The following is a 57,671-nucleotide window of genomic DNA, read 5'->3' as shown; positions in this document are numbered from 1 at the left end:
GGCCGCCGGCAAGGCCGATTACAAAGTCGGGGTCAATTATCTTGGCAGCAAGGCCGCCGCCCAGGCACTGGTTCGCGAAATTTGCGATAGCGGCGGCGAAGCTCTTGCCTTGCAGGCCGACGTCAGCCGTCTTGACGACGTCGAACGTCTTTTCTGCGAGCTTGACGCAGCGTATGGTCCTCTTGATGTGCTGGTCAACAATGCCGGGAAGCTTGCGAACTTTCGCGTCGACACGACCGATGAGTCTAATCTTTCAGGGCTTTTCGGTGTCAATATGTTTGGCGCTTTCTATTGCTCGCGCGAGGCGATCCGGCGCATGTCGCATGCACACGGCGGCAAGGGCGGTTGCATCATCAATATGTCGTCGGTTGCCTCCCGGCTTGGCGGGCTGAGCGGCGGCGCGGCGTATGCCGCGTCCAAAGGCGCAATGGATGCTTTCACCCTATCCCTGGCTAAAGAGGTCGGCCTGGAGGGGGTTCGCGTGAATGGCCTGCGGCCCGGGCTTATCGAAACGGAGATCCATGAGATGCACGGCGGCCTTGCGCATGTAAGGGAACTGGCAAAGTCGCTGGTCCCGCTTGGGCGCTCCGGGACGGCCGCCGAGGTGGCGGCGGTGGCGTTGTGGCTGGCAAGCGATGCCGCGTCGTATGTGCATGGCGCCGTCGTCGATGTGTCTGGAGGGCGTTGATGTCAGCGCGGCCGGTCTGGCTTCGTGCGAGGCAGCCATCGCCAGAAAACACCGGCGGCGATAAAGCCGAGCAATCCGGTTGCGACCACGGCGCTGGCCAGTGAGGCCAGTGCGGTGACGGCGGAGAGCAGGGCGGGTGCGCCGCTGGCGCCGACATCGGCGATCAGCCGCCAAATGCCCAGAAACTGGGTGCGTCCGATGCGGGGAGAGGCATCGGCGCCCAGTGTCATGATAATTCCCGATCCGATGCCGTTGCCAAGGCCTATCATCATGGATACGGCCACAAAACTGACCAGGCCGTCTGTTATTGGTATCAGAATCAGCGAGATTCCCATGATGATGACGGATGGCATCGCGACTGAAAGCCGACCGTGTTGATCCATGGCCTTGCCCGCAGGATAGAAAGCCAGCATATCAATCGCGGACACCGTACCGTAAATGATTGCGGTGGCCGTGGGGCTCAAGCCCAGGTGATCCGCCCACAATGGTATGACGATCTGGCGGGCGGACCGCAGCCCGCTGACCAGCAAGATGCCGAAGCCCAGTGTCAGGAATATTTGCCAATGATGCCGCGCAATATTCGTCAGTGTCGGCGCCGTGTTGGCGCCGGCATTTTTCGATGCCAGATGATCTTCAAGATCGGGTACAGTAAAGGCGAGCAATCCCGAACTGAGCATCGCCACTATCGCGATCCAGTACGCGCCCGGCAAGCCCATGTAATGCATCAGCGCCGCGCCCAGGAACGGCCCGATGAATATGCCGATACGCCGTGTGCCGCCCAGTGTCGACATGGCTCGCGCGCGCATGTGGATAGGCACGGCTTCAATAAGATATGTCTGCCTGGCCAGCATGAGTACCGATGAAGCCATGCCTATCATCAGCACGCCCAGTGCCAGCAGCCATATCTGGTTCGGGATAAGGCAAAAGATCATCGCCAGCACGCTGAATGCCGCCGCGGCGACCATGGAACGCCTTTCGCCGTATCGGGCAATGATCAGCGCGGCAGGGATATTGCTAAAGAGCGATCCAATGCCGATCAGGCCTACGATAAGGCCCGCGAGCGCCACCGACGCGCCAAGATCTCTGGCGCTGAGCGCGATGATGGGTAATATCGAACCTTCGCCTATGCTGAAAAGCAAGGACGGGCCAAATGCCGAGACAGCAATTTTTCTGAAACTGAAAGGGGCGTCGCTCATAGATGGATTGGACGCACGAAATATCCTCTCGGCGTAGTGACCGCATTGGCTTTGAATGCAGAGGCTGTTTGAAGGGTCTCAATTATGGCACTGGCGTGGGGTTGCCGCAAATGTACGAGAACGCCTGTACGAGAACAAGAATGTTGTCATTGATTAACTGCTCCACAGGCCGGGCAAGCAAATGGCGGTTACGACGCGCGGCTGGCACGTTAAGGTAGAACAACTCTTAGTCAAACTCGTGCTCAATCGTCGTCAACGCGGTAGCCGACCGAAATAATGGCATCACAGGTTTGTGAAGGCCAAAGTCATTCCGATTCATAAGACCGCAGCCTGATAACTATCTAATATAGCAAAAAAGAGATAAACTCATGATATGGCAGGTAAAGCTATTGCAGGCCGCAGAAAACGAACTACTGGCATTGCCGGCCGATATACGTGCCCGATTTCTGCATATTGCCGAGCTGCTGACTGAGTTCGGCCCGCAGCAAGTGGGTATGCCACATGTTCGCCCGCTGGAGGGCAAGTTATGGGAAATACGCATGACAGGCCGTGACGGTATAGCCCGTGCAATCTATGTAGCCCGAGCCGGTCGGATGCTAACGGTGCTTCATGTGTTTAGCAAGAAAACACAGAAAACCCCACGCAAGGCTATGGATATAGCCCATGAACGCCTACGGAGGCTTAACGATGAATGATTTATCTAAATTGAAAAGCCGCTTGCTGGCTAACCCGGAAGCCCGCGCTGAATACGATAAACAAGCGCCCGAGTTTGCCATTGCCCGCGAATTGATAGCAGCGCGTACACGCGCTGGACTGACGCAAGGCGAGATTGCCGAAAGGATGCACACAACGCAATCGACGGTTGCCCGGCTGGAAAGTGGCCGAACAATGCCGTCTTTACGCACGCTTTCACGCTATGCCGAGGCTACAGGCAGCCGTGCCGTTATCAAACTTGAGAAAACTGTTGTCTGATCGTATCGGGCATCGCAGTACCAAGGCCCTCTGCGACAGGGAGGCGTTGATCATCCGAGTCTACACAGCATCTGCATGAGCCAGAAAGCGAAACGGCCAATCCGCAAAGATCGGCCGTAACCCGCATGAATTTTGGTGCCCCCCCCGTGAGTCGAACACGGCACCAACGGATTATGAGTCCGCTGCTCTAACCAAGCATGAGCTAGAGGGGCAAACGGCAAGCCTCGCGCCTAGGGCGAAAACCCACCGTTAAGCCCGCAATTATGGCATAAAGTCTCAAATATTTCCCGCCCGCGGTACGGCGCGCGGGGAGCGTGCCCGCCTGTGCCTGACTCATACCCTGTTTTAGAGGGTCGCTCCGCGTTGTGTCCGAGCTGTGTGCCATCGCCCGCGCAGCCTTGCGGGATCTTGCAAAGCAGGCTACTTTGTCAGTCGGGTTTGGGGCACATAAAATGCCTGCGGTGTGCGGTTGATGTTGGGCACAAGCAAAAAAGGAAAGAGGATTCAATGATAGGCATCAGAACACTTGCTCTGGGATTGTTTTTGCTTGCGTCGGGTGCGTGGGGCGCGCAGATAGCACAGCTTTCGCCGCAGGGGCAGGTGGCCCGGATTGAAAGCGTCAAGGCCACATTCGATGTTCCCGTCATTGAATTCGGCAACGCGCAGGCGGCGCCGCCGCTGGATGTCGTGTGCGACGACGTGGCGGTCAAGGGTAGCGGGCGCTGGGTTGATGGCAGGCACTGGACTTACGTTTTCACGACCGCTCCGGGGCCTGGGGTGCATTGCTCGGCACAGGTTCGGCCGGCCTTCCGTACGCTTGCCGGCCAGGCCCTGTCGGGCAAGACTCTGTTTGCCTTTCAGACCGGTGGCCCGATCGTCGCCGATTCGCGGCCTTACGATTCCACCATCGATGAAGACCAGGCTTTTGTGCTGCATTTCAATGGGGCTGTGGCGCCTGAGTCGTTGCTGGCCAGTACTTCGTGCCTGGTTGAAGGCTTGGGCGAAGCCGTGCCGGTGCGCCTGATTACCGGCGATGCACGCAAGGCTATTTTGAAAGCCAGCTATTTTCCCGAGAAAGCGGCGGGCGATGCGGCCATTCAGGTGCTGCAGTGCAAGCGCCGCCTGCCCGCCAATGCCAAAATGCAATTGAAGGTCGGCCCCGGCGTCAAGACACTGTCGGGGGTTGCTTCGTTAAAAGCCGAAACACTGGACTATACGGTGCGTGAGCCATTCAAGGCCACCTTCAGTTGCCAGCGGGAAAATGCCAAGGCGGCGTGTACGCCTGTACTGCCTATCAGACTCGACTTCAATGCCCCCATATCTTACGACGATGCGCAGAAAATCCGCCTGAAGACGCCATCGGGCGAACGGGCGCCGTCCATGGAGAAAGGGGCGGAGCGAACGGCACTCGTCAACCAGGTTCAGTTCGATGGGCCGCTTCCCGAACTGGCCGACCTTAGCATCATAGTGCCCGTGGGTCTGAAAGACGACGCCGGACGTGCGCTGGCCAATGCCGATCAGTTTCCGCTTTCTACCCGGACCGCGGCGTTTCCGCCTTTGGTGAAATTCGCGGCGGCGCCGTTCGGCGTGATCGAGCGTTTCGCCAATCAGCCGGACGGAGGTTCGGAGGCCGACTACCCAGCCAGCGTTCCTCTGACCGTGCGCAATGTCGAAGCGGCTTTGCCTGGCAAGGAACTCAGCGTTTCTACGGGCAAGGTGCGCGACTACACGCCGCAGGATGACGTCGATGTGCTGCACTGGTTTGCACGGATCCGGCGGTTTCATGAAAACACTTGGACGCCCAGGCAGATCAAAGCGATCATGGCGGACAAGAAACCCGGGTCCGACAAAGGCCAAAGCATCAATACCCGCGAAATTTCGGTGCTCGATACGCAAGCGGCGGCTCGACAATTGAAGTTGCCCGGGGCGACCAAGGACGACCCCAGGCCGTTCGAGGTTATTGGCATTCCGGTCGAGCCGGGTTTTCATGTCATCGAGATTGAATCGGCGCGCTTGGGCAATGCCTTGATCGAACCGAAAAAGCCGATGTTCGTACGCACTTCGGTGCTGGTTACCAATCTCGGGGTGCATCTCAAGCGCGGCCGCGACGACGTGCTGGCCTGGGTCACTACGCTCGACGAAGGCAAGGTGGTGCCGGATGCGGCAATCGCGGTACTTAGTTGTTCCGGCCAATTGCTGGCCACGGGCAAGACCAATGCCCAGGGCATATGGCATTATCCCAAGGCGCTTGCAAGCCCCGAATCCTGCGCAGACACGGGTTTGAGCGGAATCTTTGTATCGGCCCGGATTCCCGCCAGCCATCCGCTGGCCCGCCACAAGGCCGATTTTGCCTTTGTGTTTTCGGGCTGGGACCAAGGCATCGAGTCGTGGCGTTTCAATGTGCCCACCGACACCAGCCCCTGGCTGTCGGTGGTGGCGCATACGGTGTTTGACCGTACCTTGCTGCGTGCCGGCGAAACAGTGTCGATGAAGCATTTCATACGCAATCAAACCCGCCATGGCCTGGCCGTGCCTAATCCCGATAAATTGCCAAACACCCTGGTGATCGAACACCAGGGCTCCGATCAACGCTATGAGCAGTCGCTGGTCTGGTCGAGTACATCGTCAGGGGGACTGAGCGCCGCAAGCCAGTTCGCGATTCCGGCAACGGCCAAGCTGGGCAACTATAGCGTGACGCTGGTGCGCCGGCATGCCCATGCTGCCGAAGCGGGCGACGACAGGCCGGACGATATGCCGAGCAGCGGGCAGGATAGCAGTCTGTATGGCGGCGATTTTCGGGTAGAGGCTTTCAAGTTGCCGGTGCTCACAGGCAGTTTGAAGATCAGCAGCCAGGCGGGGAGCGGGGCGCTTGTGGCCCCCAAGGCACTGAATGCCGATGTACAGATTGCCTACGTCTCGGGCGGTGCCGCGGGGCAACTGCCTGTAAGCCTGTCTGGTGTGGCGCGCGACAAGTCTGTGCGCTTCGATGGGTATGAAGACTATTCGTTCGAAGAGCCCAAGGCGGGGGATGCGAATCGGGATGAAGGCACCGACGAGATGGAAGCCGAATCGCCGTCCGCTTCCGACGACGCCCAGTCGCTGTTTATGAATAAAAAATCGATAGTGCTGGATGCCCAGGGCGGCGGGCGTCTGGCGATCGATTCCCTGCCCGAATTCAAGCGAGCGCAAGACCTGCTGTTTGAAGCCAGTTTTGCCGATCCGAATGGCGAGATCCAGACCCTGAGCCAAACCGTGCCGGTATGGCCGGCCAGTGTGCTGGCGGGCATACATTCGGAAAGCTGGGTGCAGATGGGGCAGCCCACGGCGGTACGTGGCGTGGCGCTTTCGCCCGCCGGCCAGCCTCAGGCCAATGTCGCCATGACCGTCAGTGCGGTGCGTTCCACTACGTATTCGATTCGCAAGCGCATGGTGGGCGGTTTCTACAGCTACGACAGTCATGTCGAGACCCGGGATCTGGGTACGGTGTGCCAGGGTAAAACCGACGATAAGGGTTTGCTGGAGTGTTCGGTCGACCTGAAAGAGGCCGGCTCGATCCAACTGGTGGCCAGTGTCGCGGATGCGCAAGGCCATGTATCGCGTGCGGCTTCGACAATCTGGGTGGTAGGGTCTGCCGATTTGTGGTTTGGAGGGCAGAACGACGATCGCATTGATGTCATCCCCGAAAAGAAGGCCTACAAGCCGGGGGAAACAGCCCGTTTTCAGGTGCGCATGCCTTTTCGCGAAGCGACGGCACTGGTCGCGGTTGAACGCGAGGGTGTATTGGCCACGCAGGTAGTGACGCTATCCGGAGTCGATCCCAGCGTCAGCGTGCCCATCAAACCTGAGTGGGGGCCTAATGTCTATGTCTCGGTGCTGGTGTTGCGCGGGCGTTTGCGCGAAGTGCCCTGGTATTCGTTCTTTACCTGGGGCTGGCAGCAGCCCCGCGTCTGGTACAGCGCATATACAGGCAAGGGCCGGGAATCTTATGCCGCCCCGACCGCGTTGGTCGATTTGTCCAAACCGGCCTTCCGTTATGGCCTGGCTGAAATCCAGGTGTCCGATACCCAGGATCAATTGATCGTCAAGGTGAGTGCCGACAAAAGCACTTACCAGGTCCGGGGCAAGGCAAAGGTAACGGTGCAGGTCAGCCTGCCCGATGGCAAGCCCGCGGCCAATGGCCAGGTGGCGTTTGCGGCGGTAGACCAGGCTTTGCTGGAGCTTTTGCCCAATAGCAGCTGGGATCTGTTGGGGGCCATGCGTCAGCGTCGCAGCTACGGTGTGGAAACATCGACAGCCCAGATGCAGATCGTCGGGCGACGTCATTATGGCCGCAAGGCCTTGCCCGCGGGCGGCGGCGGGGGCAAAAGCCCGACCCGCGAATTGCTGGATACGCTGTTGCTCTGGCAGCCCCTTGTGCAACTCGATCAGGATGGCAAGGCCCAACTGACCGTGCCCCTGAACGACTCCATCAGCCGCTTCAAGCTGGTGGCCATCGCCGATTACGGCGCCGGGCGTTTCGGCACAGGCAGCACCAGTGTCGCCACGACCCAGGATCTGCAATTGATTTCCGGCTTGCCGGCTTTGGTCCGAAGCGGCGACCGTTATCAGGCCACGGTGACCGTGCGCAATACCACTTCGCGAGCGATGACTGTCGATGTGAGCGCCAGCTACGGCGGTGCGGAGGTGACGGGGCAATCGCTTGCCGCGCAAAAAGTGCAGATTCCCGCCGGTGCCGCACAGCTTGTCAGCTGGACTTTGCTGGCGCCCGACAGCAAACAGCTCGATGGCTCAGGCACGCTGAAATGGCAGATGCAGGCCAGTGAACAGAACGTCGCATCCCCGGCTTCGGATCGCCTGGCCGTGACGCAAGCCTTGATACCCAGCGTGCCGGTGACCGCCATGCAAGCGACTTTGCTGCCTATTGATGCGCGACAACCCATCGATTTGCGTGTTGCCGTGCCGCAAGGAGCGCTGAGCGGTCCCGACGGCCGTGCGCGCGGCGGCCTGGAGGTGACTCTTCAATCGTCGCTGGCGGGAGGTTTGCCGGGTGTCAAGCAGTGGTTCGCGCGCTACCCGTACACCTGCCTTGAGCAACTTGGGTCCACGGCTTTGGGCCTGCGCAGCGCCAAGCGCTGGCAGACGCTCATGCATCAATTGCCCAATTACCTGGATGGCGATGGTTTGCTGACGTATTTTCCAGGCATGCGCCACGGCAGCGAAGTGCTGACAGCCTATCTGCTGGTCGCCAGCAACGAGGCGCAGGCGCTGGGCCTGCCGTTTGCCTTGCCCGATGCGGCCAGGGAATCCGTGGAGCGGGGCTTGCTGGCGTTTGTCCAGGGGAAAATAGTGCGCAATTCCTGGGCCCCGCAGCGTGACCTGGACGTGCGCAAGCTGCTGGTCCTGGAGGCGCTATCGCGCGAAGGGCTGGTCAATGCGCGGCTGCTCGACAGCATTGCCATTGCTCCCGATCATTGGCCGACCTCGGCGGTGATCGATTGGCTGGCGGTGTTGCAGCGAGTGCCGGCAATACCCAATCAGGCGGCGCAAATGAAGCAGGCACGGCAGGTCATCATGGCGCGCCTGCTGATCCGTGGGACCGAGCTGGCGTTTCCCGACGATGCCCAGAACAACTGGTGGTGGCTGATGGTCAGTCCCGAGGTGAATATGGCCAAGCTTATGTTGACGACCATCGGCCAGCCGGGATGGGAAGACGATATTCCGCGCATGGCGCAAGGCTTGCTGCATGCGCAGACCAAAGGGGCATGGCGCACAACCACAGCCAACCTCCTGGGCAGCCTGGCGCTCGAGAAATTTGCGCAGCATTACGAGAAAACGCCGATTTCAGGCCAGGTCCAGGTCCGTTTGCAGTCGGATCCCAATGGCCGAACTGTCAATTGGGACTCCCTGCCCGAGAAGGCCGGAGTCCGCATGCAAGGCCTGTTCCGCCCCTGGTCCGCGTCGTCGGATACTTTGCTGATCGAGCAGAAGGGCCCGGGTCAGGCGTGGGCAACCGTGAGATCGATGGCCGCCGTGCCTGTTGTCAAGCCGGTAATGGCGGGTTATCAGATCTCGCGTACGGTGACCTCGGTTTCCCAGGCTGTACCGGGGGTATGGTCGCGCGGCGACGTGTATCGCGTCAAGATCGATATCCAGTCTAAAACCCCCAGCACCTGGGCGGTTTTGACCGATCCGATACCCGGTGGCGCAACCATCCTGGGCAGCGGCCTGGGCCGTGATTCGGCCATAGCCGCCAGTACCGCAGATAGCGAGAAAAACATATGGCCCAGTTTCGTCGAACGCGGCTTTGATTCTTATCGCGCTTACTACGAGTACCTGCCGCAAGGTGCCAGCAGCGTTGAATATACGGTTCGCTTGAATACCGTGGGTCAGTTTCACTTGCCGCCAACCCGCATCGAGGCCATGTACCAGCCCGATGTGTACGGCATGGTGCCCAATAGCGCGGGCCTGGCGGTGCAGGCCGTCAAGGTGCCGTAGCCATGTCTGGCGCAATAACCGTCGAGAATGGCTACGGCCGCGAGCGCTCCGCAGTAACGCGGCTGGTGTTGCTGGTGCTGCTCATGCTGGCTTGCGGCAGCGCCATCGCCGCCTTGCCCTCGTACCAGGAGGTCAAGGACGCATACCGCGCTTCGGACGTGCGGGTGCTCGATCGCGATGGAGGGCTCCTGCAGCGTGTTCGCCGCGACTACGAGGGCCGCCGGGGGGACTGGATTGCGCTGGGCGACATTTCGCCCGCCCTGCAAAGTGCCGTCATTTTTTCCGAAGATCGGCGTTTTTATTCTCATTCCGGTGTTGACTGGGAGGCCGTGGCGGCCGCCGCCTGGGGCAATTTATGGCATGACCAGCGTCGAGGCGCTTCGACCATCAGCATGCAATTGGTGGCTTTGCTCGATGCCGAGTATCGCCGCGGCTCGTCGGGACGCACCTGGACGCAGAAGATCGACCAGGCTATAGAGGCGCGCGAGCTCGATCGGGGCTGGACCAAGCCCCAGATTCTCGAGGCGTACTTGAATCTGGTGGCCTTTCGCGGGGAACTGGTGGGAGTCGATGCTCTGGCCAGGGTGCTGTTTCAAAAACATCCCAGTGGACTCGATGCCCGCGAGGCCGCGGTGGCGGCCGCCTTGCTGCGAGGACCCAATGCATCCAGGTCAGTGCTGACGCAGCGCGCTTGCGGTTTGCTGTCCGACTTGAATGTGCCGCAGGAGTGTCGCGGGCTGAACGATTTCATTTATCGCAGCTTGCTGCACAAGTCAGCTCGCAGGGCCGATACCGACAGCTTGGCCCCGCACTATGCGCGCCTGGTTCTGGGGCAGCATCCGCTTGCGGCAGGCCAGTCCGTCCGCACATCGATCGACGGTGCTTTGCAGCGCTATGTGATGGATAGCGTGGACCGTCATGTGCGCGCCCTGCAGGCCAGCAATGTGCGCGATGCGGCGGTGGTGGTGCTGGATAATTCCAGCGGGCAGGTGCTGGCCTATGTCGGGTCGTCGGGGGGCTTGTCCCTGACCGCTCAGGTGGACAATGCGCGCGCCTTGCGCCAGGCTGGTTCGACGCTCAAGCCGTTCCTGTATGCGCAGGCGCTGGAGCAAGAACGCTTGACCACTGTGTCTTTGCTCAACGATGCTCCACTCAGCCTGCCGACCGGCAATGGCCTGTACATACCGCAAAATTACGACAAACATTTTTCGGGCTGGGTCAGCGTGCGTACGGCCTTGGCGTCATCCCTGAATATTCCCGCCGTGCGGACACTGGTCATGGTCACGCCCGATGCATTCCAGCAGCGCCTGGTAAAGCTTGGCTTGCCGCTGGATCGCAGCGGCGATTTCTACGGTTATAGCCTGGCCCTGGGCAGCGCCGACGTCACATTGCTGAGCCTGACCAACGCTTATCGCGCATTGGCCAATCTGGGGCGCTATTCGTCGCCGCGGTTCTTATTGTCTTCGGAACCAACGCCGCAGCAGCCTGTTTTTACCGCCGCGGCGGCCTGGATAGTCGGCGATATTTTGTCGGATCGCCATGCCCGTACACGTACTTTCGGCTTGGACAGCCCCTTGACGACGCCGTTCTGGAGCGCGGTGAAAACCGGTACCAGCAAAGACATGCGGGATAACTGGACCGTGGGCTGGTCGCAGCACTATACGGTGGGCGTATGGGTGGGCAATAGCCACGGCGACAGCATGCGCGAGGTGTCCGGCGTTTCGGGGGCGGGCCCGATCTGGCACGATGTCATCAGCTATTTGCAGCGCGGACGGGAAAGCAGGCAGCCGCCCAAACCCGTAGGTGTCGTGTCGCGATCGGTCGTGTTCGACGGCAATATCGAGCCTGCGCGCAAGGATGTGTTTTTAGGCGATACAGAGGTTGGACGCGTGCATTTGAGCGCCGACCTGGTACATGCCGATCAGGATGTCTTGCGGATAATCCGGCCTGTGAACGGCACGATTCTGGCTCTGGACCCCGACATACCGCCCGCCAACCAGAGGGCTGTGTTGAGTGCCGCCAATCTGGCAGGATCGGAGGCAACAAATGTGCAGTGGCGTATTGATCGGGAAGTGGTAGGGCACGGAGGCGAACTGGCCTGGATGCCGTGGCCGGGCAAGCATCGGATCGACTTGTTGGACGCACTTGGGAATGTGCTGGATACAGTCCATATCGAAGTGCGCGGTGCGTCGGTCAGAAAGACTGCCCAACGTTAATTGCTTGCATACGTATACGTCGCGAGCGGTGCTGATCAGGACTCAGGAACGGCTGCCGCTTTCCTGCTTGGTAATCATGTGTTCGCCGTGCACAACGACGGAGCCAAATACAACGGCAAATACCAGAGTTATTACAGCAACGACCAATCCGGCGGAAAATTTAGGTTTGTTGTCAGCCACGAGGCTCTCCAAAACAATTGGGTTAACAACTAATTATGGCAGGATTCTGCTTACGTACTCATGAAATGCGGGCGCTGCCGTGATCGGGTCATGCTTGCCGAGGCAGGATTTGTGCCCGTTCTTTGAAGGCGCACTGTCGCTTTGGCGGCATTGTGTCACGTCTTTTTATATTTACACCTAAATTTTGACAAATATTGCCCGGGGTAAGTCTGCCGTCCTGTTAAACTTTTCAAATACTGTGTAACTTGTGAGGGGCATTCCATGAAAATTATTCGTCTGCTTGGCCGTATCGTTGTGCCAGCCAGCCTGGTTTTGCTGGCCGCGTGCCAGACCATGCCCGGCAAGAAAAATACGGTTGCCACGGAAACACAGCCGCAAGCAGCCACGCAGCCATCGGCAACGACCTCGCCTGAAGCTGCTCCGCAAGGTGCCAACCAGCAAGCGGCGGTGGCGGTGTTTCTGGCCGACACCACTGTTCAGCCGGGTTGGACCGCGGTGAAAATTTCGGCAGGCACTTTGTACGTGAATCCGCAGCCTGTGCTGACGCGGGTCGATCTCACGGGAGTTCGCGCGGGCACCAATAAAGAAGGCGTGGGCCTGCTTGCCCTTGACCTTAACAGCGGCGGCCAGCAAAAAGTGACTGACGTTACAACGAAGAATCCTCGCAAGCGGCTGGCCCTGGTGGTGGGCCATACGATGATGGCGGCGCCTGGGTATTCAATGCCGGTAACGGCGTCGCAACTGGTATTCGCTGTGGGTACCGAGCAAAATGCCACAGCCGCTGCCCAGGCGATAGCGGGGCCAGGTGCAAAGTCCCAAGTGGCGCCGGACCCGGTTCCTGCGGCGCCAGCTTCTTCTAAATAGGTACCGGCTCGCCCAGCGAACCCTGAAGGGGTGCGGCAATAGCTGCGCGGAGGCAAAAAACGGTACTGCGATCGGTGCCGTTTTTTGCCTGGGATATCGTAGGCGTATCATGGATATACAGGCCGGCTTGAGTCCAGGCGGCATTGCAGAAGTGGGGGTGTGCCTGCTGTGACAGACAATATGAGTTCAAACCGACTCGGACGGGCTTATGCCTATCAGGCTTTGAGCGGTGTACTAACCTTGGGATTCAAGTTCCTGGCATGGATTAACGGCCTGGGCGTGCTGGTCGTTATCTTGTGCTCGCTGGGCCTGGTTCAAGCCGATGTGTCATCTTCCACGCTGCGTTTGCCTTTGGCCGCCTTTACGGCGGGTCTGGCGTTTTGCGGCCTGGCATTGCTGTGGTTTTACCTGGTTCAGACAAGCCTGCTCGGCCAGATGATAAGCGGCCAGTCCAGGCGCTCGCATTGGATTCCCCTGTTTTGTGCCATGGTCGCCTATAGCCTGAGCCTGGCTGCATTTGTCATCGGTTGCTGGTTCACGCTGGGCTTGTCCGGCCTGGCGTCGCAAGGGGGTGACTACTCCCAGCAGTCTGAAGAGCAGGGCATTGCTCCGCTCGACCAGTCGGGCCGCGCATCCGATGATGTCGAGTCCGGATCCGGGCCTAGGAAGGTGGTGTTCTTGAATCGGCGAGCCTGAGCCTGCCTGCTTGCAACTGAATGGTATCTGTGTTTTTTTTACCATTTTCAATAAATAGTGGTCGTCAACTTCGTTTCCCAGGAATAAAATATACGCTCTGCGTATATATTCATTGAGGGGGTGATTCAGATGTCCATTTCGCAACAGGTTTTTTTACGCGATGCCATGCGTCGCCTGAATCTCACCCGCGACATCTTTGCCGGGCGTATTGGAGTCAAGCGCCGGGCGCTTGACACGTGGCTGCTGCCGGAAGGATCCCAAGAGTTTCGCGCCATGCCCGAGGTGGTTACCCGCTTTGTGACTGAAATAGTCGAAAACGACACCTTGTTGCAAAAGTATGCGCAAAGCGCACAGTCGGGCCCTTTGCGCGAGAGAATCGCTTACGAGGGGAAGCATCAGCTTTTATCTGTCGATCAGTTTTCACGTGAATCGGTGGAAGAACTGTTTCGCATCGCCGATCTGATGCAGCCGATTGCACGACGCCAGAAGGTGTCGCGCGTGCTTGAAGGGGCTGTGCTGGGAAACCTGTTTTTCGAAGCCAGCACGCGGACCCGCGTCAGTTTCGGGGCCGCGTTTTGCCGTTTGGGTGGTTCGGTTTGCGACACCACCGGCTTCACCTTTTCGTCCATGGCCAAGGGCGAATCGATCTACGATACCAGCCGCGTCATGAGCGGGTATGTCGATGCCATGGTCATTCGCCATCCCGAAAAAGGCTCCGTGGCCGAATTTGCCCAGGCCACCAATATCCCCGTGGTCAATGGCGGCGATGGCCCGGGCGAGCATCCCAGCCAGGCCTTGCTCGATCTGTACACCATACTGACTGAATTTTCCCGTTTGGGAAAACTGCTGGATGGCGCTCATATAGCCATGGTCGGCGATCTTAAATATGGCAGGACGGTCCATTCGCTCATCAAGCTGCTGGCTTTGTACCGCGGCCTGAAATTTACGCTGATATCGCCGCGCGGGCTGGAGATGCCCGATTACATTCTCGAGCAGACCGGCAGTCGCGGCCATGTCATCGAGCAGACGCATTCGCTTGAACAAGGCTTGGTCGGCGTGGATGTGATTTATGCCACGCGAGTTCAAAAAGAGCGTTTTGCCAAGGAAGAACTGGAAGGCTATACGCCGGACTTCCAGGTCAACAAGGCGATCGTCGATAAATGCTGCGGCCCGGATGTCATCGTCATGCATCCCTTGCCCCGCGATAGCCGCGAGGGCGCGCACGATTTAAGTGTGGACCTGAATCACGATTCGCGTCTGGCGATTTTCCGGCAGACCGATAACGGCATTCCGGTGCGCATGGCAATTTTTGCCGTGCTGCTGGGAGTGGAAGGCCTGGTGCAACATTCTCAGCGCGACGTTACGTGGAACCCGCCTTCGCATATCGGCCCCGACGATAGCGTATTCCACGGCATGGATTGATTCACGGTTGGATTGAACAAGTGACGGCACCCCTTGTGGGTGCCGTTTCAGCGCGCAAGAAAATTCGTTTGTTTGCGCCAAGACCTTAAAATGTTTTTTTCTCGCCGCCCAGCGCATCGACCAGGGCGCTCATGAGCCGCGTCAGCTCGCCGGTCATCAAGGCCATGTCCGAGTCGAATTGTTCATCTTCATTATGAGAGGCGCTGTCCTGGCCTTCGCGTAAAACATCCAGGGGCGTTACGCGTTTGATGTCCATGCCTTCGGTCAGCACAAAGGAAATCCGGTCGGACCAGGTCAGGGCCAAGCGTGTGCATTGCTTGCCCGCCTGCACATGCTTCTGCACATCGTCGATATCTATGCTTTGCCGAACGTAGCGGACCGCGGCCCGGCTTTCGCTGGTCGAGCGCAACTCCGTGTCCTGATCGATGCTGAATCCGGCGGGAGCTTCATCGCCGACCAGCCAGTCGGTCATGGCCGAGGCCGGCGACAACTCGACATGCAATAGATTGACGGGGAAAGGGTCGATGGCCTTGGCCAGCATGCCCAGGACTTCGTCGCTTTTGGCGGCTGCCGCCGCGTCTATGACCAGCCAATGATTCTTGGTATCGATCCAGACGCGGGTGTCGCGATAGATGCTGAAGGCTTTCGGAGTCAGCTCGTCGATGACCTGCTCCTTGATCTCCTTCATTTGCTTGCGGCCCGGCTTGTAGCCTTGCTGCTCTTCGATATCCTGGGCCTTGGCGCGGGCGACCTGATTGATGACCGTTGTCGGCAGCAGCTTTTTGTCGGCGCGCAGGCTGACGATGAGCTGCCCGTTCAGCGCATACACCAAGCCGCCGTTTTCACGCGGCGGCACCCAGCCCAGGCTTTGCATTTCCTGCGAATTGCTGGGTTGAAATGCCTGCTTTTCGAGAGCAGTTTCGAGTTCGTCGGCGGTGCAGGACCAAGTGGGGGCGAGGCGGAATACTTTAAGGTTTTTGAACCACATAGTTTGAATCTGGATAGCGTGTGTGCGTTGTTGCGGCGCGGTCAAGCGGTCGACCTGCGTCGTAAAAGAGGGAGCGCCGATTGTAAGCCCATTTTCATGATCGGCTTGTTGCAGAGTGTTGTAGCCCCGGGGCACGGTTTGGCCATGCAAAAAAAACGGCCCGGAATGCCTAAGCACCGGGCCGATACGGGAGCACACAATGTTGCGCCATAAAAAGGCTCGCGGGGGACGCAACATCAGTGATAGAAAAAAGCTCGCGCAACTATGAAACAGGGGGATCAGTAGTTTTATAGCCGGATTCGTGAACTCTTTCTATGCAACGAATTCTAATCCTGTACGCTGACGTTAGCCTGAAACAAGCCGCGCCTCGGCAATGACCGGTACGCCATGCGTCCGGCTCAGGCATTGATATCGTTGTCGCGCGTCTCTTTAACGAAGAACGTTCCGATGATCAATGTTGTAAAGCAAATGGCGATCGGATACCACAGGCCTTCGTAGATATTGCCCGTGGCTGCCACGATGGCAAAGGCTACCGGCGGCAGGAAGCCGCCGAACCATCCGTTGCCGATATGGTAGGGCAGGCTCATGGAGGTGTAGCGTATGCGGGTGGGAAACATCTCGACCAGCATGGCGGCAATCGGGCCGTAAACCATGGTCACCAGTATGACCAGTATGGTCAGCAGCGCGACAATCATTACATAGTTGATTTGCGAAGGGTCGGCCTTGGCGGGGTAGCCGTGGCTGCGTATGGCCTGCGTCATCGATTTTTTCAGTTCGGCGGTTCGCGCGGCAAAGTCGGCTTTGCTCAGGCCCTTGCCTTCAAACGATTCGAATTCGTCCTGGCCGATGCGGGCCTTGGCCACCGAGCCTGCCGGGGCTGCGGCATTGACGTAGTTGACTGAGTTGCCCGCCATGAACGATTTGAGAATATCGCAGGAACTGGTAAAGGACGCGATGCCGACCGGATTGAACTGGAATGAGCAGGTGGCTGGATCGGCCACAATGGTGACCGGTGCGCTGGTCAGCGCTTTTTCAAGAGCGGGATTGGCGAAATGCGTAATGCCTTTGAATACCGGAAAATAGGCCAGTGCCGCAATCAGGCAGCCCGCCATGATGATGGGTTTGCGCCCTATGCGGTCCGACATTGCGCCGAAGATCACAAAAAATGGAGTGCCCAGCAGCAGGGCCATGGCGATCATGATGTTGGCTGTATTGGCTTCCACGCCCAGAGTATTTGTCAGGAAGAACAGGGTATAGAACTGCCCCGTGTACCAGACCACGGCCTGGCCTGTGGCCAGGCCGAACAGCGCCAGCAATACGATTTTAAGGTTCTTCCATTGGCCGAACGATTCTTTGATCGGCGCTTTGGAGCCCGCGCCGGCGGCCTGCATTTTTTTGAAGGCGGGCGACTCGTTCAAGCGCATGCGGATCCAGACCGAGATACCAAGCAATCCGGACGAAATCAGGAAGGGGACGCGCCAGCCCCAGTCGAGGAAAGATTCTTCGCCCAGGACGCTGCGTATGCCCAGAACCATGAGCAAAGACAGGAACAGGCCCATGGTGGCGGTGGTTTGAATCCAACTGGTATAGAAGCCGCGGCGATGTTGCGGCGCGTGCTCCGCGACATAGATGGCCGCGCCCCCGTATTCGCCGCCCAACGCCAGGCCCTGGAGCATGCGCAGCGAAATCAGCATGATGGGGGCGGCAATGCCGATTGAACTGTACGATGGGAGCACTCCGACCAGGAATGTGGACAGTCCCATGATGAGGATGGTTATTAGAAATGTGTATTTGCGGCCCACCAGATCGCCAAGCCGCCCAAATACCAGCGCGCCGAAGGGGCGTACGGCAAAGCCTGCCGCAAAGGCCAGCAGCGCGAAAATAAAGCCGGCGGTCGGATTGACGCCCGAAAAAAAGTGGCTGGCAATAATCGCGGCGAGCGAGCCGTACAGATAAAAGTCGTACCACTCGAAGACCGTCCCAAGCGAGGAAGCGAAAATGACACGCCGTTCTTCGGATGTCATGGGGCGGCGCGCGGCTGGCGAGGCGGCGCCGATAATGCCGCCGGCGGTTTTTATGGCAATCGTGGTCCGGTTCATGTGTTTGCCTCGTCGTCGGGAAGCACGTGGCTGAAACGGATGCGCAGGCGGGTTCCGGATAGATTGCCGGCTCGTGGCGTCGGTTTCATGAATTCGATTTGCGCCTGATGATGCTCGGCGATTTCCTTGACGATCGACAAGCCCAGGCCGCTGCCGTCCACTTCGCTGCCCAGCACCCGGAAGAAGCGGTCGAATACGCGCTGCTGGTTTTCCAGCGAGATGCCCGGGCCGGAGTCCTCGACCTCAAGAAAGGCCCAGTCGGGATCGCTGCCGACCCGCACCGTGACGCGCCCTTGCGCCGGGGTATATAAGAGGGCATTGTCGACAAGATTATTGAGCAGTTCGGCGAGCATCAGCGCATTGCCTCGTACGGACACGGTTTGCGTGGCTGCTTCAAAACCCAGATCGATGTGTTTATGTATCGCTGTTTCAACCCATTCCAGTGTTTGCTGCCGGGCCAGGGCATTGAGTTCGACGATGCTGGTGTGGGGCTCGAGCGATCTTTCGGCGCGAGCCAGCGCGAGCATCTGGTTGACCAGGCGTGTGGCGCGCTCCGAGCCTTTGACGAGCTGTTCCAGGCTGGCGTTCATTTTCTCGGGACTTTGCTCGCGCAAAGCCAGTTCGGCCTGGGTCCGTATGCCGGCAAGCGGGGTTTTAAGCTGATGCGCCGCATTGGCGACAAAGCGCCGCTGGGTTTCAGTGCTGGCGGCCAGCTGTGTGAGCAGGCCATTCATGGCCGCAATGAGCGGTGTGATTTCCGCCGGCGCCAGGTCTTCGCTGATGGGCGACAAATCGTTCGGGGGGCGTGCCCGGATGCGCTCCTGCAAAATGCTCAGTGGCTCAAGGCCCTGCGTCATGCCCAGGCCGGCCAGCAGCGCCGCCAGGGGCAGCACGATCAACTGAGGGGTAAGCATGCCGGTCAGGATTTCCTGCTGCAAGATGGCGCGCGGTTCGTTGGTTTCGCTGACGACCGTCAAAAACGGCTGTCCGGATTGGTCTTTGCCGCCCCATATATATGCCACACGTACGCTCTGACCCAGCAGTGTTTCGTTGCGGAACTTGATTTTGTCGACTTCGTAGGACCAGTTCTGGGGGAGCGGGATGTCGGCATTGCCGCCCAGGGATTTGCCGTTGGCGTCCTGGACCTGCCAATGAGTGGCATGCGAGCTGTCGCCGAACAGGATGGTCTGGGCAGAGGGCGACAGGCGTATTCCGTTGGCCAGCTGCTGTTGTTCCACTTCGTGCATGAGCAGGCGCAGGTGGCCGGTCAGTGTCTTGTCGTAGGGGGCGTTGGCAATATTCTGGGCAATAAAGTACGTAATGACAATACCGATTGTCCACAACAAAAACAGGGGCCCGAACATCCATATCAGGATTTTGCTCAGCAGAGTTCTGTTGGGTTTTTTTTTCTGCGGTGGAGGTGGCTTGAACAAGGCTTGTACGCTGGGCGCTGGAGATCGTTGATGTGGCGGAGCCGCCGGGCGCGCGTGCCGCGCCGCCTCAGGCGGCGAGCGAATTGTTGCGCGATTCGGGTTCGAGGCAATACCCCAGGCCGCGCACCGTAATGATGCGCGCACCGCTGGGTTCAAGCTTTTTGCGCAGTCGGTGGATATACACTTCGATGGCATTGGTGGTGACTTCTTCACCCCATTCGCACAGCAGGTCGACGAATTGGTTTTTGCTGATCATGCGGCCGCAGCGCGAGAGAAAAATTTCGAGCAGGCTGGTTTCGCGCGCAGACAGTTCGATTTGCTGGTCATGTATCCTGGCAATGCGCCCATTCAGGTCGAAGCTGAGATTCTTGTGCTTGAGCACGGTGGTGCTGTTGCCGGAGCTGCGGCGGGTAAGGGCCCGTACGCGGGCTTCGAGCTCGGTCAGGGCGAAAGGTTTGGCCATGTAGTCGTCGGCGCCCAGGTCGAGCCCCCTGACGCGTTGTTCGATGGCATCTGCCGCAGTCAGTATGAGAACCGGTATGGGGGTGTGCCGTTGCCTCAGCAGGCGCAGAACTTCGAGGCCGTGCAGTTGCGGCAGATCCAGGTCGAGGATAAGCAGGTCGAAAGCCTGGAGCTGCAGGGCGGAATCGGCGCTGGAACCGTCATTGACGACATCGACGGCGTAGCCGTCGTAGCGTAGCGAACGGGAAAGTCCATCCGCAAGAATACTATCGTCTTCAGCGATTAAAATATGCATGTCCCTGGCCTGTTGATTTTGATTCCCCCGTGGAATGTTTCATTTTGACACGTGGCCGGAACGCCGACCAGTAAGGGATAACGATGAATTCGGCGAATATTTTTATTTACTGTTTGTTTATACAGTATAATTTGGTGCAATAATCATTCGGATCATAGTGGGCGCTACCGCGTCCAACTTCAATTTTTTTAGCCAAGGATCGTACATGGACGACAAAAATAGCAAAGCCGCTACCGCCGAGCGCGCCAAAGCACTTGCTGCCGCCTTATCGCAAATCGACAAGCAGTTCGGCAAAGGTTCCGTCATGCGCTATGGCGACAACAAGGTCGAACACGATATCCAGGTGGTTTCCACGGGTTCGCTGGGCCTTGACATCGCCCTGGGCGTAGGTGGCTTGCCGCGCGGTCGTGTCATCGAGGTCTACGGCCCCGAATCGTCCGGTAAAACCACACTGACCCTGCAAGTCATTGCCGAGATGCAAAAAGTGGGCGGTACCTGCGCTTTTATCGATGCCGAGCACGCGCTCGACGTTCAGTATGCCTCCAAGCTGGGTGTCAACCTGGCCGATCTGCTCATTTCACAACCCGATACAGGCGAGCAGGCTCTTGAAATCACCGATGCGCTCGTGCGTTCGGGTTCGGTCGATCTCATCGTCATCGACTCGGTGGCGGCGCTTGTGCCCAAAGCCGAAATCGAGGGCGACATGGGCGATTCGCTTCCCGGCCTGCAGGCTCGCCTTATGAGCCAGGCTTTGCGCAAGCTTACGGCCAGTATCAACCGAACGAATTGCATGGTTATTTTCATCAATCAAATCCGCATGAAAATCGGCGTCATGTTCGGTAATCCCGAAACCACCACAGGCGGCAATGCGCTCAAGTTTTATTCTTCGGTTCGGCTCGATATCCGCCGTATCGGCGCCATTAAGAAGGGCGACGAAGTCGTGGGTAATGAAACCCGCGTCAAAGTGGTCAAGAACAAGGTGGCCCCGCCATTCAAGCAGGCCGAGTTCGATATCATGTACGGCAGCGGCATTTCACGCGAAGGCGAAATCGTCGACCTGGGTGTCCAGGCCGATATCGTCGACAAGGCCGGCGCCTGGTTCAGCTACGGTGGCACGCGCATCGGCCAGGGCAAGGACAATGTGCGCGAATATCTTAAAGAGCATCCCGACATGGCTCTTGAAATCGAAAACAGGGTACGTGAACAACTGGGCGTGATAGCCAAGGCTGCCGTAGTGGTAAGGGAGCCCGCCAACGCTGTCGAGGCGGAAGCCGAAGCCGACGAATAAGGCATGGCGCGCTTGTCCCGGCTGGCTCGATAATCGATCCAGTCGTGGCCTGCCAGCACTGCTCTTGGTGTATTTGATTGCCATTTAACATGCCAGACAAGTTCGATAACGATGATTCTTTCGAACAGCTTGCTTCTTCCGGGAGCAAGAAAAAAACTTCCGGCTTGAGCCTCAAGGCTCGTGCCGTAGGTTTTCTGTCGCGGCGCGAGCATTCACGCCTCGAACTCGAACGTAAACTGGCTGCGCACACCGACGATCCCGCCGAGTTGCAACGAGTGCTCGACGAGCTGGAGCGCGAGCAATGGCTGTCGAACGAGCGCTTTGCACAAGCCCTGATGCATCGCAAGGCGGCCCGCCAGGGCACCGCGCTCATCATGCAGGAATTAAAGCGGCATGGCCTGGCCGACGAGCAAGTCTCCGCGTTGCGCACCAGCCTGCAAAGCACCGAAGTCGAACGCGCCCGCGGGGTCTGGGCAAAAAAATTTTCGCAAGCTCCTCAAAATGCCAAGGAATATGCCAGGCAGTTTCGGTTCCTGGCTTCGCGCGGCTTTTCCGCCAATTGCCTGCGCCAGATCCTTGGCGATCAGGATGACGATTCTTCCGTTTGATATTCTTGCTCCAAGCCTTGTTTTGAACAGGCGTTCCAGCATATTTTTGGTTCGAGTGGTTTACGGGATTCGATGTTTTGGTCGCTTTGGTATTTGAAGACGCCGTCTATCGGGGCTTGGGGCCAGGACCGGCACGGCGTGCTTGATCCGGATCTACCTCGTCCAGGCGGGCGTCGGGCCAAACTCGCTACGCCGCTGGCGCGGCTACGCTCAAACATGGCCCGCCGAAAGCCCCCGCCTTCCCTACGGTAGCATCCGGCGCACGCCTTACGCCGGTCCTGACCCCAAGCCCCGATAGACGGCTCACGTAATGGCATGCCTGGAATGAGCTTGCCGGCCCAACGTATACCTCGCTGCATTGCCTCAACGCAAGCCGCAGGGTGGGCGGTGCTGTGTAGTCCGGCGGTAGTCCGGCGCCGGGTGCTGACGAAGGGAAGGCGGGGGCTTTCGGCGGGCCCTGTTTGAACGGAGCCGCGCCAGCGGCGCAGTGAGTTGGCCCGACGCCCGCCTGGACGAGGCAGACCCGGGCAGTCGGGGCGCGTAGCGCCACGACCGCTGGACGTGCCGGACTACACAGCACCGCCCACCCTGCGGCGTCTTTATAGAACTACTACCGCGCTGACACAACAGACATCCGCCCACACAGACAACACAGCCCAACCCAATAGCTCAAACCTAAACAGCTCTGGCAAGCAGGCCGGTTTCGCCGGCATCCTGCCGAGGCAAGGCCTGCGCATGCCGCACGACCTCGCCAAGGACAATAACGGCGGGGCTGGCAATACGGCTGGTTTCCACCGTACTTGCCAGATGCTCCAGTGTCGTGACGACATACCGTTGCGCAGCGCACGATACGTGCTGGACAATAGCGAGCGGAAGCGTCGCCGGGAAGCCTCCCTCCAGCAATTCGGCCAATAAGACGGCCGGCTGGCTCATGCCCATATAGCACACGAGGGTCAAGCCGCTGCGAGCCAGCGATTGCCAGTCGGGGCGAACACCATCCGCGGTATGCGCCGTGACCAGAATGACCCCACGGGATACTTCGCGATGCGTCAATGGCAGTCCCAGCGCGCTGGCGACGGCCAGTCCGGCGGTAATGCCGCTGACGCTTTCAACTTCAATGCCACGATGTGTGAGCCAAGCCATTTCTTCGCCGCCACGCCCGAAAATAAAAGGGTCGCCGCCCTTGAGCCGCGCTACCGTCTTGCCTTCCAGGGCGTATTGAGCCATCAAGCGAAGAATGAAATCTTGCGGCGTCGAGGCGCAGCCGCCGCGTTTGCCTACTTCGATGATCTTGGTCTCCGGTTCGGCTAGTTCCAGAATATCCCGTCCCACCAGGTCGTCGACCAGCCAGACCGTGCATTGTTTGAGGACACGGGCGGCCTTGAGCGTCAGCAATTCTGCATCGCCCGGGCCGGCGCCGATCAGCCATACCTTGCCGGGAGAGGGCAATTTTCCAATGTGCGCAGATGTTTTCATGCTGTCAGCTCCGTAGTCGCATGGTCTTGAATCATTCGCCTGATTTGGGCAACGCAGGATCCGCAGCCGGTTCCGCATTTCAGGGCGGCCTGGATGCCCTCCAGATTCTGGCCTGCTTGTATGGCCCGGCTTATGGCGTCTTCACTGACGTTTTCGCAGGCGCAGACAATATGGGTGCGTATGGGCGGCTTTGTACGGCCCATCAGCACCAGGCTTATATTGCCCGGGGCTTTCCCGTCGTCGGCCCACTGCAGCAAGGCGGCGTCGGCACGTACATCGCCGGCCAGCAAAAACGCGCCCAGGCCAGGCCCGGAGCGCCGGATGCGGCGAATCACACCGCGGGCGGGATCGTCGAAAGCCAGGTCGGGCTGACCCAGATGCAAGTCGTCGATCAAGGCCTGGAGCACATTCGCGTCTGCCTTGGCCGGGCTTGCAAGGCGCAGGCGCACCCCCTCCATGCCGATCGCAGTCGGCAAAACTACGGCATAGGGGAATGCGTTCAGCCATTTTCTCAGCCTTTGCCGCAAGGCGGCGCTGGGACCGTGAATCCAGGCGCTGGCCTGCCACGCGTAATTCAGCCGTTCTATGCCGATCGCGCTGTGCTTCAGTTCGGGCTGATGCGAAATCGGATCGCCGATGCTGTTGCCCAATGCGTTGACTCCGTCGCCGGCCATGAACGCGCTGCCCCAGTGCATGGGCATGAAGGCGTGGCCGGGTTTCAGGCCTGGATCCCGCAGTGCTGGAACAATGACCTCTCCGCGCCTGGATTTCATTCTGACAAGCGTGTCGTTGTCGATTTTCAGGCGCTGCATGTCGGCTGGATGTAAATGCAGGCGCGGCTCTTCCTCGTGGCGAGTCAGCGCCGGCACCAGGCCGGTACGATTCATGGTGTGCCACTGATCGCGCAGACGTCCTGTGGTCAGGCGCAAGGGGTACTGTGCGGATACTGGATCCGCGACCGGTGTATAGCCCACGTCCATGAATCGGGCGCGTCCGCTGTCGGTGGGGAAAATGCCCTCCTGGTACAGACGCACCGAGTCGGTACGCGCTGAGGCATAGGGCCATTGCTGTGGGCCTTCCGCTTCCAGCCTCGCATAATTCAGTGCGCTGTAGTCCAGGTCGCGGCCGGCTGTGGAACGTACATGTTCCGCGAAAATGGCGGCCTCGTCGCGGTAGTTGAACAGTGCGACCTTGGCCGGGGCGATTTTCGCCGCCAGCCTTTTGGCTATTGCGCACGCCAATTTCCAGTCAGGCTTGGCGTCGCCCGGAGGTTTGATGGCGGCACGCACGCGGCTGATCCGGCGTTCCGAGTTGGTGACGGTGCCTTCCTTTTCCGGCCATGTCGCGGCGGGCAGGATCAGATCGGCATACGCCAGGGTTTCGGTGTGGGCAAATGCCTCCTGAACAATCACGAATTCGGCTTTTTCCAGGGCGGCACGGACTTTGGCTTGGTCCGGCATGGACTGGGCCGGGTTGGTGCCGGCGATCCAGAGCACCTTGATTTTCCCGGCCAGCACGGCGTCGAACATATCGACCGCTGTGAGCCCTGGGATTTCAGGCAATCGTTCTACGCCCCACAAGGCGGCGACCTCCGCCCTGTGGCTGGCATTGTCCGGATCGCGATGGCCAGGCAGCAGCGTGGCCATGCCACCGGCCTCGCGGCCACCCATCGCATTGGGCTGCCCCGTCAGCGAAAAAGGGCCGGCTCCCGGCTTGCCGATTTGCCCGGTCGCCAGATGCAAATGAATCAGCGCCGCATTTTTAGCGGTACCGCTGCTCGATTGATTCAAACCCATGGTGTAGAGCGATAGCGTCGATCTTGCCTGGGCAAACCAGCGGGCGCATTGAATAATATCGGCTGCCGGAACGCCGCATAATTCCTGGGCCGATTTGGGAGTGAAGTCGTGGATGCGTTGTTTAAGCGCTTCGAAGCCCTCGGTGTGCTGCGCAATGTAATCGCGGTCGATCAAATCTTCCCACACCATGACATTGAGCATGGCGTGAAACAGTGCTACATCGGTACCGGCCGAGATCGGCAAATGCAGGTCCGCAATTTCGCAGGTGTCGGTGCGGCGTGGATCGACCACAATGATTTTCATGGAGGGGTTGCGGGCCTTGGCCGCTTCCAGGCGGCGAAACAGCACAGGGTGCGCAAAGGCCATGTTCGATCCGGCTATGAATACCGTTTCGGCATGATCCAGGTCTTCGTAGCAGGCCGGGGGGGCATCTGCGCCCAGAGTGAGCTTATAGCCCGAGACTGCGCTGGACATGCACAGCCGCGAGTTGGTGTCGATGTTGTTGGTGCCTATCAGCGCCCGCGCCAGCTTGTTGAACACGGCGTAATCTTCAGTCAGCAGCTGTCCCGAGAGATAAAAACCTATAGCATCCGGTCCATGGCTGTGGAGGGTGTCGGCCAGTTTGCGGGCGGCAACCGTCAGGGCGCTCATCAATGCGATATTGCGGCGCGGCTCATTTTTATGCCGGCGCAACTGGGCCGACACAATGCGGCTGTCATCATGCCTGACCGTGGCCGCCAGGTTCAGGCCTTTGCTGCACAGTTTGCCCCGGCTGGACGGATGATGGATATCGCCGGACACTTCCACGACGCGGTTGCCCTGGCTGCGGATCTGTACGCCGCAACCAGTGCCGCAATAGCAGCATATGGATGATACGGTCCGCAATGGCGCGGCCGGTTCCGGGCGGGGCGAATCATTCATGTTCTAGGCCTCGCGCGCCAGGTTCAGATAGACCGTGCCCGCTTCGACCTTGGCGGCCACGGTGCGCGCGCAACCCTTGTCGGGTGCCAGGGCCTGGCCATTGTCGAGCGCTATAGTCCAGCTGTGCAGGGGGCAGGTAACGAAGTGGCCGTGAACCAGGCCGGCCGACAAGGGCCCTCCCTTGTGCGGGCAGCGGTCCAGGACGGCAAAGACATGGTCGTCCGAAGCCCTGAATACCGCGATATTGTCCGCTCCGGACTGCTGTACGACCCGCGACCCGGCTCTGGGTATTTCGCCGAGAGGGCAGATGGCGGTCCAGTTGTGTGTCAAAGTGCTTGTGCTCATATCGGTTTCACGCAGTCAGGGTTTCGAATTCACGACGGGCCGAGGGGCTTTCTATGCGTTCCGCCCAGGGATCTTTTTCAAAAGACAGGGCAAATTTCAGGCGTGCGTACAGCTCGGCGCGATTGCCCGCATCGTTGATGACCCTGGTTTTGGCATGCTCCAGGCCGACGCGGCTCAGGTAGTGGCAGGTGCGTTCCAGGTAGAACGCTTCTTCGCGGTAAAGCTGCAGAAAGGCCCCGGAGTATTCCAGCACCTCTTCCGGTGTTTTTACCTTGGCGAAGAACTGCGCCACTTCGGTCTTGATGCCGCCATTGCCGCCTACGTAGAGCTCCCAGCCGGAGTCCACGGCAATAATGCCTATGTCCTTGATGCCGGACTCTGCGCAATTGCGCGGGCAGCCCGAGACGGCCAGCTTGACCTTGTGAGGGCTGCTCATTCCCACCAGGTCTTTTTCCAGGGCAATGCCCATGCCGGTGGAGTCTTGTGTGCCGAAACGGCAAAACTCGCTGCCGACGCAGGTTTTGACCGTACGCAAGCCTTTGCCGTAGGCGTGGCCCGAAGGCATGTCCAGATCTTTCCAGACATCGGGCAGGTCTTTCTTTTGCACACCCAGCAAATCGATGCGCTGGCCGCCGGTGACTTTCACCATGGGCACGTGGTATTTGTCCGCCACATCGGCAATCCGGCGCAACTCGGCCGGATTAGTCACCCCGCCCCACATGCGCGGTACAACGGAATAAGTGCCGTCCTTCTGGATGTTGGCGTGCATGCGCTCGTTGGCCAGGCGGGATTGCGCATCGTCCCTGGCTTCTCCTGGCCAAGTCGACATCACATAGTAGTTGAGAGCCGGGCGGCAGGTGGCACAGCCATCCGCACTGCGCCATTCCAGGAATTTCATGGCGTCCGAAATGGATGTCAGATGATGGTCCCTGATGGCCTTGCGGACTTCGCCGTGGGTAAAATCGCAGCAGCCGCATATGGCTTTTTCGGATTTGGGCTTGATGTTGGCGGCGCCGCCCACGCAGTTGATCAAGATCTGTTCGACCAAGCCGGCGCACGAGCCGCAGGAGCTGGCGGCTTTGGTATGTTTCTTGATTTCATCGACGGTGAACAGGCCTTGTTCGCGTATGGCCTTGACGATGGTTCCCTTGCATACGCCGTTGCAGCCGCAGACCTCGGTATCGTCGGGCATGCCCACCACGCTGTTCTGTCCGGCGTGGCCGGTATCGCCCACCGAACCTTCGCCGAACATCAGGTGGTCGCGCAAATCGTTGATCGATTTCGCTTCCCGTATCAGGCGGAAATACCAGGCGCCGTCGACGGTATCTCCGTACAGACAGGCGCCAATCAATCTGTCGTCCTTGATGACGAGCTTTTTGTATACGCCGCCTATAGGGTCGGACAGCGTGATGGCTTCGGTGTCGCCGCCGCCCGTGTAATCGCCCGCCGAAAACACATCGATGCCGGTGACTTTGAGCTTGGTCGAAGTCACGCTGCCCGGATAGCGCGAAATGCCGAAAAACGCCAGGTGATTGGCGGCGACTTTGGCCTGTTCGAACAGCGGCGCGACCAGGCCGTAGGCCATGCCGCGATGGCTGACACATTCGCCCACGGCGTAAATGCTGGGGTCGTAGGTTTGCAAGGTGTCATTGACGATAATGCCGCGATCGGTGTGTATGCCGGCCTGATCCGCCAGTTCTGTATTGGGCCGAATGCCGACTGCCATCACGATCAGGTCGGCGGCCAGTTCGCTGCCGTTCTTGAAGCGTATGCCTTTGACCTTGCCCTCTTCATTGCCCATGATCGATTCGGTCTGATGCTCCATCAGAAACTCCAGACCGCGTTGCTCCAGGCTGGTTTGCAGCAGGCCGGCGGCGGCACTGTCGAGTTGGCGATCCAGCAGGCTCGAGCCCAGATGCACGACCGATACTTTCATGCCGCGCACAGCCAGGCCATTGGCCGCCTCCAGCCCCAGAAGCCCGCCGCCGATGACAACCGCGTGCTTGTAGGCGGTGGCTGCATCGATCATGAGGTTGACGTCGCGTATGTCGCGGAAAGTTACGACGCCATTCAAGTCGCAGCCCGGAATCGGCAGGATGACGGGATTCGAGCCAGTCGCCAACAAGAGGCGGTCGTACCTGGCTACTGTTCCATCGTCGGCATGGACTTCTTTACGGGCGCGATTGATCTTGACGACTTTACGGTTCAGCAGCAGCTCGATATGGTTCTGCGCATACCAGTCCAGGTCATTGAGAATAATGTCCTTGATGGTTTGCTCGCCTGTCAGCACGGGCGACAGCAGGATCCGGTTGTAATTGGGATAGGGTTCGGAACCGAATACAGTAATGTCGTACAGAGTCGGGTCCAGCTTCAAAAGCTCTTCCAGGGTTCTGACACCGGCCATCCCATTGCCGACCATAACGAGTTTCAGCTTTTTCATAAATGCCTGCTTTTCAGTCAATTGGATATACAGAGAAAACGGGTCTTCGGTTTTTGTCGGCCTGAATGCGGCAGTCGGCAAACCATGAGGAACCGTTGATCTTCAATAGGTATCAAGCAATTAGCGTGCCAGTTTTTTTTCATGGAATAGGGCGCCGCGTACGCTTCTGCTTGCACTGGGGCGGTGCGCCGGATCGGGATTCCAGGCTTTGTGCACTATTAATGTGCCGGCTCTTGTGGGTGCTGTGGCGGGCGTGTGGCCTGCCCGGACACACAGGCAGGCAATAACACAGATGCCTGCCCGGGCGGGCACGGGATTTGCTTGAGTAGAAGAATCCGCTGGCTGGATTGCGCACTGGGCGCAGGCCGGGTCGAAGCGCGGGGAGGGTGCGGATGCGGCTATTTCCAATGTTCTGCGATGTGCGGGGAAAAGATGTGCTGGTCGTGGGCGGCGGCAGCGTTGCCTTGCGCAAGGTGCTTTTACTGCTTGATGCCGGCGCCCGGGTTTCCGTGGGTGCGCTGGCCATATGCGGCGATATGGCGCTGCTGGTCGAGCGGGGCAGAGTGCTGCACCGAGAGGGCGCCTATCATCGAGGATGGCTGGCAGGGCAGTGTCTGGTTATTGCCGCTACCAGCGATCGGCGGGTGAATGCATGCATTGCGCAGGACGCCGCGGCACTTGATTTGTGGGTGAATGTCGTCGACGATCCCGAGTTGTCCAGCTTTCATGTGCCGGCGATTGTGGATCGCTCACCCATGGTGATTGCGATCTCTTCATCGGGCATGGCGCCCGTGCTCGCCAGGCGCATGCGGGAAAGGCTGGAAAGTCTGCTGGACCGGAACTGGGGATCTCTGGCGCAATTGGCCGCCCGTTATCGGGCGGGAATACGTAAGCGATTCGGCGTTGTTTCCGAACGCCGCCGTTTTTATGCCTGGATGCTCGATGGGCCTGTTGCGGCACATATCAGGCAGGCGCGTTTCGCGGAAGCCGAAAGCACGCTGGCGCAGGCATTGGCCGCCGGAAGTTCTTTTGCAGACGGGCTTGTGTCGTTTGTGAATGTGGGCTCTCGCGACCCGGGCTTATTGACCTTGAAGGGTTTGCGGGCCTTGAATGAAGCGGATGTGGTGGTGTACGGCCGCGACATCGGCGACGGCGTGCTGGCTTTGGCCAGGCGCGACGCCGACATGTGCGAATCGAACGTGGATGCAGGTTCTTTGTGCGGCGACGGCTTCCGTGCTCAAACTCTAGGCTGGGTGCGGGAAGGCTTGCGTGTCGTGCATCTGCTTGGCGCGGGCGACAATGCGGGGCGGGAGGCGCTGATGTCGCATTTGTTGTCCATGAGCATTTGCTGCGAATGGATTCCGGGTGTTGCCGGCATCGATCCGCGCTGCCCCGCGCCGGCAGGGGCTGAGGGCTTAGTGCCGGCTGGTTACGCCGCTGGTGCCTGACGGATGAACCGCTTTGATGCCGTTCAGGGTGCGGAAGCATGTTTCGCGCGCTTGAGCCATGAAAGCGCTCAAATAACTGGCCTCGGCGTCTTCAATGCGCACTGCCGCATACAGCGTGCGCCAGACTCCCTGAGCGCCCAGGTGGCAGATGCGCAGCCAGCCTTGGTTCAGGTATTCGGTGAGCGCCCAGTTCGGCAGTGCGGCAACGCCGCGCTGGCTGGCAACCAGTTGCACAATGATAGGGGTCAGTTCGGCTTTGCGCAGGGCGGCCGGTTCAACGCCGGCTGGATCCAGGAAGGTCGTGAAAATGTCCAGCCTTTGTTTTTCGACCGGGTAGGTAATAAGCACCTGATCGGCCAGTTGATCGGGCTCGATGTATTTGTACTGGGCCAGAGGGTTGGCGGCCGAGACCGCCAGCACCAGCTCATAACTGAACAGGGGCAAGTACTGAATCACATCCATCGCTTGCGGGTCGGAGGTAATCACCACATCCAGGTCGCCCCGTATCAGAGCGGGCAGGGGGGCGAATGAAAACGCCGCCGATAAATCCAGAGCCACATCGGGCCAGTTCTGCCTGAACGCATCGAGCGCGGGCATCAGCCACTGGAAACAGGAATGGCACTCGATGGCCAGATGCAGGCGACCGGTGCGCCCGGCCGCCAGGCGCTGCAACTCGCGCTCCGTGGCTTTCAGGCGAGGCAATATTTCGTCGGCCAGGGCCAGTATGCGCAGTGCCGCGGTGGTCAGGCGCGCAGGGCGTGTACGCCGATTCAGGAGCGGGGTTTTGAGCCTGACTTCCAGGTCGCGCAGTTGGTGCGATAGCGCCGACTGAGTGACGTGCAGGCGATCGGCCGCTTCTTGCAGGCTGCCCGCTTCGCGTATGGCGGTCAGAGTTTCCAGGTGGCGGATTTCTAGCATGTGAGCTTGGGCTGCAACAATTGAATAGGTGTGGAATAGCGGAGCGTGGGCGCCGAGTCGGGGTGGCTTACACGCTATTATATGAAAAAAATTCAAGTTATGGATGTTGTATTTGATTTTGAATCATCAAGTGTGCGGTGCACAATATCAATACTTGATAATTCCTTGACTAGTTTGAAAATAAAATGACTATTATTCATAATCTTGGCTTTCCCCGTATTGGCGTGCAGCGCGAACTTAAACGCGCCCTGGAAGCGTATTGGGCCTGCAAGCAGTCTGCCGATGGCTTGCAGGACATTGGGCGTGAGCTGCGTGCACGCCACTGGGCGCTGCAAGCCAAGGCGGGTGTGGCTTTTGTTCCCGTCGGCGATTTCGCCTGGTACGACCAGATTCTGGAATGGTCTACCTTGCTGGGAGCCGTTCCTGCACGCTTCGCCCAGCCTTCCAATGAGTCGGTGGGCCTCGATACCTTGTTCAGGATGGCTCGCGGGCGCGCTCCATCGGGTGCCTCCGCCGCCGCCTGCGAAATGACCAAGTGGTTCGACACCAACTATCACTACATCGTTCCCGAGCTTGCGCCGCAGCAAAGCTATCGTATTGCGCGCGAGGATTTATTTGATCAGATTCGCGAAGCGCAGGCTTTGGGGCATCAGGCCAAGCCGGTGATTCCCGGGCCCTTGACCTGGTTATGGCTGGGCAAGGGCGATGCGTTTCCCGGCGGGGCGGGCGACACGGGCAAACTGGCCCTGCTTGAGAGTCTTCTGCCTGTGTATGTAGAGGTGTTGGCGCGATTCAAGGCCCTGGGAGTACAGTGGGTGCAGGTCGATGAACCCATCCTGACCCTGGATTTGCCCGTCGAATGGCGCCAGGCGTACCGGCAGGTTTATTCCCGCCTGGCGGGCGCCGGCCTGAATCTGTTGCTGACGACCTACTTTGAAGCCATCAAGGACAACGCCGCTGTATTGCAAGACTTGCCCGTGCAAGGCCTGCATATCGATCTGGTGCGTGCGCCAGGACAATTGTCCGAACTTGCCGCGCTATTGCGACCCGATCAGGTTTTATCGGCAGGTATCGTCAATGGCCGCAACATTTGGCGCACCGATCTGGATCGGGCCCGGGATCTGCTTGCTCCGCTCAAGGCGCAACTGGGCGATCGCCTGTGGCTGGCTCCGTCGTGCTCCCTGCAACATGTACCCGTCGATCTCGATGTCGAGCGCGAACTGGATCCGGAGCTGAAAAGCTGGTTGTCGTTTGCCGCGCAGAAGCTCGACGAATTGCGCTGGCTGGCTGCGTCGCTCGACGGCGGCGCCGACGCCGGCACGCAAGAGGCGCTGCAGGCGCAGCGTGCCGCTTTGCAGGCGCGCAGGGAATCCCCGCGTATTCATAATGCCGCCGTGCAGCGGCGCCTGGAAGCCGTGGCACAGCTAAGCCGCGATCGGGCTCCTTTCGCCCAGCGCATCAAGCGCCAGCAGCAAGAGCTGGGCCTGCCGGCTTATCCGACCACGACGATAGGCTCGTTTCCGCAAACAACTGAAATCAGGGCCTTGCGCCGCGACTGGAAGGCTGGAGCCCTGTCCGATGCCGGCTACGAAAAAGCCATACGCAGTGAAATTGAACAGGTCATACGCTTCCAGGAAAAGATCGGGCTGGATGTGCTGGTGCATGGCGAACCCGAACGCAACGATATGGTGGAGTATTTTGGCGAGTTGCTGGCCGGTTTTGCCTTCACGCAAAACGGCTGGGTCCAGAGTTATGGCTCGCGCTGCGTCAAGCCGCCCGTCATTTTTGGCGATGTGGTCCGGCCGGCGCCCATGACGGTGGCCTGGGCGGCATACGCTCAATCGCTGACGGAAAAGCCGGTCAAAGGTATGCTGACGGGGCCGGTCACTATTCTTCAATGGTCCTTTGTGCGGGACGACCAGCCGCGCCAGACTACTTGCCGCCAATTGGCGCTGGCTCTGCGCGACGAGGTGGTCGATCTGGAAAAAGCGGGTATCGGCGTTATCCAGATCGACGAGCCGGCGTTCAGGGAAGGCCTGCCTCTGCGCCGCGCCGATTGGACTTCGTATCTGGACTGGGCGGTTGACTGCTTCCGGCTGTCGACGGCGGGAGTCCGGGAAGAAACCCAGATCCATACGCATATGTGCTATTCCGAGTTCAATGACATTATTGATTCGATTGCCGCCATGGATGCCGACGTGATCACGATAGAAACATCGCGTTCCAATATGGAGCTGCTTGGCGCGTTTGAAGACTTCGATTATCCCAATGACATAGGGCCGGGCGTATACGACATACACTCGCCCAATGTGCCCAAAGTCGACTGGATGGTCGATCTCATGCAGAAAGCCGCGGGCCGCCTGCCCAGCGAGCGTCTTTGGGTCAACCCCGATTGCGGCCTGAAAACGCGGGCCTGGCCGGAAACCGAAGCGGCGCTGCTTGCCATGGTCGAGGCCGCTCGCATATTGCGCCAGGCAGCCTGACCTCGGGCTTCATGCCTGGAGGGGGCGCATGGCTTGCCGGCCCGTTCCCTTCAGGCCCGTGGACGTACAGGTAAGACGGCGGCGCCTGCGTTATACTTGCCGGGTTTATCGTCTTATTTGCATTTCCGCCCGTACATGCCCCTGCCGCCATCCGATATCGCCCGCGAGCCATTGCACACGCGTTCCATACGCGTGAATTCATTTGCTCGGGAAGACGGCCAATGGGATCTCGAAGCCGAGCTCATCGATGTCAAGGCTTACGATTTTCCCGGAAACGACGGCGTGGTTCGTTCGGCGGGCAGCCCTGTGCATCATATGCATCTGCGCGTCACGATCGATGAGCAATTCACGATCACGTCGGCTGTTGCCGTGTACGACGCCGCTCCCTACAACACGTATTGCACCGCCATCGCGCCCGATTATGAAGCGCTGGTCGGCATGAATCTGCTGCGCAATTTCCGCCAGGTGGTCAAAGACCGGTTTGCGCGCACAGCGGGCTGTACGCACCTGACCGAGCTCTCTTACGTGCTGCCGACGGTGGCCGTGCAGTCCATGGCCAACAAGCGTCGCAAGGAAAGGCTTTCAGGCAAATCAGCCCAAAAGCCTTTTCAGCTTGATGGCTGCCATGCCTTGCGCATCGACGGTCCGGTGGCGAAAGAGTTCTATCCCCAGTGGTATATCGCTCCTCCATTCGAGGAGAAATGCGAATAGGCCGTTTACCGATGTGGCGCGCAACAGTGTTGCCAGGCACTGGCGTGAGCATTTTTTCTAATTCTTTCCGTTCTGACAGGTAATAAATGAAAATTCACGAGTATCAAGGCAAGGAACTGTTGAGAAAGTTTGGTGTGACCGTGCCGCGCGGAATTCCAGCTTTTTCCGTAGATGAAGCCGTTGCGGCGGCCGAGAAACTGGGCGGCCCCGTTTGGGTTGTCAAGGCTCAGATTCACGCGGGTGGCCGGGGCAAGGGCGGCGGCGTCAAGCTGGCCCGCTCGATCGATGAGGTTCGTCAGTTGTCCTCTGAAATCCTGGGCATGCAGCTGGTTACGCATCAAACCGGTCCCCAGGGCCAGAAGGTGCGCCGTCTGCTCATCGAAGAAGGCGCCGACATCAAAAAAGAATATTACGTCGGTATCGTGACCGATCGCGCCACCCAGCGCGTCTGCGTGATGGCATCCAGCGAAGGCGGGATGGACATCGAAGAGGTCGCTGAAAGCTCGCCCGAAAAGATTCTCAAGGTTTTTGCCGATCCCACGGTTGGCCTGAGCACTGACGAAGCCGCCGGCCTGGCTCGCGGCATAGGCGTACCCGAGGCCTCAGTGGGCAAGGCCGCCGCCGAATTCCAGAAACTCTACAAGGTTTACTGGGAAACCGACGCTTCGCTGGCCGAGATCAATCCGTTGATTCTGACGGGCTCGGGCGACATCATTGCCCTGGACGCCAAGTTCAATTTCGATTCGAATGCCTTGTTTCGTCATCCCGACATCGTTGCCTATCGCGACCTCGAGGAAGAAGATCCCGCCGAAATCGAAGCCAGTAAGTTCGACCTGGCCTACATCCAGCTCGACGGCAATATCGGCTGCCTGGTCAACGGCGCGGGCCTGGCCATGGCCACCATGGACACCATCAAGCTGTTTGGTGCCGAACCCGCCAATTTCCTGGATGTCGGTGGCGGCGCGACCGCCGAGAAAGTGACCGAAGCATTCAAGATCATGCTCAAGAATGACAGCGTAAAGGCGATCCTGGTGAATATTTTCGGCGGCATCATGCGTTGCGATGTCATTGCCGAAGGCGTCATTGCCGCCTGCAAGGCCGTTAACCTGAGCGTGCCTCTGGTTGTGCGCATGAAAGGGACCAACGAAGAGCTCGGCAAGAAAATGCTGGCCGAGTCGGGCTTGCCCATCATCAGTGCCGACACCATGGCCGATGCCGCGACCCGCGTCGTGGCCGCCGTGAAATAAGAATATTGCCGAGGATTTGTAAATGTCGATTTTGATCAACAAAGACACTAAAGTTATTACCCAGGGAATTACCGGGAAAACCGGCCAGTTCCACACGCGCATGTGCCGTGAATACGCCAATGGCAAGGCCGCTTTTGTGGCCGGTGTGCATCCCAAGAAAGCGGGTGAGGATTTCGAAGGCATTCCTATTTTCGCTTCGGTAAAAGATGCCAAGGCACAAACCGGAGCAAGCGTTTCGGTCATCTACGTTCCGCCCGCGGGCGCCGCCGCGGCAATCTGGGAGGCTGTCGAAGCCGATCTGGACCTGGTCATCTGCATTACCGAAGGCATCCCCGTTCGCGACATGCTTGAAGTGCGTAACCGCATGCGCGATCAAAACAAGAAAACCTTGTTGCTGGGACCCAATTGCCCAGGCCTGATCACTCCCGATGAAATCAAGATCGGGATCATGCCTGCTCATATCCATCGCAAGGGCCGCATCGGCATCGTCAGCCGCTCCGGCACCCTGACTTATGAAGCCGTCGCCCAGGTTACCGAACTGGGTCTGGGCCAATCGAGCGCCGTTGGTATCGGCGGAGACCCCATCAACGGCCTGAAGCATATCGATATCTTGCAGCGATTCAACGACGATCCCGAAACGGATGCCGTCATCATGATCGGCGAAATCGGCGGCCCCGATGAAGTCAATGCGGCGCAGTGGGCCAAAGACAATATGAAAAAACCGGTGGTCGGCTTTATTGCCGGCGTTACCGCTCCGGCAGGCAAGCGCATGGGCCACGCCGGTGCGCTGATCTCGGGTGGCGCCGATACGGCGGATGCCAAGCTGGAAATCATGGAAGCGTGCGGCATTCGCACCACGCGCAACCCGTCCGAAATGGGCAAGTTGCTGAAGTCGATGTTGTAGGTCGACAAAGCCATATAAAAAAGCCCGCTTAGGCGGGCTTTTTTGTTCGGACCGATCAGCGGCCCTTCATCCTGAAGGGGCCAGAACGCACTTGCGATTAACTAACCAATCAATTAGTATACGCCGACAAACCAGAAATATTCAAAATCCTCGGAACTAAAAACTTAACTAATCAGTTAATTAGAGAACAATCATGGAACAGAAGCCCGAACAACGTACCTCTGGTGGTCGGCGATCTCGTAAAGACGACACGTCTGGGCGTGAGCGCCTGCTGGACACCGCGATCCTGTTGTTCTCGGACCGCGGCATTGCCAACACGACCATTGCGCAGATCGCGAAGGCTGGGAAAGTGACCTCGGCGATGGTGCATTACTGGTTCGAGACGCGCGAGAAACTCTACGATGCGGTGGTCGAGGAACGTCTCGGGCCGCTGATACAGGCGATCTGGGAGCCTGCCGACATCGAACACGAAAGCGCCATAGAACTGATCCGGGGGCTGTTGACACGGATGTTCGAGGTAACGGATGCCGCACCTTGGGTACCATCGCTCTGGCTGCGGGAAATCGTCCAGGTCGGCGGTTTGCTGCGCGAACGCCTGCTTCGTCGCATCCCGCGCGACCGCAGCATTGCCTTCCGCCAGAAAATCGTCGAGGCGCAATCCCGTGGCGAGGTCAATTCAGAGATCGAACCCGATCTGTTGTTCACCTCGATGCTGGCCCAAGTGATGTTGCCGCAGGCGACGAGCTCTTGCGTCTGGCACGAGGGCGACACCATGATGAGCCTTGGCCGCGAGCAGATTCAGCGCCACGCCGTTGCACTTTTGATGAGGGGCCTGATGGGGCCTGCGATTCGTTCGGAAGAACACAATGGGGGGCGGAAATGAGCGCCGCCTCCCGCCTGTCGCAGCTTCTCGCTCCTCTGAGTTTGCTTTGCCTTACAGCGCTTGCCGGCTGTGCAGTGGGGCCAAACTTCGTCCGGCCCAATGTCGCTCAAAACGCCGACTATTCACGAGACAAGTTAAGGCCGACAACGGCTTCGGCCGACGTGGCGGCAGGCGGCGCCGCGCAGCGGCTTGTCGCCGGAATGGATATTCCCGGGCAATGGTGGACGCTTTTCCGCTCGCCGACGCTGAACGCGCTGGTCGACGAGGCACTTCGGGCCAATCCGGATATTGCCGCCGCTCAAGCCGCGCTTCGCCGAGCCAACGAGCTGGTCTATGCCGATCAGGCATCGCTGTTTCCATCCCTGAGCGCCACGGCGTCCAGTACCCGGGAGAAGATATCGGGTTTAAGCTCGACCGGTGCGGCCAGTTCCAGCAGCTCGCTCTCGCAGATCCTGACCGTCCATTCAGCGTCCTTGAGCGTTTCCTATGCCCCGGATGTTTTCGGTGGTACCCGCCGCCAGATTGAATCGTCCGCTGCGCAGGCCGAGTATGAACGCTACCAACTGGAGGCGACTTATCTGACATTGAGTTCGAATGTCGTCAACACGGCCATAAGCCTGGCATCCGTGCGCGATCAGGTGGCTGCAACCGAGAAAATCATCGAGCTTCAAAACGATCAGCTCAATCTTTTGAAGTCTCAGCGGTGGCTTGGGGCTATCTCCAGTATCAACGTACTCGCTCAGGAGGCGGCACTCGCACAAACGCGCGCCACCTTGCCGGCCCTGCAAAAGCAACTCGCGCAAACGCGCAACCAATTGATGGCTTATCTCGGCCGCTTTCCCAACCAGGATCGCGGCGAGAGTTTTGATCTGGCATCCCTCCATCTGCCGGAAGAGTTGCCGGTCAGCCTGCCCTCGGCCATCGTGCAACAGCGGCCGGATGTGCGTTCCGCCGAGGCTCAACTGCATCAAGCCAGTGCCAATATCGGTGTTGCCGTGGCCAATCAACTGCCCCAGTTCAACCTCACCGGGTCGCTTGGCTCCGGTGCATCGAGCGTCAGCAAATTGTTTACCTCAGGCACAGGAGTTTGGAGCCTCATTGGATCGATCACCCAGCCGATTTTCGACGCGGGGGCGCTCAAACACCGCAAGCGCGCAGCCGTGGCGGCGTATGACGAATCGGCCGCACGTTACCGCGGCACGGTGGTTGCCGCATTCCAGGATGTATCCAACGCGCTGCGGGCCCTGGAAGCCGATGCCGACGCGCTCGCCCAGCAGGTGGCGGCCGAACGTGCCGCCCAGGAAAGCCTGGCTCTTGCGCAGGCTCAGTTTCGGCTTGGCGCGGTTGGCTATCTGAATCTGCTCACCGCGCAACAAACCTATCAAAACGCGGTCCTTACGCGGGTCCGGGCACAGGCCGCCCGCTATAGCGATACGACTGCGCTGTTCCAGGCTCTGGGCGGCGGGTGGTGGAACCGCACGGATGTGGATCCCGCCGCCTCGGGCAGTTCGACCGATTTGAACAATAGAATTAGTGAGAAGACCCATGGCTGAAATTAAGACCGCCTCGTCCCCGTCCATCCAGTCGACCGAACCCGGCGGCGCGCGCAAACGACGATTGCTTCGGCCGATGATCGCCATGATTGGGGTGGTTTTGATCATCGTCCTGATCATCGGCGGTGTGAAGTTCATCCAGATATCGAAGCTGATCGCACAATCAAAAGCCCCTCAACCGCCCGCCGTGGTTACGACCATCAATGCGCAGTTCGCCGATTGGCAACCGAGCGTCTCTGCCGTGGGATCGATGAAAGCTGTTCGCGGCGTCGATGTCACGACAGAAGTTGGCGGCATCGTCCGCACCATTGCGTTCAAGCCGGGGCTGGACGTTTCGGCCGGCGATCTTCTCGTCCAGCTGAATGCGGATGCCGATGTCGCGCAGCTTCATTCGCTCGAGGCGACCGCCAATTTGGCCGCAACTGTCCTCAAGCGCGACAAAGCACAGCTTAAAGTGAGCGCGGTGTCGCAGGCGCAAGTCGATTCTGACGATGCCGACTTTAAAGCGAAACGCGCGGCGGCGGAACAACAGCGGGCTTTGGTCGCGAAGAAAACGATACGCGCGCCGTTTGCCGGGCGGATTGGCATCACCAGTGTCAATCCCGGCCAATATCTCAACCCCGGCGACAAGATCGCAACACTGCAGACATTCGATCCCATATACATCGACTTCAATATACCCCAAGCGCAGCTCGAGGCGATTGCCACCGGCCAAGCCGTCTCGGTCACTGCGACCGGTCTGCCCAAGCAAACCTTCGTCGGGAAGGTGAGTGCAATCGACGCGAAGTTCGATCCGGCCACGCGGAACGTCGCCGTCGAGGCGACCATTGGGAATCCGAAGCAAAAATTAATGCCGGGAATGTTTGCCCGCGCCGTCGTCGAGTCGGGAGCGGTGCAGCACTACCTCACCGTTCCACAAACCGCCGTGACCTACAACCCTTATGGGACGACAGTCTTCATCGCGGTACATAAGAAGGACGAGCAAGGCAAGGATGTTCTCACGGCCCAGCAGACGTTCATCGAAACGGGCCCGGCCCGTGGTGACCAGGTCGCCATCCTGTCTGGCGTGAAGGAGGGCGACGTAGTGATCACGAGTGGCCAGATGAAGCTGAAGAATGGCTCGCCGGTGAAGGTCGATAACCGCAGCACTCCCTTGAACGCCGTATCCCCGACTCCGCAAGAACGATAGGGCCTCCCATGAAATTCACCGATACCTTCATCAAGCGACCGGTCTGGGCCATCGTTATTTCGCTGCTTATCCTGATACTGGGGTTGCGATCGATCTCCGACCTGCCCATTAATCAGTGGCCGCGCACCGAAAACACGGTGGTCACCATTATGACAAGCTACTACGGCGCCGACGCCGCCACGGTAGCCGGCTTTATCACACAGCCACTCGAATCGGCCATCGCACAGGCGCAAGGCATCGATTACTTGTCCTCCTCGAGCATCACAGGGGTGTCGACAATTACGGCAACGCTGCGGCTCAACTACGACTCCAGCAAGGCACTGACCGAGATCAACACCCAGATCAACTCGGTGAAGAACCAGCTCCCGGCGCAGGCCCAGCAGCCGGTGCTGACAGTGGCGGTTGGACAGACCACGGACGCCATGTACCTGGGCTTCTTCAGCGATGTAATACCCACGAACAACATCACCGATTATCTTGTGCGGGTCGTCAAGCCCAAACTCGATTCGATCGAAGGCGTGCAGACCGCGGAGATCCTTGGGGGGCGCCAATTCGCTCTTCGCGCCTGGCTGGACCCGAACAAGCTGGCAGCCCACAACGTTACGGCACAGGACGTTTCCACTGCCTTGTCGAACAACAATTATTTATCCGCGGTCGGTTCGACAAAAGGGCAGATGGTGACGGTCGATCTGACCGCTGGAACGGATCTGCACAGCGTAGCCGAGTTCAAGCGACTCGTCGTCAAGCACAACGGCGACGCACTCGTGCACCTGGAAGATGTAGCGAACGTCACACTGGGCGCGGAGGACTACAACACCAGCGTCGCATTCTCCGGCAAACGCTCCGTGTTCATCGGCATCAAGGTGGCGCCAAATGCCAATATCCTGACCGTCGCGGAAAGTGTACGCAAGGCGTTTCCCGATCTGCAATCTCAATTGCCAGCGGGCGTTCGAGGCAATATCGTCTACGACTCCACGGAATTCATCAATACGTCGATCGATGAGGTCGTCAAGACGCTGGCCGAGGCCATGCTTATTGTCACGATCGTCATCTACCTGTTCCTTGGCTCGTTTCGAGCCGTGATTGTCCCCTTGGTGGCGATTCCGCTTTCGCTCATCGGGGCATTCTTCATCATGTTCCTGCTCGGATACTCCATCAACCTTCTGACGCTTCTCGCCCTTGTGCTGGCAATCGGCCTTGTTGTCGACGATGCCATTATTGTGGTCGAAAATGTGGACCGCCATATCAAGGAAGAAGGTAAAGGGGTGTTGGAGGCAGCGCTCATGGCGGCACGGGAACTCGGAGGCCCGATTGTCGCCATGACCGCCGTGTTGATTGCCGCGTATGTACCCATCGGATTGCGCAGCGGCCTCACAGGCGCGCTCTTCAAGGAGTTCTGCTTCTCGTTGGCTGGTGCCGTGACCGTGTCCGGCGTGGTGGCGTTGACTCTCTCTCCCATGATGACCTCGCGGCTATTCAGGCCCGGGAAGGAAGAGGGGCGATTCGCGCGCCTGCTTGATCACTACTTCGACCGACTGCGCGGCTGGTACCACCGGGTGCTTTCGGGTGGGTTAAACGTCTGGCCGGTGCTTGTGATCTTTGGCTTTGTCCTGTTCATTCTCGTGGCAGCCAGCGGCATGACCGCCAAGAGCGAGCTCTCTCCGACCGAGGATCAAGGCTTGGTGTTCATGCAGATCAAGGGGGCGCCCAATGCCTCGCCCCAGCAGATGGAAATGCTTGCCGACCAGGCATTCAAGATCGCGAACAAGGAACCCGAGTATGAGCAAATGTTCCAGTTGACTGGTGTGCCATCGCTCAATCAGGGGCTGGGCGGGGTTCTGCTGAAGCCCTGGGGAGAGCGCAGTCGATCCCAGGCGGAGCTGATCATGGATCTCCAGCAGAAATGGAACCAAGTGGCGGGCGCGAAGATCGCCGCCTTCCCGCTGCCGTCGTTACCGGGTTCTCAGGGTTTGCCTGTCCAGTTTGTCATCACCACGACAGAGCCCATCGAGAATCTGAATGAAGTCGCCCAGGCTGTCCTGGCCGAAGCGCAAAAGGAAAAACTGTTCTGGTTCGCGGATCTGGACCTGAAGCTCGACAAGCCGCAAGCCAAGCTGGTCGTCGACCGGGAGAAGATCGCCGCCCTGGGGATGACCGAGGCGGACGTCGGCGCGGCGCTGTCGGCCGCGCTAGGCGGCAACTATGTCAACTACTTCTCGACCGCTGGGCGGTCATATAAAGTGATCCCGCAGGTGCTGCAAGTCGACCGCCTCAACCCCGACCAGATTCTGAACTACTACATTCGAACTCCATCGGGATCGATGATTCCCGCTCGTACGGTGGCACATATTGAAACGTCGGTGCAGCCGGAGTCGATCAACCACTTCCAGCAACTCAACTCGGCCACCATTTCAGGGGTCAGCGGATTGTCCCAAGGCGAACTGCTGACGAAATTGAACACGATTCTACAAAAGGTGGCTCCATCGGGATACTCGGCTGACTACTCGGGCGAGTCGCGCCAGTTCATGCAGGAGTCTGGCGGATTCGTCGGCCTCCTCCTGTTCTCGATTCTCATCGTCTATCTTGCGCTGGCGTTCCAGTTCGAGAGCTTCCGAGACCCCATCGTGATCCTGTTCTCCGTGCCACCGGCGCTCTTTGGCGCGCTGGCATTCATCACCATGGGCTTCGCTTCCATCAATGTGTACACTCAGGTGGGCCTTGTGACTCTTCTCGGGCTCATCACGAAACACGGGATCCTGATAGTCCAGTTTGCCAACGAACTGCAGCGCTCGGGCCGCAGCAAGCGCGAGGCAATTGAAGAAGCGGCAGCGGTACGACTGCGGCCAATCCTGATGACGACAGCGGCAATGGTCCTGGGCGTTGTGCCGCTCGTCTGGGCATCCGGCGCTGGCGCGGCTGGGCGCCACGACATGGGCCTGGTTATTTTCGCAGGCCTTTCGATCGGAACCATGCTGACTCTCTTTATGGTTCCCGCCATGTACATGTTCATCGGAACCACCCATCGTCACGAGGCGGAACAGCCGCCATCTACTCCCGTTGCATGACAGGCACCGCCTTCAAGGCGGTCGAGCGGGCCGGAGAACTTTCCAGGGCTGACGCGCAAAGGGGCTCGGCCGGTGGTCGGGCCAGTGACGGCCCCGTGGCCGGCCGCCCGATGTCGAATGCGGGTCTGAACGGGGGCAAGGCTCCCCGGGAACCGCCTATTAATTTCCAAGGCGGTATCTGCAGATGGGGGCAACTCAACATCAAAGTTTGGGCGCCGTTTCAGGCGTTTGTCATGATCGGCCCGAATGAAATCCATTCTTTGAAAGCTTGCTTACGAATAACTGACTATAATATTTGCCGTGCGCCGCAAACCCAATGCCGGCTCGCAACCTATATTAAAGGGTGGCGCGCACCTGTCTCATTTGTTTAACGAAGGGGGTCTTCATAAAAAGGAAAGGGGAATGGATTTAAGTTCTACAACTTTTTGGTTCGCGTTACTGGAAATAATCTGGGTCAATATTTTATTGTCGGGCGATAATGCCGTTGTCATCGCTCTTGCGGCCCGATCCTTGCCTGTCGAGCAGCAGCGTACGGCCATTGTTGCCGGATCGGCGGGTGCCATTGTCTTGCGTATTGTCCTGACATTGGTTGCCGCGCAATTGTTGTTGCTGCCGTGGCTGAAGGTCATAGGCGCCGTCCTGCTTGTATATATTGGTGTAAGCCTGCTCATGCCGGAAGGGGACGACTCGGGTAAGGAAAAACAATATGGCAGTTTGTGGGCGGCTATACGCACCATCCTGATCGCCGACCTGGTCATGAGCCTGGATAATGTGGTGGCAGTGGCGGCGGCGGCTAATGGCGACACATTTCTGTTGATTCTGGGCCTTGCAATCAGTATTCCTTTAGTTATTTTTGGCAGTACCTTATTACTGAAAGTAATAGAACGCTTGCCCATTATTGTCTGGCTGGGGGCTGCTTTATTGGGCTTTATCGCAGGAGAAATGCTGGTCAGCGACCCGGCTTTGGTCGGTTCAATCGATCAAATTTCCGACTCTATCCATGCGTCTTCTCAGCAATTCGAACTCGCGGTAGGGGCGTTTGGGGCTATTCTGGTCCTGGCGGTAGGCAAATTTTTTCTGCAAAAAGCCAAAACTGACTAGAAGCTGAATTACAATAGCCGGCGATTGGTACGCCTCGACGCACGGTGTGCGCCGAGGTTTTTTTCGTTCGTCAGGGGCGATACAGGAATTGAAATGATAGAGTTTTTCCAAATGCTGGAGTGGGGGGCGATTTTTCAGATCGTCATGATCGATATTTTGCTGGGTGGCGATAATGCGGTAGTCATCGCTCTGGCATGCCGAAATCTGCAGTCCCGGCAGCGGATTCAGGGAATCTTGTGGGGGACCGTCGGGGCTATCGTCTTGAGGGTCGTCCTGATTGCTTTTGCCCTTACCTTGCTGAATATTCCGTTTCTCAAGGTGGTAGGGGCTTTGCTGCTGCTATGGATCGGGGTCAAGCTGCTGATTCCTGAAAACGACAGCCACGAAAACATCAAGGGCGGAAGTTCTGTCTGGACCGCGGTGAAAACGATACTGATCGCCGACTTTGTCATGAGCCTCGATAATGTCATAGCCATTGCGGGGGCGGCGCAAAATGCCGATCCAAGCCATCAATTGGCTTATGTCGTGTTCGGGCTGGTCATAAGCGTACCCATAATTATCTGGGGCAGCACCCTGGTCCTGAAACTCATTGATCGTTTCCCTCTGGTGGTCACCTTGGGCGCGGCTTTGCTGGGCTGGATCGCGGGCGGAATGCTGGTTACCGACGTTTTTGTTGTCGATCAAATCGGCGAAGTCTCGACTGCGGTTAAAATTGCGGCTGAAGTGGCTGGAGCCCTACTGGTTGTCCTCCTGGGCAAATGGTTTGCCGGCCGCAAGGTTGTTGTCAAGGAAACCGCTAATGGGTCTGTTTAAATCTTCCGATCGCAAAAAAAACGAATCGGGCCTGTCGTTGCTGCAAGGCTTGCTCATCCTGGCCATTCTCGGCGTGATTGCCACGGTGATCGTGACCAGCCTGGCAGGGTAACGGTATGCAATCCACGCCTGCCTCACTGGTAATTGCTACGCGTGCCAGCCGGCTTGCCTTGTGGCAGGCCGAGCACGTGCGTGATCGCCTGACGAGCCTGTATCCCGGTTGCAAGGTCAGCCTGCTTACCTTGACTACACGGGGCGACCAGATTCTTGATCGCACTTTGTCCAAAATCGGCGGCAAGGGTCTGTTTATCAAAGAGCTGGAAACCGCGTTGCTCGACGGTCGCGCCGATCTGGCCGTGCACTCGCTCAAGGATGTGCCCGTCGATCTGCACGATCCGTTCGAACTATCGGTCGTGCTCGAACGCGATGATCCTCGCGACGCGCTGGTATCCAACCAGTACGATACTCTCGATCAATTGCCTGCCGGGGCAGTGGTCGGTACGTCCAGCCTGCGTCGCGAGGCGCAGATCCGTGCGCAATACCCGCATCTGACGGTAAGGCCTTTGCGTGGCAATCTGGATACCCGCCTGGGCAAGCTCGATAAAAACGATTACGCGGCCATTATTCTTGCTGCGGCCGGCTTGAAGCGCCTGGGCCTGGAATCGCGTATACGCGGCCATCTGTCGCCGGAACAAAGCCTGCCGGCCGCGGGCCAGGGCGCTTTGGGAGTGGAGGCTTTGGCGGGGCGGGCCGATGTGCGCGCGTGGCTGGCGCCCCTGGCTTGCCCGGCCACCAGCGCTTGCGCTATTGCCGAGCGTTCGGTTTCACGTGTATTGGGAGGCTCGTGTCAGGTGCCTCTTGCGGCATTTGCCCAGGTGGCGGGCGCGAGTCTGCATCTGCGTGCGCTGGTGGCCGAGCCCGACGGCTCGCGCATCATTCGCGCTGAATCGTCGGGTCCGATCGAATCGGCCCGGCAGTTGGGTGAGCACGTGGCGCAGGCATTGCTCGACAAAGGGGCAGGACCCATACTGGCCAGGCTGTCTGCTTCGACGGCTGACAATTAAGCGGATTGCCGATGGTTGAGCAGACCATTGCATCTTTTGCCGTTCTGACGCGTCCGGAAGGCCAGAATGAAGGCTTGGCGGATCGTCTGAAAGCTTGCGGCCTCGAGGCGCTGATACTGCCGAGCTTGGCCATACGGCCTTTGCACGACGATCCTGCCGTAGTGCCTTTGCCTTCCGACTATGATCTTCTGGTTTTTGTCAGCGGCAACGCCGCGCGGCTTTATCTGGATCTGCTGCGCCGTCGCGACCCCAGGCCGCAATGGCCGCAGACAAGCAGGGTTGCCGCGGTGGGCGAGGCAAGCGCGCAATCCCTTTACAACGCCGGATTCATTCCGCGTTCGCATATCCTGCATCCCAGTTTGCCGGGGCAGCAGGATTCCGAAGCCTTGTGGGCGCTCCTGCGGCAATCGGGGCATCGTTTTGAGCGAGTGCTGATTGTTCGTGGCCAAACAGGCAGGGAGTGGCTGGGGCAGCAGTTCGAACTGGCCGGGGCCCATGTGCGGCGATATCCGCTTTATCGGCGCGAGACCGTGCACTGGTCGCCGGCGCAATGCGATCTTTTAAGAACGCGGCTGGAGGCGCGGCAAATACCGGTTTGCGTACTGACCAGCGGCGAAAGCGTCGAGGCGCTGCGCGTCAATATCGAGCGCAACAGCTTGTATCAGCTCTGGGAGCGCGCCCGGTTTGTCGCGATACACGAACGCGTGGCGAGCCGATTACAATCGGTGCTCGCAGGGGCGGCTGGCAAGGCATCTGTTCCAGTGGTAAAAATATGCTCACCGAATGATGATGCAATTTTTCATACTATTGTATCGACCGCTACCCTATAAAAAGGCGCTAAGGACTACAATCCCGCTATGACAGATAAAAACCCCGAGAACCGTCAGGCCAATACTCCGGCCTCCAACGAAAGCAAATCTTCTCCCGGTAGCGCCACATCGCCAGCCAGACCCAAAAGGCAGGAAAAAGGGCGTCCGGCGTTAGCCATTGCGCTGATTATCGTCGTTGTCCTGGCCCTGGGCCTGGGTGCGGCATTGTGGTATCAGCAAAAAATATTCAGACAGGCCAGAACGGCTGTAATGAGCCAGCTGGAAAGCAGCACGAGCGCGGCCAATCAGGCCAGCGAACAGGCCCAGCAGGCCTTGTCCCTGGCTCAGTCGCAGTCCGGCGAACTCAGCACGCTGCAGGCTGCGCTGCATGAGTCCCAGGCGCGCTACCAAAGCCTGGAGCAGGCTTTCCAGACGCTCACCGACAGCGGTTCCGATCTGGTGCTGGTCAACGATGTCGATCATCTGGTCACAATTGCCCACCAGCAGTTGTCGCTGGGCGGTAACGTAGCCAATGCCATCGTTGCGCTCGAAACCGCGCAGGCCCAGCTGGCTCGTGCCAATCGGCCAAACCTTGCGTCGCTGCAGCAAACAATCAACGGTGATCTCGACCGCCTGAGGCTGGCTGCGACGATCGATGTTCCCTTGCTGTCGGGCCGGCTCAACGAACTCAGCAAGCTGGTCAGCCGGGCGCCCTTATGGGTTCCCGACGATGCGGCACCCAAGGTTTCCGACAGCGTCGCGGCCCCGGCCGACGCCGCTGCGGCCAGTCAGGACAACGACGCGGCCGATGCCGATGCGTCATGGTGGCAGCGGTCTATTGCCACTGTTGGCGACTGGTCCGTCCAAGCCTGGTCCGCGCTGCGTCAGGATCTTGGTAAATTCATCAGTGTGCGTCGGGCCGAAAATCCGGCAGCCCTGCTGATGTCGCCCGATCAGGCCGGGCAATTGCGCGAGAACCTGCGGCTGCACATCATGACCGCCCAACTGGCGCTGTTGATGCATCAGCCCGAAATCTGGCAGACAGAAACCCAGGCCCTGGTGCAGGCGCTCAGTACCCGTTACGATCCGCAGGCAAGCGATACAAGGCAGGCGCGCAAGATCGCTTTGCAATTGGCCGACACAGCCATCGGCGTCAAGCTGCCAACGGTCAGCAATAGCCTGCAAGCGCTCGAAACCCTGCGCGAATCGGCTGCCAAGGCAGCTCAGCAGCAGGCTGTTGAGCCGGCGGCCGAAAGCGCCGCCAGCCCTGCCCAAGCCCCGACGGCCACGGCCCATGCGCCCGTTCCTGCGGCCCCGCCTGCAAATCCGCAGCCCACCAAGCCTCAGGAATAAGTTATGCGGACATGGTTTTGGACTTTTCTGGTTTTGGCCCTGGCGGTCGGCCTGGCTTTGCTGCTGCGCGAACATGGGGGCAATGTCCTGATCATTGCGCAGCCGTGGCGCATCGAGCTTTCGCTGACTTTCGCAATTTTGCTGGTTTTGGCGAGTTTTTTCCTGATGTACGTGCTGATTCGGGTTCTGGCCTGGTTTACGTCCAGCCCCGAACGCTTTCGCTTGTGGCGTGGCGCCCGGGCGCAAAAGCGCGATCACGATATGCTCGAGACCGGTTGGGTCAGTTTGCTTGAAGGGCGTTATATCCAGGCCGAAAAAGAGTTTTCCAAAGTACTGGCGCAGTCCAGGTCATCCAGCCGCAAGGTGCTGGCGGCGCTGGCGGCCGCCCGGGCATCGCATAGGCTGGGCGAGTTTACGCGGCGCGACGATGCCCTCAGGCTGGCGCGCGACAACGCCGGGTCCGAACCCAGGCTGAAGGAAGCCGCGGCCACTGTCGCCGCCGAGATGTACCTGGATCAGAACCGCCCCCAGGACGCACTGGTGCTGCTGCAACCGCTGCAGGATGCCAGTTCGCGCTACATCAATGCCACACGCCTGTTATTGCGCGCTCACCGGCAGTTGCATAATCACGATCGTGTCTACGAACTCACGCGCCTGCTGCTGCGTCGTGGAGTCATCGACAAGGCCCAGGCTCTCGGGTACATCGAAACCGCCGCCGCGGCGCGGCTTCACGATGGCGGCATGGCCGCTTACAAAACTGTTTGGGGCGATCTCAAACCCGAAGAGCGCGTATTGCCTGAAATTGCCCTGGCCGCCGCTTCAATCCAGGAGTCGGCGGGCAATGCCGACGAGGCTTCCAAAATTCTCGAGGCCGCCATCAACGTCAAGCTAGAGCCGCGTCTGCTCAGCGCCTATTCCCAATGCCAACCCGAACAGGTGGCTCATCGTCTGAGCAAGGCGGAAGTCTGGCTGAAAAGCCACCCCGACGATTCCGCATTGCTGGCCATGCTGGGCAATTTGTGCCTGATCGGACAGTTGTGGGGGCAGGGTGAGCGCTATTTGTTGCGCAGTATGAAGATTCGCAGCGATGTACGCATTCATGCCCTGTTGGGCAATTTGTACGATCGTCTCGGACGTCGGGCCGACGCCATGAAACATTGGCGCCTGGCGTCCGGCGTGGCGGGTGTCCTGCCGGTGTTGGCTGCCAACCGTGCTTTGCCGGCGGCCGACACGCGAGGCGATCCGACGCTGATCGATTTCGCCAATATCCCTGACACCGACCCGCTGGATGCCGACGAAGCGCCCCTGGCGGCCAGTGCGGCAGGCTATGTTCCTGAAGAGGCTGATGCGCCAGGATCTCAATCCTATGTGCCCAGCGCCGAAACATCCGCCGTCGATCCGCTCGAGCCCTATCTGGACGAATATTTCGATAGCGCACCGATTCCGGGCGTGGATTTATCGCAGACCTCGGATCGATCCACCGGCGGATCGCACCATCGTTAATTTCTTTGTTTTCTTTCAAGGTTGAAGCATGAGTTTAGATCGAGTACCAGCAGGCAACAAGCTGCCTGATGAGTTCAATGTGATAGTCGAAATTCCCATGAATGCAGATCCAGTCAAATATGAAGTCGACAAAGAATCCGGAGCTGTGTTTGTCGATCGTTTCATGCTGACGGCCATGCATTACCCGTGCAATTATGGCTATATACCTCAAACTGTTTCCGACGATGGCGATCCCGTCGATGTTCTGGTCATGGCCCCATTTCCCATTCAAATCGGCGCTGTGATCCGTTGCCGCGCCATCGGCGTTCTGCAGATGGATGACGAAGCCGGCGGCGACGCCAAGCTGCTGGCTTTGCCCGTCGACAAGCTGTATCCGCCTTATCGCCATATTCAAAAACCCGACGATCTGCCTACTGAAGATCTGGCTCGTATCCAGCATTTTTTCGAGCACTATAAAGATCTTGAAAAAGGTAAATGGGTCAAGGTAAAAGGCTGGGAAGGCGTCGATGCCGCCCGTAAGGAAATCCAGGACAGCGTTGCGCGTTATGCCAAGGCTGCCAAATAAATAAATGGCTTCGCAGGTTTCGCTCCTGCTGTACCCATAGGCTTTATCTCTTATTCAAGACCCACCTATTGTTCAAGGATGAAAATGGATTACATCGTTCCAGTGCAACCGATTGCCGCCATTCCTGTGGCCGGTGCCGCCGCACAATTTCCCGTGCGCCGTGTGTATTGCGTAGGCCGCAACTATGCTGAACATGCCAAGGAAATGGGCTTCACCGGGCGTGAAGATCCTTTTTTCTTTTGCAAGCCCGCCGATGCTCTGATATGCGTGGCCGACGGCCAGACAGGCACCATGCCGTATCCGTCGAAAACGTCGAACTTGCATTACGAGATCGAACTCGTGGTGGCGCTTGACAAGGGCGGCCGCGATTTGTCGCTGGAAGAGGCTGCGAACTGTGTCTGGGGCTATGCGATTGGCCTCGATATGACTCGCCGCGACCTGCAGGGCGAAGCGAAAAAACAGGGCCGGCCCTGGGAAGTGGGCAAAGCTTTCGACCAATCCGCGCCGGTCGGGCCTTTGCATCCTCGCAGCAAGGTAGGTACCCTGGATAAAGGCGCTATTTCGCTTTCGGTCAATGGCGCCACCAAGCAATCCAGCGATCTTTCATCCATGATCTGGAATGTGGCGGAGTCTCTCTCCTATCTGTCCGGCTTGTTTGAACTCAAGGCCGGCGATATCATCTTTACCGGTACTCCGGAAGGGGTCGGTCCGGTCGTGGCTGGCGATACCATGGTGGGGGCGATTGCCGGTTTGGGCGAACTCAAAGTGGCTGTCAAATAATTATTGCAATTTTCAAGGAGACGAGAATGCGGTTCAAAGCTTTGCTGTCACTGCTTGTATTAGCGTGCATGGGCCTGGCGGGTTGCGCCAATACGGTAGCCGGTGCTGGCCAGGACATTTCAAATGCGGGACACGCTATTGAGAAATCAGCGAAATAAGTTTGATGTTACTGCCAAAAAAGACCCGCTTCGGCGGGCTTTTTTTTGGCTTGCTGTTTGATTTCCCGGGACCGGCATCGTTCTGCCAGTCGCGATTCCGGCATGTCGGGCGTTATGTAAATCGATTTCTTTCATTTTTGTTTTGGTCTATTTTTATAGAACATCTTGTCTTTAATTGTATTTATTGGTACTCTTTTGATCGGACAAGCTGTACATCATAAATCAAGCTTTGATATCAAGCTACTGAGTTCACAAGTGGGCAAACCTGCCGCCTGACCGCTGCAATCCGCCCGTCGTGAACATATATTCATAAGCAATAAAGGAGATGAAATAGTGCTGCCAGGGAAAAAAATCCAATCATTAATACTGTCTTCGGTAACGGCGGGCTTGATGTCTGTCGGTATGGGTGCTCATGCCGCCGATGCATACCCGAATCATGCGGTTACCATAGTTGTTCCTTTCGGAGCGGGCGGCTCCGCCGACGTCTATGCGCGTCAACTGGCCCAGAAATTGCAGCAAAAACTGGGTCAAACCTTTATCGTGGAGAACAAGCCGGGCGCAGGCGCCGTGATTGGCACGACATTCGTCGCCAAAGCCGCACCCGATGGCTATACCTTGCTGGTGATGTCGAACACGCAAACCGTGAACGAAACTTTGCTGAAAGAAAAGCCCTATCAATTGCTGCGCGACTTCGCTCCCGTGGCACCGATCAACCAGGCTAGCCTGGTCTTGGTGACAAATGACAAGGTCAAGGTTAAAGACCTCAAGGGCTTGATCGCCATGGCGAAATCCGAGCCTGGAAAACTGAACTATGCGAGCTCGGGAACCGGCACTCCCTACCATATTGCCGGTGAGTTGTTCAAGTCGATGGCGGGCATTCAGGTCCAGCATGTGCCTTACAAAAGCAGCGGCCAGGCAAGAACCGGCGTTGTCGGAGGCGAGGTGAATTACATGTTCGACTCCATCGCAACCATGAATAGCCTCATCAAGGCAGGGCGGGTTCATGCCATTGCAACGACCGGCCTGAAACGCTCCTCTATTTTGCCCGACGTGCCCACTATGAATGAGGCGGGTGTGAAGGGCTATCACGCCAATATCTGGCTTGGCCTGCTGGCCCCCAAGGACACGCCGAAAGATGTTGTGGAAACGCTCAACAAGGCCGTCAGCGCCATCGATGGCGAGCCCGAAATCAAGGCTGCCTGGGCTAAAGACGGCGTGGAGCCCATGGTAATGAACACGAGCCAGTTCAAAAAGTATATCGAAGAGGACGTCGAGCGGCTGGGGAAAATTGTTAAAGAAGCCCACATAACGATTCAATAGCCTGGTTTACCGGCGGAGCATATGAGCATGGGCAAGGCGGATACCATTGATCTGCAGGTCAACGGGATGCCATTCAAACTCGAGGTCGATGAAAATCGCAGCCTGCTCGATGTGCTGCGTGAAGAGCTCGGCTTGAAAGGCAGCCACTTTGGCTGTGGATTGGGTTTGTGCGGAGCCTGTACGGTGCTGGTCGATCGCAGGCCGGTGCCGGCCTGCGATACGCCGGCCTGGTCTGTGGCTGGAAAAGAGGTCACAACTATAGAGGGCATTGCCGTTCACGGCCTGGCAAAAGAGCTCCAGGACGAGTTCGTCAGGCAGAGCGCAGCCCAATGCGGCTATTGCACTTCAGGCATGATAGTGGCCTGTACCGGCTTGCTATTGGCCAACAATGCACCGTCGGATGCGGAAATCAAGGGCGCTCTGGATGGCAACCTGTGTCGCTGTGGAGCCCATTTGAGAATAGTCAGGGCGGTGCAGAACGTGAGGGAGTTTTTAAATCAGGCTCGACATGAATAATGCTTTTGCGCCTGCCCATGAAGTCGGGGCCGGGCAGCTACCCGTCAGCCTGAAGAACAATCCGTATGTCGATGGCTGGCTATCCCTTGCGAGGGACGGATGCATCGATGCCTACACAGGGAAAGTGGAACTGGGCCAGGGCATTGTCACGGCGTTGGCGCAGATTGTGGCCGATGAACTGTTGGTGGATATAGCGTCGGTGCGCATGGTGCCGGCCAGTACACAATACAGTCCGGATGAGTCGATTACATCGGGCAGTTTGTCCGTTCAGCATTCCGGACTTTCATTGCGGGCCGTGTGCGCGCAAACCCGTAATTTATTTGTACAGGCGGCTGCCCGTAAATTCAATGTGGTTCCGTCGACAGTGACGGTGCTCAACGGGGAATTCGTGTCGGGCGGCCGGGCATGCGGGTCGTATTGGCAGTTAGCGGGCGAGGTGGATTTGCATGTACGCGCCGAAATGCCCGACGCCATGCTGGCGTCGACGCGCCGCGATTATGTGGGAACCAACTATCGGCCATTCGGCCTGGAGCAGAAAACTCAAGGCACCTATCCTTTTATCCACGACCTTGCGATGGAGCGCATGGTTCATGGCCGGGTTCTGAGACCGCCTTCGCCCTATGCCGTGTTGGGCGACCTGGATTTGGCCGACTGGCGGAGTATTCCCGGAATAGTGGGGATTGTGCGCAATGGTTCATTGATAGGTGTGATTGCCGAGCAGGAATATATCGCCGAACGCGTGCTTCGGCAGATCGCCCGGGCCGCCGTCTGGGCCGAGCGTGATTCTTTGCCTTCGCAGCGTGAGTTGAGCGCATGGTTGCGAAGCAGGGAATCCGAAACGACGGTCATCGAACGCAAGCCGGAGCATTCCGGTGCCGTTGCAACTTACGCCGAAAAGTGGTTCAGCGGCGATTTCCTCAAGCCGTTCATCAAGCACGCTTCCATAGGCCCATCCTGCGCTTATGCGCAAGTCACGGCCAGTACCGGCCTGAGGGTATGGAGCCACAGCCAGGGCATACATAATTTAAAAACGGATCTTTGCGCGGCGTTTCGCATGGAGCCATCCCGGGTCGAGGTTCAGCATGTGCCGGGCTCCGGCTGCTACGGCCATAACGGCGCCGACGATGTCGCCTACGACGCCGCATGGCTATCCCTGCATGCGGATAACAGGCCTGTGCGGGTTCAGTGGTCGCGGTCCGACGAACTGAATTGGTCACCGCTGGGGTCGGCCATGTCCGTGCGCATCGAGGCGGATGTCGATGAAAACGCCAAGGTTGTCGAATGGCGGCACACCGTATGGGGGCCGGGCCATAGCCTGCGTCCAGGCCGGGCCGCCACCCCGACATTATTAGGCAGTTGGTATGCGGAAGATGCTTTCCCGGCGCTGTCCTCCATAAATGCCCCGCAGTCGTCCGGTGGCGGGGCCGATCGCAACATTGTGCCGCTTTACGATTTCCCGCACTGCGCGCTGATTTGCCACCGGGCGCTCGATATTTCCTTGCGCAGTTCGGCACTGCGCGCATTGGGTGCGTTTGGCAATGTATTTGCGATCGAATCCATGGTCGACGATATCGCGCTCGCATATGGGCGCGATCCTTTGCAATACCGCCTGGACAATCTGAGCGATCCGCGCGCCATTGCTGTCCTCGTCAAGGCGGCAGGCCTGGCGGGCTGGAACTTTGATCCAGAGCGCATCAACGATGACGATACGGGTATGGGCATAGGCTTTGCCCGCTATAAAACCGGTGGCGCCTATTGCGCTGTCATTGCCAAAGTCAACGTCACGCATGAGATTCGAGTTGAAAGCCTGTTTATCGCCGTCGATGTCGGCGAGGTAATCAACCCGGAAGGCGTTATCCAGCAAATTGAAGGCGGCGCCATTCAGGCTACGTCCTGGACTCTGTACGAACAGGCGCGGTTTGATGCCAAGGGGCTGGTCGATGGCGACTGGGAGACCTATCCCATCATCCGTTTCAGCCAGGTCCCGGATGTCATCGTCGAAATTCTGCCCGGGGCAGGGCGGCCGCCCGTCGGGGCCGGCGAACCCTCTTTAGGGCCGACCGCGGCAGCAATAGGCAATGCGGTGCGTGCCGCATTGGGTGTACGAGTGCGCAATTTGCCTATCAGCCCGGACGAAGTCGTCAGGGCGATGGAGCCTGGCCTGGCTCAATGAAATTCGAACAATGGAAAATTCTGGAGGCTGTGTAAATGGATCTTTGTTTATTAAGCGGTGGCGCGGCATTCGGGCTGCTCAACGGCGTGAAGGGCGAGTTTGAAGCGCGCAACGGTTGCCGCATAGGTGGTGAATTTGGCGCTGTTGGCCTGATGAAAGAAAAGTTGCTGGCCGGTGAGCCGTGCGATGTCATTATCTTGTCCCGAAAGCTTATCGATCAGCTGTCGCAGGCGGGAAAGCTGCTTGAGGGCAGCGTGCGCGACCTTGGCGTTGTCGGTACGGGTGTTGCCGTCATCGCAGAGGACGAGCCTCCGCCTGTTGCGGATGATGCGTCATTCGCCAAGGCTCTGTTGAGCGCCAGCGGCATCTATGTGCCGGATATGTCGCAATCCACCGCGGGCATACATATGAAAAAAGTTTTTGAACAGCTCGATGTATTCGAAAAAATCAAGGACAAGGTTCACGAATATCCGAACGGCGCCACGGCAATGAAAGCCATGGCTTCGGCGGCTGTGCCGTGGTCGTTGGGGTGCACCCAGATCACCGAAATCATGTACACGGCCGGAGTTGCGCTGGTGGCGCCTCTGCCTCAAAGCTGCGCGCTGGACACTGTGTATACGATCGGGATTCCCAAAACATCCCGACAGGCAGTGCTTGCCAGTACGCTGATCGATGTTTTATGCGATGAGTCGCTCGACGGATTCAAACGCAATAACGGTTTGTCGAAGTAATGGTATCAACAGATTAATTTTGAGAGAGTCAGGAAATGAGATTGGCAACTTTTGAATACCAGGGTCGGCGCGGCGTCGGCCTTGTTTCCGATGATTTGAAACGCATCCGCACACTGAAGCTGGATGCGGAAATAGCGGCGCAAGGCATTGCTTCCCTGATCGAGCAGGAAAATTTAAAGGCCTTTGTTCAGGCACATTTGGCCGACGAAGTGTCCGTGGCCGACGTGACGCTGCAAGCGCCGATTCCGCGTCCGCGTCGAAACATATTTTGCGTGGGCCGCAACTACCATGCCCACGCCAAGGAACTCTCCAGTTCGGTTTTCAAGGAGAACGATAAAAATGTCGCGTCGTGGCCCATTGTGTTTACCAAGGTTCCCGAGTGCGTCGTGGGGCCTTTCGATAATGTTGTGCTGCCGGTGGGTATTTCGTCGCAAATCGATTACGAGGCCGAGCTTGCCGTGGTTATTGGTGTCAAGGGTAAAAATATAAGCCGTGAAGATGCCATGAGCCATGTTTTTGGATACACGATAGTCAACGATGTCACCGCACGCGACGTCCAGATCCGGCACCAGCAATGGGACATGGGAAAGTCGTTCGACACATTCTGCCCCATGGGGCCGTGGCTGCTTACGGCCGATGAAATCGACTCATCCAATGTGCAGGTATCGTGCACGGTTAACGGCGAACTGCGGCAGAACGCCAGTACGCAGGATTTCATCTTCGATATTCCTACCCTGATTGAAACATGTTCGCGCGGAATCACGCTCTACCCGGGCGATATTATTGCAACAGGCACTCCCGCGGGTGTCGGCATGGGCATGAAGCCTCCGGTGTACCTCAAGGCAGGCGATTGCGTCAGGGTGGAAATCGCAGGGATCGGTGCCATAGAAAACAAATTTGTCTAGAATAAAGGTTTTGCGAAGCGCATGCCTGACAGGCATGCTGCTTCAACCGCGTTCCTGTAACGATCATTTCCAGCCCGTGAGTTTTTTATGTCTGCCGGTATCAAGGCCTTCGAACAGTATCTGATGGATGAGCTGAACAGCAATCGGCTGGTGCCGGGAGCCAGATTGCCTCCGGAAAGGCTATGGTGCGAACAGTTCGAAATCTCGCGCGGCACCGTGCGGCGGGTTCTGGCCAGATTGCGCGAGCGCGGGCTTATCACGCAAGTCAAAGGCAGCGGCACGTTCGTGTCGTCGCAGAGCCCGGAAAAACAGCCGGAACAAAAACTCTATACAAGCCCCGCCGAACTCATGGAGGCGCGCTTGCTGATCGAACCCCTGATGCCGGCCTTGATAGTCAAGAATGCCAATGCGCACGATTTCAAACTGATGGAAGAGTGCCTGCTTCGATCCGAGCAGGCGGGAACCATAGAGCAATTCGAGCACTGGGATGGCGAATTGCATCGTTCGTTTGCACTCGCCACGCATAATTCGATGTTCCTGCATATCCTGGAGCTGACCAATCGCATCAGGGAGGAGGGCGAATGGGGAAGGCTGAAGAT

At 58.6% G+C, this 57,671-nt stretch carries 46 protein-coding genes and 1 tRNA gene (2 of these 47 running past the window's edge); 35 read left to right on the top strand and 12 right to left on the bottom strand.

Annotated features, from left to right (window positions below; all coding sequences use genetic code 11):
* Positions 1–688: the 3' portion of an SDR family oxidoreductase gene (locus LSG25_RS03945; RefSeq protein WP_232743412.1), read on the top strand. 59 nt of this gene lie to the left of the window's left edge; 688 of the gene's 747 nt are visible here — the last part of the coding sequence; the start codon falls outside the window, past its left edge; its stop codon occupies positions 686–688.
* 2 nt (positions 689–690) lie between these two features.
* On the opposite strand, the gene LSG25_RS03940 is transcribed toward LSG25_RS03945, so the two are convergent.
* On the bottom strand, positions 691–1,884 hold the full coding sequence (locus LSG25_RS03940; RefSeq protein ID WP_232743411.1) for an MFS transporter: 1,194 nt from the start codon (positions 1,882–1,884) through the stop codon (positions 691–693).
* A gap of 368 nt (positions 1,885–2,252) precedes the next feature.
* Between LSG25_RS03940 and LSG25_RS03935 the strand changes: the two genes are divergently transcribed.
* Positions 2,253–2,579: a type II toxin-antitoxin system RelE/ParE family toxin gene (locus LSG25_RS03935; protein WP_232743410.1), complete on the top strand. Its 327-nt coding sequence runs from the start codon at positions 2,253–2,255 to the stop codon at positions 2,577–2,579.
* On the top strand, positions 2,548–2,856 hold the full coding sequence (locus tag LSG25_RS03930) for a helix-turn-helix transcriptional regulator (protein WP_232743409.1): 309 nt from the start codon (positions 2,548–2,550) through the stop codon (positions 2,854–2,856). Before LSG25_RS03935 ends, LSG25_RS03930 begins: the two co-directional genes overlap by 32 nt.
* A gap of 133 nt (positions 2,857–2,989) precedes the next feature.
* On the opposite strand, the gene LSG25_RS03925 is transcribed toward LSG25_RS03930, so the two are convergent.
* Positions 2,990–3,068 (bottom strand) — tRNA-Ile (locus LSG25_RS03925).
* Positions 3,069–3,363: 295 nt separating this feature from the next.
* Between LSG25_RS03925 and LSG25_RS03920 the strand changes: the two genes are divergently transcribed.
* On the top strand, positions 3,364–9,351 hold the full coding sequence (locus tag LSG25_RS03920) for an alpha-2-macroglobulin (RefSeq protein WP_232743408.1): 5,988 nt from the start codon (positions 3,364–3,366) through the stop codon (positions 9,349–9,351).
* A gap of 2 nt (positions 9,352–9,353) precedes the next feature.
* Entirely contained in the window at positions 9,354–11,567 is a 2,214-nt protein-coding gene (gene pbpC / locus LSG25_RS03915; protein WP_370635945.1) for a penicillin-binding protein 1C, read from the top strand.
* 42 nt (positions 11,568–11,609) lie between these two features.
* Here pbpC and LSG25_RS03910 read toward each other — a convergent pair whose 3' ends face one another.
* Positions 11,610–11,747: a hypothetical protein gene (locus LSG25_RS03910; protein WP_232743407.1), complete on the bottom strand. Its 138-nt coding sequence runs from the start codon at positions 11,745–11,747 to the stop codon at positions 11,610–11,612.
* A gap of 261 nt (positions 11,748–12,008) precedes the next feature.
* Here LSG25_RS03910 and LSG25_RS03905 point away from each other — a divergent pair, with 261 nt between their 5' ends.
* From LSG25_RS03905 to LSG25_RS03895, 3 genes are all read left to right on the top strand, one after another.
* Entirely contained in the window at positions 12,009–12,611 is a 603-nt protein-coding gene (locus LSG25_RS03905; RefSeq protein ID WP_232743406.1) for a hypothetical protein, read from the top strand.
* A 180-nt stretch (positions 12,612–12,791) separates the two neighbouring features.
* A complete protein-coding gene (locus LSG25_RS03900; RefSeq protein WP_232743405.1) occupies positions 12,792–13,307 on the top strand; it encodes a G-protein coupled receptor in 516 nt (171 codons plus the stop codon).
* Positions 13,308–13,436: 129 nt separating this feature from the next.
* The gene (locus LSG25_RS03895) at positions 13,437–14,729 is read left to right on the top strand and encodes an aspartate carbamoyltransferase (protein ID WP_232743404.1); all 1,293 of its coding nucleotides are present in this window, start codon (positions 13,437–13,439) and stop codon (positions 14,727–14,729) included.
* Between the two features lie 85 nt (positions 14,730–14,814).
* Here LSG25_RS03895 and LSG25_RS03890 read toward each other — a convergent pair whose 3' ends face one another.
* The 4 genes from LSG25_RS03890 to LSG25_RS03875 form a co-directional block, all read right to left on the bottom strand.
* Positions 14,815–15,717: a recombination-associated protein RdgC gene (locus LSG25_RS03890; RefSeq protein WP_232743403.1), complete on the bottom strand. Its 903-nt coding sequence runs from the start codon at positions 15,715–15,717 to the stop codon at positions 14,815–14,817.
* A gap of 398 nt (positions 15,718–16,115) precedes the next feature.
* Positions 16,116–17,741, bottom strand: a complete 1,626-nt coding sequence (locus tag LSG25_RS03885; protein ID WP_232744554.1) for an MFS transporter — start codon at positions 17,739–17,741, stop codon at positions 16,116–16,118.
* A gap of 71 nt (positions 17,742–17,812) precedes the next feature.
* Positions 17,813–19,249 (bottom strand): sensor histidine kinase, encoded by a 1,437-nt coding sequence (locus tag LSG25_RS03880; RefSeq protein WP_232743402.1) that lies wholly within the window; start codon positions 19,247–19,249, stop codon positions 17,813–17,815.
* Between the two features lie 67 nt (positions 19,250–19,316).
* Positions 19,317–20,006 carry a response regulator transcription factor gene (locus LSG25_RS03875; RefSeq protein ID WP_232743401.1) on the bottom strand — a complete coding sequence of 230 codons (690 nt, stop codon included), beginning with the start codon at positions 20,004–20,006 and terminating at the stop codon, positions 19,317–19,319.
* A gap of 205 nt (positions 20,007–20,211) precedes the next feature.
* Between LSG25_RS03875 and recA the strand changes: the two genes are divergently transcribed.
* Together recA and recX are read left to right on the top strand one after the other, a co-directional pair.
* Positions 20,212–21,294 (top strand): recombinase RecA, encoded by a 1,083-nt coding sequence (gene recA, locus LSG25_RS03870; protein ID WP_232743400.1) that lies wholly within the window; start codon positions 20,212–20,214, stop codon positions 21,292–21,294.
* A gap of 89 nt (positions 21,295–21,383) precedes the next feature.
* Positions 21,384–21,902 (top strand): recombination regulator RecX, encoded by a 519-nt coding sequence (gene recX / locus LSG25_RS03865; RefSeq protein ID WP_232743399.1) that lies wholly within the window; start codon positions 21,384–21,386, stop codon positions 21,900–21,902.
* Between the two features lie 675 nt (positions 21,903–22,577).
* Here the strand turns inward: recX and cobA are convergent.
* Genes cobA through nirB form a run of 4 tightly spaced genes read right to left on the bottom strand, consistent with a single transcriptional unit; the run spans position 22,578 to position 28,880 of the window.
* Positions 22,578–23,378: a uroporphyrinogen-III C-methyltransferase gene (gene cobA, locus LSG25_RS03860; protein WP_232743398.1), complete on the bottom strand. Its 801-nt coding sequence runs from the start codon at positions 23,376–23,378 to the stop codon at positions 22,578–22,580.
* Positions 23,375–26,095 (bottom strand): nitrate reductase, encoded by a 2,721-nt coding sequence (locus LSG25_RS03855; RefSeq protein ID WP_232743397.1) that lies wholly within the window; start codon positions 26,093–26,095, stop codon positions 23,375–23,377. Before LSG25_RS03855 ends, cobA begins: the two co-directional genes overlap by 4 nt.
* A 3-nt stretch (positions 26,096–26,098) precedes the next feature.
* Positions 26,099–26,440, bottom strand: a complete 342-nt coding sequence (gene nirD, locus LSG25_RS03850; protein WP_232743396.1) for a nitrite reductase small subunit NirD — start codon at positions 26,438–26,440, stop codon at positions 26,099–26,101.
* Positions 26,441–26,447: 7 nt separating this feature from the next.
* Positions 26,448–28,880, bottom strand: a complete 2,433-nt coding sequence (gene nirB, locus LSG25_RS03845; protein WP_232743395.1) for a nitrite reductase large subunit NirB — start codon at positions 28,878–28,880, stop codon at positions 26,448–26,450.
* Between the two features lie 392 nt (positions 28,881–29,272).
* Here nirB and LSG25_RS03840 point away from each other — a divergent pair, with 392 nt between their 5' ends.
* Entirely contained in the window at positions 29,273–30,328 is a 1,056-nt protein-coding gene (locus LSG25_RS03840) for an NAD(P)-dependent oxidoreductase (protein WP_232743394.1), read from the top strand.
* On the opposite strand, the gene LSG25_RS03835 is transcribed toward LSG25_RS03840, so the two are convergent.
* Positions 30,296–31,246 carry a LysR family transcriptional regulator gene (locus LSG25_RS03835; protein WP_232743393.1) on the bottom strand — a complete coding sequence of 317 codons (951 nt, stop codon included), beginning with the start codon at positions 31,244–31,246 and terminating at the stop codon, positions 30,296–30,298. The genes LSG25_RS03840 and LSG25_RS03835 overlap by 33 nt on opposite strands.
* Before the next feature lie 185 nt (positions 31,247–31,431).
* Between LSG25_RS03835 and metE the strand changes: the two genes are divergently transcribed.
* From metE to LSG25_RS03720, 24 genes are all read left to right on the top strand, one after another.
* Positions 31,432–33,729 carry a 5-methyltetrahydropteroyltriglutamate--homocysteine S-methyltransferase gene (metE, locus tag LSG25_RS03830; protein WP_232743392.1) on the top strand — a complete coding sequence of 766 codons (2,298 nt, stop codon included), beginning with the start codon at positions 31,432–31,434 and terminating at the stop codon, positions 33,727–33,729.
* A 135-nt stretch (positions 33,730–33,864) separates the two neighbouring features.
* Positions 33,865–34,440, top strand: coding sequence for a DUF2889 domain-containing protein (locus LSG25_RS03825; protein WP_232743391.1), 576 nt, complete (start codon positions 33,865–33,867; stop codon positions 34,438–34,440).
* An 86-nt stretch (positions 34,441–34,526) separates the two neighbouring features.
* Positions 34,527–35,687 (top strand): ADP-forming succinate--CoA ligase subunit beta, encoded by a 1,161-nt coding sequence (gene sucC, locus LSG25_RS03820; RefSeq protein WP_232743390.1) that lies wholly within the window; start codon positions 34,527–34,529, stop codon positions 35,685–35,687.
* Positions 35,688–35,709: 22 nt separating this feature from the next.
* Positions 35,710–36,591 (top strand): succinate--CoA ligase subunit alpha, encoded by an 882-nt coding sequence (gene sucD / locus LSG25_RS03815; protein WP_232743389.1) that lies wholly within the window; start codon positions 35,710–35,712, stop codon positions 36,589–36,591.
* A gap of 193 nt (positions 36,592–36,784) precedes the next feature.
* On the top strand, positions 36,785–37,474 hold the full coding sequence (locus LSG25_RS03810; protein WP_232743388.1) for a TetR/AcrR family transcriptional regulator: 690 nt from the start codon (positions 36,785–36,787) through the stop codon (positions 37,472–37,474).
* A complete protein-coding gene (locus LSG25_RS03805) occupies positions 37,471–39,027 on the top strand; it encodes an efflux transporter outer membrane subunit (RefSeq protein ID WP_232743387.1) in 1,557 nt (518 codons plus the stop codon). The genes LSG25_RS03810 and LSG25_RS03805 overlap by 4 nt, the downstream gene beginning before the upstream one ends.
* Positions 39,020–40,216 (top strand): efflux RND transporter periplasmic adaptor subunit, encoded by a 1,197-nt coding sequence (locus LSG25_RS03800; RefSeq protein ID WP_370635944.1) that lies wholly within the window; start codon positions 39,020–39,022, stop codon positions 40,214–40,216. Before LSG25_RS03805 ends, LSG25_RS03800 begins: the two co-directional genes overlap by 8 nt.
* Before the next feature lie 8 nt (positions 40,217–40,224).
* A complete protein-coding gene (locus LSG25_RS03795; RefSeq protein ID WP_232743386.1) occupies positions 40,225–43,281 on the top strand; it encodes an efflux RND transporter permease subunit in 3,057 nt (1,018 codons plus the stop codon).
* A 402-nt stretch (positions 43,282–43,683) separates the two neighbouring features.
* Positions 43,684–44,382 (top strand): TerC family protein, encoded by a 699-nt coding sequence (locus LSG25_RS03790; protein ID WP_232743385.1) that lies wholly within the window; start codon positions 43,684–43,686, stop codon positions 44,380–44,382.
* Between the two features lie 93 nt (positions 44,383–44,475).
* Positions 44,476–45,195, top strand: a complete 720-nt coding sequence (locus tag LSG25_RS03785) for a TerC family protein (RefSeq protein ID WP_232743384.1) — start codon at positions 44,476–44,478, stop codon at positions 45,193–45,195.
* Entirely contained in the window at positions 45,182–45,307 is a 126-nt protein-coding gene (locus tag LSG25_RS20425; RefSeq protein WP_255696628.1) for a hypothetical protein, read from the top strand. The genes LSG25_RS03785 and LSG25_RS20425 overlap by 14 nt, the downstream gene beginning before the upstream one ends.
* Before the next feature lie 4 nt (positions 45,308–45,311).
* Positions 45,312–46,259 (top strand): hydroxymethylbilane synthase, encoded by a 948-nt coding sequence (hemC, locus tag LSG25_RS03780; protein ID WP_232743383.1) that lies wholly within the window; start codon positions 45,312–45,314, stop codon positions 46,257–46,259.
* An 11-nt stretch (positions 46,260–46,270) separates the two neighbouring features.
* Positions 46,271–47,089 (top strand): uroporphyrinogen-III synthase, encoded by an 819-nt coding sequence (locus LSG25_RS03775; RefSeq protein ID WP_232743382.1) that lies wholly within the window; start codon positions 46,271–46,273, stop codon positions 47,087–47,089.
* 27 nt (positions 47,090–47,116) lie between these two features.
* A complete protein-coding gene (locus tag LSG25_RS03770; protein WP_232743381.1) occupies positions 47,117–48,421 on the top strand; it encodes a uroporphyrinogen-III C-methyltransferase in 1,305 nt (434 codons plus the stop codon).
* A 3-nt stretch (positions 48,422–48,424) separates the two neighbouring features.
* Positions 48,425–49,924 carry a heme biosynthesis HemY N-terminal domain-containing protein gene (locus LSG25_RS03765; RefSeq protein ID WP_232743380.1) on the top strand — a complete coding sequence of 500 codons (1,500 nt, stop codon included), beginning with the start codon at positions 48,425–48,427 and terminating at the stop codon, positions 49,922–49,924.
* A 28-nt stretch (positions 49,925–49,952) separates the two neighbouring features.
* Positions 49,953–50,489, top strand: coding sequence for an inorganic diphosphatase (gene ppa / locus LSG25_RS03760; protein ID WP_232743379.1), 537 nt, complete (start codon positions 49,953–49,955; stop codon positions 50,487–50,489).
* 84 nt (positions 50,490–50,573) lie between these two features.
* Positions 50,574–51,269, top strand: a complete 696-nt coding sequence (locus LSG25_RS03755) for a fumarylacetoacetate hydrolase family protein (protein WP_232743378.1) — start codon at positions 50,574–50,576, stop codon at positions 51,267–51,269.
* Between the two features lie 68 nt (positions 51,270–51,337).
* The gene (locus LSG25_RS03750) at positions 51,338–51,427 is read left to right on the top strand and encodes an entericidin A/B family lipoprotein (RefSeq protein WP_370635991.1); all 90 of its coding nucleotides are present in this window, start codon (positions 51,338–51,340) and stop codon (positions 51,425–51,427) included.
* A gap of 390 nt (positions 51,428–51,817) precedes the next feature.
* A complete protein-coding gene (locus LSG25_RS03745; protein WP_232743376.1) occupies positions 51,818–52,747 on the top strand; it encodes a tripartite tricarboxylate transporter substrate binding protein in 930 nt (309 codons plus the stop codon).
* Positions 52,748–52,774: 27 nt separating this feature from the next.
* Entirely contained in the window at positions 52,775–53,263 is a 489-nt protein-coding gene (locus LSG25_RS03740; RefSeq protein ID WP_232743375.1) for a (2Fe-2S)-binding protein, read from the top strand.
* Positions 53,256–55,436 (top strand): xanthine dehydrogenase family protein molybdopterin-binding subunit, encoded by a 2,181-nt coding sequence (locus LSG25_RS03735; protein WP_232743374.1) that lies wholly within the window; start codon positions 53,256–53,258, stop codon positions 55,434–55,436. Before LSG25_RS03740 ends, LSG25_RS03735 begins: the two co-directional genes overlap by 8 nt.
* 35 nt (positions 55,437–55,471) lie before the next feature.
* On the top strand, positions 55,472–56,167 hold the full coding sequence (locus LSG25_RS03730; protein ID WP_232743373.1) for a substrate-binding domain-containing protein: 696 nt from the start codon (positions 55,472–55,474) through the stop codon (positions 56,165–56,167).
* A gap of 35 nt (positions 56,168–56,202) precedes the next feature.
* Entirely contained in the window at positions 56,203–57,072 is an 870-nt protein-coding gene (locus tag LSG25_RS03725; RefSeq protein WP_232743372.1) for a fumarylacetoacetate hydrolase family protein, read from the top strand.
* Positions 57,073–57,159: 87 nt separating this feature from the next.
* On the top strand, positions 57,160–57,671 hold the 5' portion of the coding sequence (locus LSG25_RS03720; protein WP_232743371.1) for a FadR/GntR family transcriptional regulator. The gene runs 151 nt beyond the window's last position; 512 of the gene's 663 nt are visible here — the first part of the coding sequence; its start codon is at positions 57,160–57,162; its stop codon lies beyond the right edge, outside the window.

The organism is Paralcaligenes sp. KSB-10, assembly GCF_021266465.1.
Classification (GTDB): Bacteria; Pseudomonadota; Gammaproteobacteria; order Burkholderiales; family Burkholderiaceae_B.
Note: the sequence above shows the minus strand (reverse complement) of the source record. Positions and strands in the feature narration are given on the sequence as shown.

Coding starts and splice junctions, on each gene's coding strand:
- LSG25_RS03940 (WP_232743411.1), bottom strand. CDS start 1,884: ATGAGCGACGCCCCTTTCAGTTTCAGAAAAATTGCTGTCTCGGCATTT.
- LSG25_RS03935 (WP_232743410.1), top strand. CDS start 2,253: ATGATATGGCAGGTAAAGCTATTGCAGGCCGCAGAAAACGAACTACTG.
- LSG25_RS03930 (WP_232743409.1), top strand. CDS start 2,548: ATGAACGCCTACGGAGGCTTAACGATGAATGATTTATCTAAATTGAAA.
- LSG25_RS03920 (WP_232743408.1), top strand. CDS start 3,364: ATGATAGGCATCAGAACACTTGCTCTGGGATTGTTTTTGCTTGCGTCG.
- pbpC (WP_370635945.1), top strand. CDS start 9,354: ATGTCTGGCGCAATAACCGTCGAGAATGGCTACGGCCGCGAGCGCTCC.
- LSG25_RS03905 (WP_232743406.1), top strand. CDS start 12,009: ATGAAAATTATTCGTCTGCTTGGCCGTATCGTTGTGCCAGCCAGCCTG.
- LSG25_RS03900 (WP_232743405.1), top strand. CDS start 12,792: ATGAGTTCAAACCGACTCGGACGGGCTTATGCCTATCAGGCTTTGAGC.
- LSG25_RS03895 (WP_232743404.1), top strand. CDS start 13,437: ATGTCCATTTCGCAACAGGTTTTTTTACGCGATGCCATGCGTCGCCTG.
- LSG25_RS03890 (WP_232743403.1), bottom strand. CDS start 15,717: ATGTGGTTCAAAAACCTTAAAGTATTCCGCCTCGCCCCCACTTGGTCC.
- LSG25_RS03885 (WP_232744554.1), bottom strand. CDS start 17,741: ATGACATCCGAAGAACGGCGTGTCATTTTCGCTTCCTCGCTTGGGACG.
- LSG25_RS03875 (WP_232743401.1), bottom strand. CDS start 20,006: ATGCATATTTTAATCGCTGAAGACGATAGTATTCTTGCGGATGGACTT.
- recA (WP_232743400.1), top strand. CDS start 20,212: ATGGACGACAAAAATAGCAAAGCCGCTACCGCCGAGCGCGCCAAAGCA.
- recX (WP_232743399.1), top strand. CDS start 21,384: ATGCCAGACAAGTTCGATAACGATGATTCTTTCGAACAGCTTGCTTCT.
- cobA (WP_232743398.1), bottom strand. CDS start 23,378: ATGAAAACATCTGCGCACATTGGAAAATTGCCCTCTCCCGGCAAGGTA.
- LSG25_RS03855 (WP_232743397.1), bottom strand. CDS start 26,095: ATGAATGATTCGCCCCGCCCGGAACCGGCCGCGCCATTGCGGACCGTA.
- nirD (WP_232743396.1), bottom strand. CDS start 26,440: ATGAGCACAAGCACTTTGACACACAACTGGACCGCCATCTGCCCTCTC.
- nirB (WP_232743395.1), bottom strand. CDS start 28,880: ATGAAAAAGCTGAAACTCGTTATGGTCGGCAATGGGATGGCCGGTGTC.
- LSG25_RS03840 (WP_232743394.1), top strand. CDS start 29,273: ATGCGGCTATTTCCAATGTTCTGCGATGTGCGGGGAAAAGATGTGCTG.
- LSG25_RS03835 (WP_232743393.1), bottom strand. CDS start 31,246: ATGCTAGAAATCCGCCACCTGGAAACTCTGACCGCCATACGCGAAGCG.
- metE (WP_232743392.1), top strand. CDS start 31,432: ATGACTATTATTCATAATCTTGGCTTTCCCCGTATTGGCGTGCAGCGC.
- LSG25_RS03825 (WP_232743391.1), top strand. CDS start 33,865: ATGCCCCTGCCGCCATCCGATATCGCCCGCGAGCCATTGCACACGCGT.
- sucC (WP_232743390.1), top strand. CDS start 34,527: ATGAAAATTCACGAGTATCAAGGCAAGGAACTGTTGAGAAAGTTTGGT.
- sucD (WP_232743389.1), top strand. CDS start 35,710: ATGTCGATTTTGATCAACAAAGACACTAAAGTTATTACCCAGGGAATT.
- LSG25_RS03810 (WP_232743388.1), top strand. CDS start 36,785: ATGGAACAGAAGCCCGAACAACGTACCTCTGGTGGTCGGCGATCTCGT.
- LSG25_RS03805 (WP_232743387.1), top strand. CDS start 37,471: ATGAGCGCCGCCTCCCGCCTGTCGCAGCTTCTCGCTCCTCTGAGTTTG.
- LSG25_RS03800 (WP_370635944.1), top strand. CDS start 39,020: ATGGCTGAAATTAAGACCGCCTCGTCCCCGTCCATCCAGTCGACCGAA.
- LSG25_RS03795 (WP_232743386.1), top strand. CDS start 40,225: ATGAAATTCACCGATACCTTCATCAAGCGACCGGTCTGGGCCATCGTT.
- LSG25_RS03790 (WP_232743385.1), top strand. CDS start 43,684: ATGGATTTAAGTTCTACAACTTTTTGGTTCGCGTTACTGGAAATAATC.
- LSG25_RS03785 (WP_232743384.1), top strand. CDS start 44,476: ATGATAGAGTTTTTCCAAATGCTGGAGTGGGGGGCGATTTTTCAGATC.
- LSG25_RS20425 (WP_255696628.1), top strand. CDS start 45,182: ATGGGTCTGTTTAAATCTTCCGATCGCAAAAAAAACGAATCGGGCCTG.
- hemC (WP_232743383.1), top strand. CDS start 45,312: ATGCAATCCACGCCTGCCTCACTGGTAATTGCTACGCGTGCCAGCCGG.
- LSG25_RS03775 (WP_232743382.1), top strand. CDS start 46,271: ATGGTTGAGCAGACCATTGCATCTTTTGCCGTTCTGACGCGTCCGGAA.
- LSG25_RS03770 (WP_232743381.1), top strand. CDS start 47,117: ATGACAGATAAAAACCCCGAGAACCGTCAGGCCAATACTCCGGCCTCC.
- LSG25_RS03765 (WP_232743380.1), top strand. CDS start 48,425: ATGCGGACATGGTTTTGGACTTTTCTGGTTTTGGCCCTGGCGGTCGGC.
- ppa (WP_232743379.1), top strand. CDS start 49,953: ATGAGTTTAGATCGAGTACCAGCAGGCAACAAGCTGCCTGATGAGTTC.
- LSG25_RS03755 (WP_232743378.1), top strand. CDS start 50,574: ATGGATTACATCGTTCCAGTGCAACCGATTGCCGCCATTCCTGTGGCC.
- LSG25_RS03750 (WP_370635991.1), top strand. CDS start 51,338: ATGGGCCTGGCGGGTTGCGCCAATACGGTAGCCGGTGCTGGCCAGGAC.
- LSG25_RS03745 (WP_232743376.1), top strand. CDS start 51,818: ATGTCTGTCGGTATGGGTGCTCATGCCGCCGATGCATACCCGAATCAT.
- LSG25_RS03740 (WP_232743375.1), top strand. CDS start 52,775: ATGGGCAAGGCGGATACCATTGATCTGCAGGTCAACGGGATGCCATTC.
- LSG25_RS03735 (WP_232743374.1), top strand. CDS start 53,256: ATGAATAATGCTTTTGCGCCTGCCCATGAAGTCGGGGCCGGGCAGCTA.
- LSG25_RS03730 (WP_232743373.1), top strand. CDS start 55,472: ATGGATCTTTGTTTATTAAGCGGTGGCGCGGCATTCGGGCTGCTCAAC.
- LSG25_RS03725 (WP_232743372.1), top strand. CDS start 56,203: ATGAGATTGGCAACTTTTGAATACCAGGGTCGGCGCGGCGTCGGCCTT.